The 40,682-nt window shown below is 37.6% G+C and carries 30 protein-coding genes and 3 pseudogenes; 20 read left to right on the top strand and 13 right to left on the bottom strand.

Translation table 11 applies throughout. The annotated features are described in order from the left end of the window. The 4 genes from ACE01T_RS10075 to ACE01T_RS10060 form a co-directional block, all read right to left on the bottom strand. On the bottom strand, positions 1-2,478 hold a 2,478-nt coding region (locus tag ACE01T_RS10075; RefSeq protein ID WP_395519202.1), incomplete at its 3' end, for an SNF2-related protein. Positions 2,479-2,663: 185 nt separating this feature from the next. Further along, the gene (locus tag ACE01T_RS10070) at positions 2,664-2,942 is read right to left on the bottom strand and encodes a helix-turn-helix domain-containing protein (protein WP_171529545.1); all 279 of its coding nucleotides are present in this window, start codon (positions 2,940-2,942) and stop codon (positions 2,664-2,666) included. Then, on the bottom strand, positions 2,935-4,227 hold the full coding sequence (locus tag ACE01T_RS10065; protein WP_395519201.1) for a type II toxin-antitoxin system HipA family toxin: 1,293 nt from the start codon (positions 4,225-4,227) through the stop codon (positions 2,935-2,937). The genes ACE01T_RS10070 and ACE01T_RS10065 overlap by 8 nt, the downstream gene beginning before the upstream one ends. 94 nt (positions 4,228-4,321) lie before the next feature. Then, on the bottom strand, positions 4,322-5,413 hold the full coding sequence (locus tag ACE01T_RS10060) for an ATP-binding protein (protein ID WP_395519200.1): 1,092 nt from the start codon (positions 5,411-5,413) through the stop codon (positions 4,322-4,324). Positions 5,414-5,601: 188 nt separating this feature from the next. Between ACE01T_RS10060 and ACE01T_RS10055 the strand changes: the two are divergent. The 6 genes and pseudogenes from ACE01T_RS10055 to ACE01T_RS10030 all read left to right on the top strand — a co-directional run. Next, a pseudogene (locus tag ACE01T_RS10055) lies at positions 5,602-5,790 on the top strand (type II toxin-antitoxin system HipA family toxin); the annotation flags it as partial. Between the two features lie 220 nt (positions 5,791-6,010). Continuing rightward, positions 6,011-6,220 (top strand): annotated as a pseudogene (locus ACE01T_RS10050) (antitoxin Xre/MbcA/ParS toxin-binding domain-containing protein); the annotation flags it as partial. Positions 6,221-6,343: 123 nt separating this feature from the next. Then, positions 6,344-8,704: a TOTE conflict system archaeo-eukaryotic primase domain-containing protein gene (locus ACE01T_RS10045; RefSeq protein WP_395519199.1), complete on the top strand. Its 2,361-nt coding sequence runs from the start codon at positions 6,344-6,346 to the stop codon at positions 8,702-8,704. 286 nt (positions 8,705-8,990) lie between these two features. Then, positions 8,991-9,299 carry a helix-turn-helix transcriptional regulator gene (locus tag ACE01T_RS10040; RefSeq protein ID WP_004282130.1) on the top strand — a complete coding sequence of 103 codons (309 nt, stop codon included), beginning with the start codon at positions 8,991-8,993 and terminating at the stop codon, positions 9,297-9,299. After that, a complete protein-coding gene (locus ACE01T_RS10035) occupies positions 9,296-10,585 on the top strand; it encodes a type II toxin-antitoxin system HipA family toxin (protein ID WP_395519198.1) in 1,290 nt (429 codons plus the stop codon). Before ACE01T_RS10040 ends, ACE01T_RS10035 begins: the two co-directional genes overlap by 4 nt. 416 nt (positions 10,586-11,001) lie before the next feature. After that, positions 11,002-11,232, top strand: a pseudogene (locus ACE01T_RS10030) (transposase domain-containing protein); the annotation flags it as partial. Between the two features lie 745 nt (positions 11,233-11,977). Here ACE01T_RS10030 and ACE01T_RS10025 read toward each other — a convergent pair. After that, complete coding sequence (locus ACE01T_RS10025) at positions 11,978-12,196, bottom strand: helix-turn-helix domain-containing protein (protein WP_010588955.1); 219 nt, start codon at positions 12,194-12,196, stop codon at positions 11,978-11,980. A 110-nt stretch (positions 12,197-12,306) separates the two neighbouring features. Between ACE01T_RS10025 and ACE01T_RS10020 the strand changes: the two genes are divergently transcribed. The 5 genes from ACE01T_RS10020 (at position 12,307) to ACE01T_RS10000 (ending at position 15,320) form a co-directional block, all read left to right on the top strand. Next, the gene (locus ACE01T_RS10020) at positions 12,307-12,522 is read left to right on the top strand and encodes a hypothetical protein (RefSeq protein WP_004985715.1); all 216 of its coding nucleotides are present in this window, start codon (positions 12,307-12,309) and stop codon (positions 12,520-12,522) included. A gap of 13 nt (positions 12,523-12,535) precedes the next feature. Continuing rightward, positions 12,536-13,717 (top strand): site-specific integrase, encoded by a 1,182-nt coding sequence (locus ACE01T_RS10015; protein ID WP_004985718.1) that lies wholly within the window; start codon positions 12,536-12,538, stop codon positions 13,715-13,717. Continuing rightward, positions 13,710-13,958: a hypothetical protein gene (locus tag ACE01T_RS10010; protein ID WP_004985719.1), complete on the top strand. Its 249-nt coding sequence runs from the start codon at positions 13,710-13,712 to the stop codon at positions 13,956-13,958. The genes ACE01T_RS10015 and ACE01T_RS10010 overlap by 8 nt, the downstream gene beginning before the upstream one ends. A 68-nt stretch (positions 13,959-14,026) precedes the next feature. Next, positions 14,027-14,563: a DUF1376 domain-containing protein gene (locus ACE01T_RS10005; protein ID WP_026039984.1), complete on the top strand. Its 537-nt coding sequence runs from the start codon at positions 14,027-14,029 to the stop codon at positions 14,561-14,563. A gap of 10 nt (positions 14,564-14,573) precedes the next feature. After that, positions 14,574-15,320, top strand: coding sequence for an ATP-binding protein (locus ACE01T_RS10000; protein WP_004985725.1), 747 nt, complete (start codon positions 14,574-14,576; stop codon positions 15,318-15,320). Between the two features lie 896 nt (positions 15,321-16,216). Here the strand turns inward: ACE01T_RS10000 and ppk1 are convergent. The 8 genes from ppk1 to ACE01T_RS09960 form a co-directional block, all read right to left on the bottom strand. Then, positions 16,217-18,295 (bottom strand): polyphosphate kinase 1, encoded by a 2,079-nt coding sequence (gene ppk1, locus ACE01T_RS09995; protein WP_004907085.1) that lies wholly within the window; start codon positions 18,293-18,295, stop codon positions 16,217-16,219. A gap of 112 nt (positions 18,296-18,407) precedes the next feature. Continuing rightward, positions 18,408-19,676 carry an MgtC/SapB family protein gene (locus tag ACE01T_RS09990; RefSeq protein WP_004907087.1) on the bottom strand — a complete coding sequence of 423 codons (1,269 nt, stop codon included), beginning with the start codon at positions 19,674-19,676 and terminating at the stop codon, positions 18,408-18,410. A 49-nt stretch (positions 19,677-19,725) separates the two neighbouring features. Beyond that, entirely contained in the window at positions 19,726-21,318 is a 1,593-nt protein-coding gene (locus ACE01T_RS09985; RefSeq protein ID WP_004985732.1) for a Na/Pi cotransporter family protein, read from the bottom strand. A gap of 141 nt (positions 21,319-21,459) precedes the next feature. Beyond that, the gene (locus tag ACE01T_RS09980; RefSeq protein ID WP_395519197.1) at positions 21,460-22,584 is read right to left on the bottom strand and encodes an ABC transporter permease; all 1,125 of its coding nucleotides are present in this window, start codon (positions 22,582-22,584) and stop codon (positions 21,460-21,462) included. A 1-nt stretch (position 22,585) separates the two neighbouring features. Beyond that, complete coding sequence (gene rbbA / locus ACE01T_RS09975; protein WP_004907095.1) at positions 22,586-25,342, bottom strand: ribosome-associated ATPase/putative transporter RbbA; 2,757 nt, start codon at positions 25,340-25,342, stop codon at positions 22,586-22,588. Further along, positions 25,339-26,397: an HlyD family secretion protein gene (locus ACE01T_RS09970; RefSeq protein WP_004907097.1), complete on the bottom strand. Its 1,059-nt coding sequence runs from the start codon at positions 26,395-26,397 to the stop codon at positions 25,339-25,341. The genes rbbA and ACE01T_RS09970 overlap by 4 nt, the downstream gene beginning before the upstream one ends. Positions 26,398-26,415: 18 nt before the next feature. Beyond that, a complete protein-coding gene (locus ACE01T_RS09965) occupies positions 26,416-27,813 on the bottom strand; it encodes an efflux transporter outer membrane subunit (protein ID WP_004907105.1) in 1,398 nt (465 codons plus the stop codon). 4 nt (positions 27,814-27,817) lie between these two features. Continuing rightward, positions 27,818-28,513 carry a TetR/AcrR family transcriptional regulator gene (locus tag ACE01T_RS09960; RefSeq protein ID WP_121594234.1) on the bottom strand — a complete coding sequence of 232 codons (696 nt, stop codon included), beginning with the start codon at positions 28,511-28,513 and terminating at the stop codon, positions 27,818-27,820. A 203-nt stretch (positions 28,514-28,716) separates the two neighbouring features. On the opposite strand from ACE01T_RS09960, the gene ACE01T_RS09955 reads away from it, so the two are divergent. The 9 genes from ACE01T_RS09955 to ACE01T_RS09915 form a co-directional block, all read left to right on the top strand. Then, positions 28,717-29,679, top strand: a complete 963-nt coding sequence (locus tag ACE01T_RS09955; protein WP_395519196.1) for an IS30 family transposase — start codon at positions 28,717-28,719, stop codon at positions 29,677-29,679. Positions 29,680-29,898: 219 nt separating this feature from the next. Then, a complete protein-coding gene (locus tag ACE01T_RS09950; protein WP_125503267.1) occupies positions 29,899-31,317 on the top strand; it encodes a phosphate--AMP phosphotransferase in 1,419 nt (472 codons plus the stop codon). 553 nt (positions 31,318-31,870) lie between these two features. Continuing rightward, positions 31,871-32,539 (top strand): hypothetical protein, encoded by a 669-nt coding sequence (locus tag ACE01T_RS09945; RefSeq protein WP_010588950.1) that lies wholly within the window; start codon positions 31,871-31,873, stop codon positions 32,537-32,539. Beyond that, complete coding sequence (locus ACE01T_RS09940; protein ID WP_004907117.1) at positions 32,539-34,866, top strand: hypothetical protein; 2,328 nt, start codon at positions 32,539-32,541, stop codon at positions 34,864-34,866. The genes ACE01T_RS09945 and ACE01T_RS09940 overlap by 1 nt, the downstream gene beginning before the upstream one ends. Then, positions 34,850-38,065 carry a tyrosine-type recombinase/integrase gene (locus tag ACE01T_RS09935; RefSeq protein ID WP_004907120.1) on the top strand — a complete coding sequence of 1,072 codons (3,216 nt, stop codon included), beginning with the start codon at positions 34,850-34,852 and terminating at the stop codon, positions 38,063-38,065. Before ACE01T_RS09940 ends, ACE01T_RS09935 begins: the two co-directional genes overlap by 17 nt. 130 nt (positions 38,066-38,195) lie before the next feature. After that, positions 38,196-38,558 carry an MbcA/ParS/Xre antitoxin family protein gene (locus ACE01T_RS09930; protein WP_004907123.1) on the top strand — a complete coding sequence of 121 codons (363 nt, stop codon included), beginning with the start codon at positions 38,196-38,198 and terminating at the stop codon, positions 38,556-38,558. Between the two features lie 295 nt (positions 38,559-38,853). After that, positions 38,854-39,114 carry a helix-turn-helix domain-containing protein gene (locus ACE01T_RS09925; protein WP_004907126.1) on the top strand — a complete coding sequence of 87 codons (261 nt, stop codon included), beginning with the start codon at positions 38,854-38,856 and terminating at the stop codon, positions 39,112-39,114. Positions 39,115-39,304: 190 nt separating this feature from the next. Continuing rightward, on the top strand, positions 39,305-39,613 hold the full coding sequence (locus tag ACE01T_RS09920; protein ID WP_004282130.1) for a helix-turn-helix transcriptional regulator: 309 nt from the start codon (positions 39,305-39,307) through the stop codon (positions 39,611-39,613). Then, a partial coding sequence (locus ACE01T_RS09915; RefSeq protein ID WP_395519195.1) for a type II toxin-antitoxin system HipA family toxin occupies positions 39,610-40,682 on the top strand: 1,073 nt, incomplete at its 3' end. The genes ACE01T_RS09920 and ACE01T_RS09915, both read left to right, overlap by 4 nt.

The raw sequence follows: 40,682 nt of genomic DNA, 5'->3' as shown, positions 1-40,682 counted from the left end.
ATATAAAAATCCTGGCATCAGAAAATAAAATAGTGCCCACAGCTCACCCAAATGATTTTCCATAGGTGTACCGGTTAGACATAGACGATGTCGTGCTTTTAATTGCCGTACCACCTGTGCAGCTTTGGCACGCGGATTTTTGATATTCTGTGCTTCATCCAAAATGAGTTGATGATATTCATATTGTTTCAGTTGTTCTTCATCTCTCGCCAAGAGCGGATAGGTGGTTAACACAATGTCATAGTGCGGAATCTGCTCAAAATACTGATGGCGGTCGGGGCCCTGTAGCAGCAGTACCTTGAGCTCAGGGGTAAATTTCTGCGCTTCTTTGAACCAGTTATGCATCAGCGATGTTGGCGCAACAATTAGTGCAGGTCTGTCCTGCAAATGTCCAGCCTGCTTTTCCATGAGTAAATGCGCTAAAGTTTGTGCTGTTTTCCCCAAGCCCATATCATCTGCCAGAATCCCGCCATGCTGGGTTTCCCTTAAAAACTGTAACCAGCCTAAGCCCTGCTGCTGGTATGGACGCAATTCCCCCTGAAAACCTTGTGGTGTCGGCAGTTGTTGCTGATAGCCTTGTTTGAATTTCTGTACAAATTGCTGCAGCTGGTCACTGACCTGCCATGTCATCCCAAGATTATGCTGTAATTCTAATAGTTGACTCGCATCATAGCGATCGATACTGCGCTCTTCTTGCTGTAAAATGCTCTGCAGATGCAACAATACCGGCTTAATGTCCCTGGCGGATAGAGCCAAATCAGGTTGATCCACTGCAGTTTTCAGGGTGAAAATTTGACTGTCATGCAGATGAATAAAAGTCCGCGGATCAAGTAAATCAGGATTTTCTCGCACCAAAGCTACGAGCGCATCAAGCAAATTATAACAATTGCCTGCACTATCCTGAACCGTCGCCCCGATATTGAACCAGTCCTGCTGGCTTTCAGATTCAGTGATGGAAATATTTAAATTTTCTACATATTGCAGGTTAAAGGGGCTGTTTTCCAGATGCTCTATCTGCCAGCCCATCAACTCAATTTGATTGATGGGCATGAGTTGCCTGATCCAGTCTCCATAGAAAGCAAAAACCATAGAATCGAGACGTTGTTTATCAAGTTTTAATTGCTGTTCATTGCTCAGATCTTTCACCCACTCCAGTGATTCGACCAATAGCTGTAAACGCTGGATTGCCTGTTGTTCCTGAACTAAGTCCCGAAGCTGTCGCACCATTTTGCCATGCTGCTCACCAATAAAACTGTCACCTGATGTACCTGCTTTTATTCGCCCGCCTGCATAGGAGAATTCAATTTCAGCACAAACAGACTCCTCCCATTTCCAATCAAATTTATCTAAAACACCGAAGCGTAAAATTGGCTGGGGATTACCCTGTAAGACTTCAATCTCTTGAAGAAACCCAGGTTTCGGCAAGTTATGTATCGTTGTAGATTGATGGGTAAGCTGCTCGAACTCAGTCAAAACCGTCGCAGGCATCTCTGGCATCCGCCAAAGGTAGTACAGTAAATCCGATGTATATTCACTATAGAGTTGCCCTACCGTATTCTTGTGAATATCGATATAACAAAGTGGCTGACTTACAAGAATTTGAAGATGTGGATTTGATTTTAAATTGAGTCGAACATTTCCATTGACCAACTCAAAATCTAAGTGCTCAGTCTGTTTTTCAATGCTCTTTTGCCAAGAAAATTCAAGCTGATAGCTTTGTTCTGACCATGTAAGTGGAGCATCACTTTTTTGTTTCCAATAGACATCGCCACTCTGAATGAAAGATTTAAAATGCTCTAAAACAATGCCTGATATATCAAGACTATTTCCATAAGAAAACTCATTCTGATTGAGCTTGGCATAATAATAAATTTGATTAAATAATTGTCGCTTCCCATCAGGCAAAGAGAGACGTTTTTTTAGAATATTGCCATATTCAGTATAAGAACTGACACCTGTGATCGTCCCACTTTTATTACGCCTACCTTTGCGAACCTCAAGTTTTAACCCGAATAGACCTAAAGGCTGGTCTAAATAATAAAGTAAATAATTACTCGTTGTCTTTTGCTGCTCTAACTGGGTATGTTGTAAATACTGCTTAAACTCACTTAACCAGCGTTGTGCTTGATTAATTGCAACCCGATCTTTTTGAGTGTGAGATGATGACTGAGAGTCAACATAGCTCTTCCGATATCCTTCTCGATATTCTTGATAAAATAATTTGGCTAAAGCAGCAGCATGTTTACAGTTATATCCAACCGGACAAGTGCAGTCGTCATCGATTAAACGGTCTTTTTTAAGATTATAGGTAATTGCAGTATCGTAATAATCTGTCCCTTCAATTTGGGCATACATTGTGACATCGTCTTTTTCCTCAAAGAACTCAACCGTTTCCCTATCAATGTGTTTAGCGTAGCTAAGACTGCGCTGAATAGTTGCGGTACTAAAGCGAGATAGAAAATTGATCAATGAGGACATGATTACCAGACACTAAAAATGTTTATACAATTATAACGGACAAAGCTGTCATTTCAGAACAGTAGCCGAACTGCTCAACCTGAGCATAGATTGGACTCACTCAATAGGAATATTATGAGTAAAGACAATCAAATCCGAGAAGTTAAACAGATCATTGAGGTCGAAAATATTCTGATAGAAAGTAATCATTTCTTCACGACAGTTAATTTTAAACCAAATGGGGTTAAAAGTTTTAGCATTGTTTCTAAGGTTGGATTTGCATCTGATCGCTCTAGCTTCTGTAAAGTTTGAAGCGAAATTTTAGTGATCTTGGACATCTCATGTAATGTCAGATGCAGCTCTGTTCTAATGAATTTTGCAATGACATGTATTGGCCAGTCTGGATTAAGCTGAATCTGTTCTAAGACATATTGTCTTTTTCTAATTTGCTCTATTTGAGAGAGTGGAATAAAACGTTTATCCATAACAAATTTCCTGTAATTGTGCGCAAATACCTTCAATGCGATATGCACAATTTTCTAGAATTTCATCATCTATCCCGATAGATTTCATCTGGAGTAAAAGCCCTTGGTACAAAGGTAATTGTTCAGAAAATAAAGATTTTATTTGTTCTATGGTTAAAGAACTGCATTCTACAATTTGATGAGCAATTGAAGCCCAGTTATTATCGTCTTTTTCCCATCGAGTAGATCTTGCGATTCCATCTGGATGTAACCACATAGGGGCAAAATCAAATAAAGGCGTTAATCGAATATCATCATTATTAAACCTTTGAAATGCTGTATTACGGGTATGATTATCTTTATTTCCTAAAGCGATATTGGCTAAATCTCTTTTTACATATTCAAGAATTTCTGTTTCTGGATCCGTACAGCAATTCATTATAATTTTGCAAACTTCGTTATGAGACATTTTTACTCCGAAGCCCGCTTTTCCACTGAAAGAAGCTAAACTTTCTTGGGCTATTCTTTCAACACGGTTATCAACCACTTGCCGATCAAAACGTGGAATAAATAAAGTTCTTCCATGTAATTCTAGAGGTCTAAATACTCGCAATCCTAAATATGCTGCTATTTGCATATATAAGGGTTCTTGATTCAAAATTTTGTTTAGACGTTGATCTGTTCCTCGGCTAAATTTAACCAACCAGTGCTGTTTAGCCATTTCATCAGGTAACGTATGATCAAGATAAAATAACTCATCATGACCTTGTGTGAGTAATAGTTTTGGCCACTCACCTTGAACACCTGATGATCCAGAGATAAATAGTCCAAAAGATGATAATGACTCAAGAAACTCTTCACTACGTTCGATAATTTCCTGTATTGAAAATCCTTGTACTAACTGATCTGAATGTTGGGTTAAAAGCCATTCATGAGCTTCTTTTATTCTTAAGTTACCAATAGGGTTGCTCGCTCCTACTTTAAGCAATGACCAATCTGCCGACTCTTCTTCATACTCAGGGCGACCAAGTTTTTTTAATAGTTCTTTTCGACCATATCCTTGAGGTAATAGATCAATTAGAAAAGCTGGCCACGTAGGCTCAATATTGCTTTCTAAATTAATCGGATAATGGTTTGAAACAGCATGACCATCTCGTAACCCCATATGTTCAATTGCATAATCCATTGAATAATATGTTCCGCAGCTAGCTTTCCAACCTTTAGCTTTTTCACCTATTACTTCAATAGTGGCACAATCGATCCATTGATTATTCAGAAATATTTGGACAGAGCAAAAATCATTCATAATTCTATTTAAATAGTAAAGTATAGGCGGTTTTGCCTATTATATACTTATTATAGTGGTAAAGTATTATTTTTATCCAAGTGAGTTTTCAAAATTATGCTTCATCCATAATCCATTCTTTAAAAAGAGCATCCTCGATTTCATAAATACCATTTTCTGGTTTAAAAATAATTTGTTTTTTTGATAAAGAACGTAGGGCCGATTGAATACTTGATACCGCAATGTTATCTACACCAATGGAATCAGCCAGATGTTGTCTAAATTGACTACTATAAAGTTCAACTTGTGATTCCGCTATGGCTTTTAAAATTAGCTGTTCTAATAACTTAAACTCCCCCCATAATCCCGAAAAGTCACGATGCCCCATTGTATCGGCTATAAGCTGTTCCTTTGCAAAATCTATAGCCAGCATCGGGTTTAAGGCTAAACGCTCCACTAATGATCTTGCTAGTTGAGGACTTTGCTTCATATCTAAAAAAGCATGCCATAAAATTTCTTTATTCAAACTACGTCCTGTTGTTTGATTAAATACATCTGCCAGATGATCTGTAAATGCTTTTGTTAGATTTGGAAAAGGTAAATTCTGTCCATAATGAAAAAATGGAGCACTACTTACAGAAAACATTTGTCTCAGGCCTTCTCGACTTGAACCAGTAAAAATCACCTTTATTGTTTCTTTATGCATATCTAAAGCGGTACGTAAACTGGCAATCGTGGTTTTATATTTTGAACTAGCTAAAGCCTGAATCTCATCAAGTAACAGTAAAATAGGTTTCCCCTGCTGAGCCAGTTTAGTAATGCTAGACAAAATACTGGAATTCACTTGTCCTTGTAGAAGTGTCACTTCAGCTTTTACCCCTGCAACCTCTGTAATTAAAGAACCAATTTTTTTAATCCAAGGTGTGGCTTTCCCCATTAAGCCATTTTGTTTTGAAAACTCATCAAGAGCTTTTACAAACTGCCCTTCACTATGCAGGCCTGCATCTAAAAAACTGAAATAAAAAACGCGCCATCCAAGCTGTTCAGCTAGAGGCGTAATATCTTTTCGTAAAAATTCAGTTTTTCCCATCCGGCGTGGGGCAAAAAAAGTCAGAGAACTAGCTAGTCCAGTCTCAAACATGCCTAAAATTTGTTTCGCCAGTTCTGTACGTGGAAAGTGCCAAGGGTCATTGGAGATGGTCATCATTTTAATTACTCGGCAATGATTTATTTATTACCATAGATTGTATTAGATTCCATTAGATTGTAAATGTCTAATTAGATTTCTTTAATCTAATAGGATCTAATCAGGCCAATAAAGCACCTTCTTACCGATCAACTAGTTTATTTAATGTTTACTACAATGGATGGGGTGAATATTGGCTTTAGGGTACATTGGTCTCCTCAACAGCAATCACAGGTCGACCATTAATTGCCGTTGAATACAGTGCTGAAGCGATCCGTAAAGGTTTAGAGCTTTCCTCTTACCTACTTCCATAAAAAGGTGACCCATTAAGAAAAAACTTTCCTACACAGCACATGGGATTACCAAGTCATATATATGATGCATCACCCGATGGCTGGGCGTGCTCCAGAATTTTGGTGGCTATTCAGTCCATCATTACCTACATTCCAACTCTCTGGGAGTTCGAGTCTCCTTTCCCGCTCCAGATTCAAAAAGCCCTCATCGAAATATGGGGGCTTTTTTCTTGTTGATTATTAATAATATTTTTTCTAAAACCCATATATTCTAGCTTTGGCTGAAGTTCTAAAAATTTTTAGACAACGTGTTTTTTAAGCTGGTCCCACTTCAAAACAGGGAGAAATCGCCCTCATTTTAATCCGCATTACCACATCACTGGATGCTCTGACAAGTGGGGATACAGCCTGGATGTAGCATTTTATGAAATCACCCAATAAATTGATGAGTGGCATTCCAATACAACAGATTCAGAACCCTCAGGGATTGGCCTCTGTTTTACAATTGCTGGAAGGTCTTCGGGCTAAACTTTAAAGAAATTAATGCATATAAATAATTTTGTATAATATTTTGAAAACTAATTGATTTATTATATTGTAACTCTTTAATTTAAGATTTGATATTAGGACAGTAATAGCAGTGTTTTAGGAAAAATCAGTGAATAATAAGTTAAAAGAAATTGCTGTCAGATTACAGCAAATTTTAGACCAAATCACATTATTACAAAATGAATATCAAAGCCTTTATCAAGAAAAAGAAAAACTTATATCGCTTGAAGAAAAAAATAAGAATTATTTATCAGCAGAAGAAAGACTTTTATTATTTTCTCAAAGGTTTATTGGACGAACTGATACCTTTGCTTATCGTTGGGAAAATAGCAGTGGAAAATCTGGTTATTCTGTTGCTTGTGCAAATGAGTGGAAACATGGCATTTGTTACAAACCTCAAATTAAATGTTCGGACTGTAAAAGCCGTCAACTATTACCCATCACACCAGAAGTTCTTTATTCTCATTTAACTGGACAGAAAGTTATAGGCATTTACCCACTATTAGCAACAGATCAATGTAGGTTACTCGCAGTAGATTTTGATAAATCAGATTGGCAAAATTGTGTAACTGCATTTTCTGAAGCGTGCCTATCTCTAAATATACCATTTTTGGTTGAGCGCTCTCGTTCAGGTAATGGCGCACATGTTTGGATATTTTTCTCTGAACCAATTGCAGCTAAGCAAGCTCGCTTAATGGGTGCAGGTATTCTGGATAAGGCCATGGAACTTTATCCAGCTCTAGATTTTGAATCTTATGATCGTATGTTTCCAAATCAAGATCACATGCCAGCAGGCGGATTTGGAAATTTAATAGCATTACCCTTACAAAAGCATGCAAGAGCGCTAGGAAATAGTAGCTTTATTGACAGTAACTTTGATGTCTTTACTGATCCATGGACTGTTTTACAACAAACTGAATTAATGAGTTCTTCTGAAGTTAATAATATTGTGAATGAACTAGGGTACAACTTCATCGAACAAAATCAAACAGATGTTGACCATGAGGTTCCATGGGTAAAAAATATTCCTAAAAAAAATCAAAAGATCGCGGGATGTCCAGATGCTATTGAATTGGTATTCGCAAATATGATTCACATTCCAATTCAGACATTACCCTCTCAATTGATAGCGCAATTAAAAAGATTAGCCACTTTCTCCAACCCTCGTTTTTTTAAAGCACAAGCAATGCGTTTTTCAACGACAGGAATTCCAAGACACATATGCTGTGCCCGCCTTGAAGGACAATATCTCAGTTTACCACGAGGATGTCTAACAGAGACAATTCACTTGCTTAATCAACAAGATATTGAAATTAAAATAAAAGATCAACGTACTAAAGGCAACATATTAGTCAATATAAATCTACTTACCGAATTATCCTCTGAACAGGAAATGGCATGTAAAAAAATCATTGAACACGATGTTGGAATTCTACATGCACCAACGGCTTTTGGAAAAACTGTTACTGCAATCTCTATCATTGCCAAACGCCAAACAAATACACTCATTATTGTTCATAACAAAGAACTTGTTTCTCAATGGAAAGAACGATTACATTCATTTTTAGCCGATGTCGAAATTGGTACAATACAAGGTGGAAAGGCCAAACCGTCTAATCAAATTGACATTGCAACATATCAAAGTCTAATCAACCGTGTAAATAATTCAATCAAACCTATCGCCTTTAACTATGGACAAATTATCGTAGATGAATGCCACCATTTATCTGCACCAAGCTATGAATTTCTTCTCAGTGAAGTCAGTCCTTACTACATTCTCGGGTTAACAGCTACACCAGAACGTCAAGATGGGCATCAACCCATTATTTTCATGCAAGCTGGTTCTATTGTATACAAAGCGAAATCCAACAATCATACCCAGCTTAAGAAAGTATTAATAAAAGTAAATTATGAAGGTAAATTCCCAGAAATTTTCTTTGGTACCGAAAATAAACCACATATTTCAAAGCTGATGCAACATCTTACTGAAGATACAGAACGTAATAATGCCATTATTAAAGATGTCTCTCATTGTATTCAAAATGGTCAGATCCCGTTAATTTTAACTGAACGTAGAAAACATGCCGAAAGTCTTAGAAATAAGTTGAATGATTTAGGGTATAAAACATCTATTTTACAGGGAGGTATGAGCCATACAAAAAACATAAAAGAAAAACAAAGTTTAGATGATGCTCATGTTGTGATTGCCACGGGAAAATACATTGGTGAAGGTTTTGATCTTCCTCGTTTAGATACCTTGTTCTTGGCATTTCCGATTTCATGGAAAGGCACTTTGGCTCAATATGTTGGGCGTATTCATAGATCAAATGAAGGTAAATTTGAAGTTCAGGTATATGATTATGTTGATGTTAACCATCCAATATTTGTCAAAATGTTCCAGAGAAGGAGTAAAAGTTATAAAGCTCTAGGCTATATTGTAGAACAATCACACAATAATATCGTTTTATAATTTTCGATATATTGACACTAACCCAATTTTCAATCCATAAGATAATTAAACGTAAAGCCGCTTTTAAAATTCTAAATGGGTGGGTCTCCTTGGCATCAAAATAACTGGCCATCACAAAGGATGCGGGTCCGAATGCAAATTTTAACTGTATTTTCAGAGTCATTTCAGATCACTACGTAGCTAGGGCTGTTTTACAGATCGAAATGATAAAATCATAAATTGCTTTTCAAAAAAAAAGAAACTAATATGTTTCTTACAGGACCTAAAAGCAATAAATGTATCTACAATGAATAAGTCTTTACTTCAGCAAATCAAAAAAAGACGAACCCAATTGGGCTTAAAGCAAGTTGATATGCAATCACGTACAGGCATTTCAAGACAGCAGTACCAAAAACTGGAAAGTCAGGGCAACCCTCGATTAGAGACCTTAGAAATTATAGCGGCAGGATTAAATGCTCAACTGATGCTCATCCCTGATGATAAGGTTCATTTGATCAGACAATTATTGAATGATGAAATTAAAGTCACTATTGAAGATCAGGATGACTTAATGACTAACCCATGGAAGGGTCTTCTCGGAGGAGAGGAACCATGAATACTGTTGCCGTCCTGGAATTAACATTACATCACGCTGTCGTTGGATACTTGGCAGGATTTCAGAGCGGAAAAAGTATTCTGGTTTTTACGGATTCTTTCCGATTTGATCAGCAACGCCCGACCTTGAGCCTGCTTACTTCCCCCTTGTATCCTCAAGCAGATAAGATTTTAGAAAAGACCTATGTTACACATCAGCGCTTACACCCCTTGCTATCAAACTTGTTACCAGAAGGCGCATTACGCGAACTGATTGCACAAAGCCTCAAAATCCATATAGACAATGAATTTCAGTTATTGGCAGCTTTAGGTCATGACTTACCTGGAGCACTCATTGCGACCCCATTAGATTCAGAAGAAATCCCAGATGAAATAAAATTCAAGCTTCAGATCTCGAATCCAGATCAGATCTTAAAACAAGAGATTCGAACAGATAATAAGTTTTCCTTAGCCGGCGTCCAAATGAAGTTTTCCATGAAAGCCAAAGACGGGCGTTTTACATTAGCGCAGGCAACAGAATCCAGTCTACTCGGGGATTGGATTATCAAAACTCCTTCCTCCAGACATGCTTTTGTTCCGCTGAATGAATATTCTATGATGACCCTTGCCAAAATGGTCGGAATAGATGTCCCTGAGATTTGCTTGGTGGATATGGCACTATTACAAGACCTTCCACCATTAAATTTACCCCAAGAGCAATATGCTTTTGCAATTAAGAGATTCGATAGACAGAGTACTGCTAACACTACAGAGCTTATTCATATTGAAGATTTTGCTCAGATCTTTGGTGCATATCCACATCAGAAATACAGCACCACAAATTATGAGCAGATAGGCAAGATCATTTACCAGTATTCAGATAACAAAATTATTGATATTCAGCAATTTGCCAGCCGTTTACTCATAAATATTTTACTCGCCAATGGAGATGCACACTTAAAGAACTGGAGTATGATTTATCACGATAAAAGAATACCAAGATTATCTCCCGCATACGATATATTGATGACCAGTGTATATATTGAAAATGAGCGTCACTTCGCATTGAATCTTGCCAAAAATAAAGATTGGTATTTAGTTGAGATGAAACACTTTGAACAATGGGCAGAAAAAGTCGGTGTTCCATGGCGTGTAATTGAAAAACAACTTCACGAGATCATGGACAAAGCACGGTCAGTATGGCCAGCGCTATTACTAGACTTACCTATGATTTCCGCTCATAAAGAAAAACTAAGAGAACATTGGAAAAAATTGCATCCAGACTTTCAGATATTTACAAATAATTAGAACCCGTAAATACGTTGAGTCTGATAACTGCTATGGTAGCTTATCATTTTGACTGGGGAAATCTTGATGATAGTCATCTCAATTAAGCAGCAACGATTGGTTCATTGCAATAGATTCCATTAGATTTTAAATGTCTAATTAGACTTCTTTAATCTAATAGGATCTAATCAGGCCAATAAAGCACCTTCTTACCGATCAACCGACACATTTTATAACTCCATTATTTTGTGGCTTAATAGCCATATCTAAACATAAGACCCAATATTATGGATTTAAGATTCAGAAAACCTGACAAAGTTATTGCGTTATGATGTGCGAGACTTCGTAAAGAGCGACTGTTGAGTAGCCACCGATTTAATCCAACGCAGCCTAATCAACGGTGGGTTACTGATACAAGAAGCACTGCTTCGCAAGGGGTGGAGAACCAAATGCGCCCCTGGGCGTTGGGACGTAAGAACTGGCTGGTTGCTGGCTCACTGCGCATTGGTCAGCGAGCGGCGAACATCATGCCTTTAATCCAGTCAGTAAAACTGAATAGGCTAGATCCCTATGCCTATTTAAGTGATGTGCTGAAAAGGCTGCCGACACTGAAAGTGACCCAAATAGAAGAATTACTGCCACACCGATGGAAACCCAACTCAAATTAAAAAATAGCGATGGGGCTCAGCGGACGCTTACCAAGAATCTAGGTCAATTTGTTTGACTATTGCTGCTTACCAAATTCAGGACTCCTCAGCAGCTAAATAATTTTTATCAAATAGTAAAAAATAAAAATAATAAAAAATAGAAGCATATTTTATGTTGGTTATTATTGTTGAATTTTAATGCATATTAAAGTGACCAACTTCTTCTTACCCTACCCTACTTTAAATTACACCATTAAATATTAAGGAATTAAGTATTTGTTTTATATGTATTTATTTTAATGTACTTTTAATATATTTAATGTAATTTATGTCGGTGAACATTGCCAAGGTTGGGGTCGGGAGTTCGAGTCTCCTTTCCCGCTCCAGATTCAAAAAGCCCTCATCGAAAGATGGGGGCTTTTTTCTTGTTGATTATTAATAATATTTTTTCTAAAACCTATATGTTCCAGCTTTGGAAGAAGCTCTAAAAATTTTAGAAAAAGTATTGTATAAGCTCGCTGCGTGACCAAAAGTGCCCTAAACGTGCCTTCCCTTTATCATATACGAATCAATTCATTCGCTATTCTGGTATTTTTTTAATCAATTTCAGTATAGATAATCAGAACACCTTCCCCATACACTTGACTTCCCTTTTTTCCATCTATTTTAGTATTTTTTTATTTGCTTTATTTTGATGGTGACCAAATTTGGTCACCAAAAATACATAGTTAAAACATTTACTTATGATCAAAAAACTCAATTTTAATCAATCATTCTGCTCTTCATTTTTCTTAAATTTTAATAAATCACCCACTTCAACATTAAGTAATACACACAATTTTTCTAAGGTCTCAAAATCTATTCGAGTCGATTGACCATTATATAACTTATGCAATGTTGTCTTACTCATTCCAGTCGCTCGAACTACATCCGCAACTTTCATTCTTCGCTCTGCCAAAAGCACTGGCAAGTTACAAACTATCATTAATTACCACCATTGTGTAATAAAGTACTTGCATAGTGTCTTAAATGCATTTATTATCGCATTGTGGTCTTAAATAACACCATTGTGATACTTTATAAAAGGATACAAACATGAATCTTACTTATATTACTACAAAAGAATTGGCGGAACGAATCCATTATAACGAACGTACTATCCGTAATCAGTTAAAAGATAGCGTTTTGATCGAAGGCATTCATTACATTCGCCCTTTTGGTGGTCGCAAAATTTTATATGTATGGGAGCGTATTGAAGAAGATATGACTAAAACAACTTTAGGCTCGCTACACAGCCTACAACTTCTGTAAGGAGAACATAATTATGGCTGCTATTCGTACTAGATACGGTAAGTTATGTGTCGATTTTCGATACTTAAGTATCCGTTGCCGTGAAACCACCGCTCTTGAAGACAATGCTCAAAATCGAAAAAAGCTTGAAAAAGCGATTGAACGAATGGAGGCAGAAATCTTATTGGGTATTTTTGACTATGCTAAATACTTTCCAAAAAGTTCTCGTTTGAAAGAAATCAAAAATGCAGAAAACAGAGTAAATGAAATCAGCTCAAAAACACCTCTATTTTCTAAGTTCTGTGAAATCTGGTTCACTGATAAAGAAATAGAATGGCGTACAAGCTACAAGGAAAAAATTCAAATTGTGATCAGAAAGTACTTAATTCCTTTTTTTGGCACAATTCCGGTTATTAATATCAAAAAGTCAGACATTCTTGGATTCCGTTCATCCCTCGCCAAAGTGACTCACGGGAAAAACCAAGAATGCCTTTCACCATCAAGAATCAACCAGATTATGATAGCACTTCGTATGATACTCGATAGTGCTGCCGAACGATATGACTTTGACAGTCCTTATAAGAATATCAAGAACTTAAAGCAAGGGAAAATTGAAGTCACGCCTTTTTCATTAAAGGAAGTACATGCAATCTTGGCCACAGTTCGTGATGATTTTAAGCCTTATTACACTGTTCGGTTTTTCACAGGTATGCGCACCAGTGAAATTGATGGGTTGCAATGGAAAAATGTGGACTTGCAACGTCGGGAAATCCATATTCGTGAAGCCTTGGTGAATGGGGAACTGGGTGGAACCAAAACCTATGGTTCTGACCGCACAATCCAGATGAGTGACCGCGTTTACCAAGCCTTTCTGCAACAGAAAAGCTTAAATAATGGTAAATCAGAGTTTGTTTTCTGCAATCGTGATGGTGGACCTCTCGATTACCGTTTGGTGAATAAACGTGTCTGGCATCCGATCTTGCGCTTTCTAGGATTAAAGCCTAGAAGAGCCTACCAAACACGTCATACAGCAGCAACGCTCTGGCTGTCGGCAGGAGAGAATCCGGAATGGATCGCACGTCAATTGGGACATTCAACGACTGAAATGCTATTCCGGGTCTATAGCCGTTACATCCCCAATGTTACCCGTCGTGATGGCAGTGCATTTGAAGCCATGCTGGAAAAACTAAATACAGAGGAGCTTGCACATGAATAGTAAAGCTTTCTTTGGTGGTGTGGTCGTCAGTCCTGAAGCGGATACGGTCGCTCGTGAATTAATCCATGAGCTACACATTCCCAAACTGCACAATCTGGCGTTTTTGCTGGAGATCAACAAATGCTTCGATGATCACCAGGCGTTAAGACTGTGGCTACAGCGACTGCTGGATGATGGACAAGCCCATTACGATGACCTAGCCCAACAGGCTCGCCTCCGGTTAATGAGCTTAGCTCCCTGATCAAATAAATATACAAGGTCATCTGATTGATGACCTTAGCCCTCTATACCTATAAAAAAGGTGAACACATGCATAAACATATTTCAATTTGGATGCCACTCTATATTGGCGACCTACAGGCGAAATTTGCACGAATGACAGCAGAACAAATTGGTGCGGCACTGCTGTTAATGATGGATTTCTGGAAAAACGGTGCTATTCCTCATGACCTAGCTACGGTATGTAGCATCACAAAATTATCGCAACATACCAAGGCTAAAACTTTGTTGAATACGCTAATAGCCCTGGAATTGTTTGAAATCGAATCTGAGCAAATTCATTCAAGTTTTTTAACCAGTTTAAAAAGCCAGGCATTGCAAAATCAGCAAATGAAATCTGATAAAGCTAAAAATGCAGCTCAAGCACGTTGGGGAAAATCCGCAACTAATGCTCAAGCATCAGCCAAGCAACGAAAAGTAAATGCTCAAGCAGCTCCTGAGAAGAGCCCGAGTATTACTCAAGTCATGCTTGAACCATGCCCTTCATCTTCATCTTCATCTTCATCTTCATCTTCAAATTTTGAAGAAAAAAATGAGAGTTTTTTAGAAAATTCAAAATGGATTTAGGAGAACAATCATGAATACCATGCTTAAAACGCTCCAGTTTCGCGCAGAAACAACAGAAGCACTCTGCCCTACCCATCATATACCCCTGATGGAAATCGCCGGTCACAGGCTTTGCAAATTGTGTGCAAAAGAAATGGTCCATCGCTCACATGCAGCCTATGCAGATGAGCTGCAACAACGGTTGCTGCAACAGAAAATCAAAAACTCAGGGCTCAATAAACGCTACCTGGACCGTGGCTTCAAGAATTATGTAGTTGCATGTCCTGCTCAAGACAATGCCATAAAACTATGTCAGGCTTTTGCACAGCAAATTATTTCTGACCATTATCCAAACCTGCTGCTCATTGGTACACCAGGTACAGGAAAGACTCATCTGAGTGCGTCAATCATTCGCAACATTCTGCATAACAGTACAAAATCTGCACGCTACTATACCAGTGCAGAAATTGCTCAAAAAATGATGGACACCTGGTCAGATGCTTCACGCTCTGAAAAGGAAGTTATCGAGCATTTCTCCAGTTTTGATTTATTGGTGATAGATGAATATGGCCTGCATGACCGACATGAAAAACGCCTGGAGATGGTGCATAAGGTTTTATATAGTCGTTATGACAATATGAAATCTACACTGCTGATTTCCAATTTCACAATCCAAAATATGCAGCGGGATTTAGGTGCCCGATTATGGTCACGGTTACATGAGAACAATTTGATTGTAGTGCCATGTTATTGGGATGATCTAAGATTTAATCAGTAAAATAATTTAGATTTAGAATCTATATAAGTGTAAAACCTATAAGTATTGGTTTTACACTTAATATCAAGATAATTAGAAGTAGTAAGAATTCTCTCCATCCAAATTCAATACCATCTAATTTTCAAATATAACAAAATTAATTTAACAATATCAAAAATTGCTTTTTTAAGAGTTAAATCTATACTACCTTTTATGAAAATTGGTTCATATTTTTTCATCAAATTGAGAAAATAAAAATCGAAAATAACCCTTATCAATTTCAGTTAAATTTTTAAAATCATGTTAAAAAATTACATATTTTTTGTTATTTTCAACATAACTTATAGTATAATTATAATATATAAAACAGCATCTTGTGATAGGAAAATGAAAAAATGAAGCTCACATCTAATAAATTTTTAATTCCCTTTACTCTTATCATTTTAATCAGCAGTTTTTTAATTATTCTCTACCGTATTACTATCAGCTAATACAGAAATTTTTCATATAATGATATGAAAAGAATTTAAAAAATTTAGATCAAATGAAAACCGACATAATTTAGATATATTCAAATTATGTCATTATTGTTTCATCGTACTCATTCGCTATGAAATAAAATAAGCCAAATGAAATATTTTTACCAAGGCAAAAAGATCAACTTCGGCATCTGGACAGGTAAGACTTGATCAAAATATAAAGTACCCAAAAATGTTTATCCTATTTAAATGTGTTAAATCAAAAAACAATGACCATCCAACAACTTAAAATATTATATCTGCCTATAACTTTATTTGACAAAAGGTGGCAAAGTGCTTGCTACTTTAAAATTAGTGGCATTCCACCTGTATCGAAAGATCATAATTTCTTAAATGTTGTTGAATAGGCCTAAAAAGAGTTAACTTTAAGTTAAGCATTTACTTTATAACGCTTAACAAAAAGTGCTGCGCATTATGTGGCTTTTCATTTTCTATGCATGAGTTACGCTTCCAACTACCATCACTTTGTAATAGCCATGCTTGTTGATTATCCATTAAATAATTTTCTAACCCTTGCTGATAAATTCTTTTTTTGAGTCTAGTATTTTCAATAGGAAAGCACACTTCAACACGTTTAAATAAATTACGCTCCATCCAGTCAGCACTAGAACAATACACACGTGTATCACCATTATTGTAAAAATAATAGACACGAGTATGCTCAAGAAAACGCCCTACAATTGAGCGAACACGAATATTTTCTGATAAGCCAATTAGGCCTGGACGTAAACAACAAATAGAACGAATGATTAATTCTATTTGCACACCAGCTTGAGAAGCTTCGTATAATTTATTAATCAATTGAACTTCGGTTAGTGCATTGACCTTAATGATAATTTTTGCCGGTTTCCCTGCTTTCGCAAGCACAATCTCGTTTTCAATAAAATTCATCAACTGACTATGCAAAGTAAATGGTGCATGTAGAAGTTTCTTTAACTTCACCATTTTGCCCATACCGGTTAATTCTTGAAAAATACGATGTACATCTTCACACAAATCTTGATTGGTCGTTAATAAACCGTAATCAGTGTAAATTTTGGCATTGCCAGCATGATAATTTCCTGTACCTAAATGTGCGTAGCGCACCAGTTTTTGATTTTCTCGGCGTACCACCAAAATCATTTTGGCATGAGTTTTATAGCCGACAATGCCATATACCACCACGGCACCCGCTTCCTGTAAAACATTGGCAACAGCGATATTGGACTCTTCATCAAACCGTGCCCGTAATTCAATCACTGCGGTGACTTCTTTACCATTTCTTGCCGCCTCAGCCAAAATTTGCACAATTTCTGAATTTGCACCGCTACGGTACAAGGTCTGTTTAATGGCCAAAACATGCGGATCTTGCGCGGCTTCACGTAATAATCGAATTACAGGGGAAAATGATTCAAAAGGATGATGCAATAAAATATCTTGTTTCTGCATCGCACTGAAAATATTTGCAGATTTTTTCAGTATTTTTGGAATCACAGGAGTATGTGGCTCATAGCGTAAATATGGGCGTTTAAAATCCGAGACCAATCGAGCCAAATTAACAGGCCCGTCGACACGATACAATTGATGCGTATCCAAATCGAATTCTTTGAGTAAGTATTCATAAATATGTGTTGGACAATTTTTATTGACCTCCAAACGTACTGCCCGACCAAAACGGCGTGAACTGAGTTCGTCTTTTAAGGCTTCCGCTAAGTCTTCAACATCTTCAGTTAACGTTAAATCTGCATTTCGGGTTACTCTAAATTGATAGCAACCCGTTGCCGTCATTCCCGGAAATAAATCAGACACATGAGTATGAATAATTGAAGAGAGCATCACATGATGCTCTTTGCCTTCGGTCAACTCATCTGGCAAACGCACCACACGTGGCAATGAACGTGGTGCAGGAACCACTGCCAAATCGATCTGACGGCCAAAGGCATCCTTACCTTCCAAAGTCACAATGAAATTAAGTGATTTGTTGACCAAGCGTGGAAAGGGATGCGCAGGATCTAAACTTATTGGTGTTAAGGCTGGTGCAACCTGTTCCTGAAAATATTTTTTGACCCAATTAGATTGTGCTTGAGTTAACTCTCCACGTCTTAAAAAGCTGATGCCTTCTTCTCTTAACTGCGGAAAAATTTGCTCATTTAAAATTTGATATTGGCGTTCAATCGCAGCATGTGCTGTCTCCGAAATTTGATGTAAAATTTCTTGTGGGGATAAACCATCAGCCGTTTGTATGTCTCGCTCTTGAACAAAATGTTCCAACATAGTTGCAACACGAATTTCAAAAAACTCATCTAAATTTCTAGAAAAAATTAATAAAAAATTCAATTTTTCTAAGAGTGGATTTAAAGGATCGACCGCTTGTTCTAAGACACGTAAATTAAAATCTAAAATTGACAACTCGCGATTAATATATCGCTCAACTTGACCATATACCGGGGGGGAGGCTTGTGTAACTACGGAATTCATATACTACCCATATTTCTTAAAAGCAATGCCATTTTTAGTTGGCTAAAAATAAATAGAATTACAAAACAAAAACTTAAATATCATTCTAAAATATTGAAAATAAATCCTAAATTTACTGAATAACCATCCAAAGTACCGCCATTAAAATCGCCATATGCAGCATTTGTGCGGGGGCAAAATATAGAAAATATTTCCCGCCACCAGTTAAAAATGCATTGATGCTTTTAGAAAATGCATGTGCAGCCAAACCAATCATCATAGCGTAGACCAACGTCATCTGCTGTGGTGTTCCTTGCATCACCACCGTTGCCATGGCGGCATGCACTTCAAATAAAGAAGCGAAGAATGCCCCAATAATCAAACCGCTATCACCCAACACTACATTCAAGCCATATACCGCTGCTTGAATCACTGTCAGTGTTACCACAATGATCAAGGCTTCCTTAATGCTGAACATCCGACTGTCCATATGCGTAATATCATTTTGTGGTGTAGCCTGTTGACCCATCGTCGCTTTGGATGAATGAATTAACATCAAGGCAATGATCAAAAGCACTGCAATGCCAATACTGCAAGGCAACAATAAAACCTTAAACCAAGCAAAATTAATCCCTGCGACAATAATCAGCAGCTGTAACAGGGTCGCAATACAGGAAATTAAGCCTGCACCAGCATTAGATTTGGCTTCTGCTTTGCCTGAACGGACTTCCATGCCCAAACTGGCAATAGTTGCGGTGCTAGAAACAAAACCGGATGCCAAAGATGACAACATCAAGGCTTTATTGTTTGGCAAGAGACGTTTAGCAATATGTGCCAAGGACTGTACGCCTAAAATCATGATCAGCAGTTTTAGAATCACATATGGATTGAGTACTGTGCCCCACATTGCCTGATCCGGCATCAGTGGCAAGGCAATTAAAATCAGTGCCAGTAAAAACAAACCGTCACGCAGTTCAAAATGCTGAATCCAATTGCCAGCAAAATAATGCAATGACTGCTTGCCCATTAAAATCAGACACAACACTACCGCTAACCCTGCAGCAAGCGGCACATTAAACACACATAATGCACCAATCAAATAGGTCATCAAAAATGCCAGTTCAGTGGTCGCACCAATATCCTGTTTTTGTTTAATCAGGCTATAAACACAAAAAGTCGTGACTGAAAATGCACCTAAGATACCTACTGCAAGATGTAGTAAAAAACATACTGCCCCAAGCAAGGCGCAAATGGTAAATGAACGCAGTCCGGCAAAACTGGGTTCACTTTCTTTACGATTATGCCTTTCCCGTTCTAAACCGATTAATAAACCGCAGCCTAATGCAGATACCATGACTCTCAATAATTCTTGAAAGGACAAATCTAGTAATACAGTATTCAATTTCTTAGCCTCAACACAGCTGGATAAAAAATGCGATGAACCACATTCATCAAGACTCCTCTAAAAGACGCTCATACATCACGTTAGAGAAACGATAGCTATGTGCAATTAAGCGATCCATCCAACGCTGTGCAGCTAATAATTCCACCCCTTTGGATGCGCTTAATTGATTTACTTCGGTATATTCCATGACTTTTTTACGCGTTTCGGCACGATGGCTACTGGTCCATTTTTTTAACTGATTTAAATCGGCTCTAAGATTTTCAATGACTGACCGATCTGCTAACTGTTCTATATGTGAAAAGTAACTTTCTAAAATATTGCAATAATCTAGTGCTAACTGAAAAATTGCCGGCTGTGTTCGTAGCAATATGGCATTATCTAAACGCTCTAAATCATTATGTAAGACACGTACATAGACCATTACTCGCAGTAATGATAAGAATTTTTGTTTGAGTGCAGGATGCTCAGGAATCGCTATTTTTTCTAAATACTGCTCAATATGCTGAATAATCTCATTCAGCGTATTCAACTGTTGATGTCTAGGTAATGTACCGGTCTGAAAAACCATTTGTAGAATTTTAAAAATCTCAAATATGCTGAAATATACCGCCTTTTCCGCGGCCTGTACTGCAATGGCAGGTACTTGCAAACTTGCATCATCCAGACTGTCTAAAATGGCAGGATTATTACTTGGCAACCATTGGATAATTTTCTGTTCTAAAAATTTCAGACTTGGCATAAACATACATGCCCCCAACACACTGAATGCTGTATGAAACATCGCGAGCATAATCACTTGATCAATGCTGCTGAAAAATGCACTGTGTTTAATCAACCAAAGAAAAAACGGTGCTAACAGGAAAAATGCAGCAATCGCACTCACGAGATTAAAAATCACGTTCACAGCAACTGTTCGTTTGGCATTGATCGAAGCGCCAATCACCGAAATCACGGTAATGCTGACTGCACCAATATTTTGCCCAATCACCATATATAGCGCCTGCGGCAAGTCAATCGCACCACTGACTAAGGCAGCCATAGTCGCTGTAATAGATGCACTAGAGGACTGCAGCAGCATTGCCATAATGATGCCGATCAGCACCAAAACCAATTGTGACCACAAGCTGTCATAACCAAAAAAGGATAAATCTGAGTGTACAGCAAACCCCGCCATGGCTTTTTGCAAAACATCGATGCCAAAGAAAATCAGACCAAAGCCTGCAATCACAAGGCCCAATAAGGCCATTTGGCCTTTAGCGATGAGTTTAAGCAGAGCGCCTAAAGCAATCATCGGTAATGCCAACATGGAAATGGAAAATTTCATGCCCAAAAATGCCACAATCCAACCAGTACTGGTTGTGCCGATATTGGCACCAATCACCACACTCATGGCTTGCGTGAAACTGAGTACCCCTGCTCCGACAAAACCAATGGCGGCGACAATTGTTGCTGTAGATGAATGCACCAGCAATGTCATACCCAAACCTGACAGCATGGCTTTAAACGGCGTTGCCGTAAACCTTGTCAGTAACTCCTTCAAGGTCTGACCTGCAATTTCTTTAAGGCTATCAGTCAGTAACGTCATACCAATTAAAAATAGACCGACACCGCCACATAGTTCAGAGAGAATTTGAAGCACTACATTCCCCTATAAATTTCAAAAAAATTATGCTATTCAATGACATTTATTTAAATCTTGCGCCATTGAATTATTATCAAAGAATAAAAAAAAAGCAGGCAGACTATTCGGGGAGTCATCTGCCTGCAAAAGGGAAACCCTTTACGCCATGGTATGAATCGTGTCTTTAAAGCGCTTCCAAGACACATAAAAAAACACTGACGCAATACCTAACAACCATACAAATGATGGCCACACCACATCGAATCCTGCATTACGGTATAAAATGGCCTGAGCCAAAGAGACGAAGTGTGTAGTTGGGGCAATCATCATGACCTGCTGCACAATTTCCGGCATGCTTTCGCGTGGAGTAGATCCGCCTGACAGCATTTGCATTGGAATTAGTACCAGCATCATTAACAAACCAAACTGCGGCATAGATTTTGAAACGGTTGCCATATAAATACCCATCGAAGTGGTTGCAAACAGTGTGAGTAAGGCGCCAAAGAAAAAGAGCGGCAAACTACCATCAATCGGGACATGCAATACACCCTGAATCACGACTTTTAAGCCAACAAATACTGCGATCAATACCACAAGACTCATTGACCAGACTTTGGACATCATGATTTCAAATACCGTTACTGGCATCACCATCAAATGTTCAATGGTGCCATGCTCACGTTCACGAATCAGCGCTGCACCAGTCAGAATAATTGAAAGCATTGCCACGTTATTAATAATCCGCATGACACTCATAAACCATTGATTTTCCAGTGTTGGATTAAAACGGGAGCGTATCGCCAAATCTATCGGTAGCTGGCTAATTTCACGATTGCGAAGTACATATTCATTTACTTCAGATTGAATGATCTGCTGAATATAACCTGCGCCAGACATGGCTTGGGTCATTCGGGTTGCATCCACATTAACCTGAATTTCTGCTGCATCACCCGACAGTACATCCGACTGGAAATTACTCGGAATATTGACCGCAAAGGTAAATTCACCTGCGTCCATGCCTGCATCCATCGTGCCAAGCGTGGTGGTTTTACTGATAAAATTAGGCGGATAAAAGGCTGAAGAAATCCGTTCCGACAAAGTTGAATGATCCTCATCAATAATCGCAATCGGCGCCATATTCAATGTTTCTTTTACAGCAGTTGATGATGTGTAAACTGATACAGTAAAGGTGTAAATAATTAACACCAACATGATTGGATCGCGCCAGAGACTCCAAAGCTCTTTACAGCCGAGCTGGTAGATATTCTGTAATTTTGTGAACATCTTATTGCTCCTGTTTCTTCAGCAAGGCAATAGCAGCAAACATTACTACCGGAACAGCCATGGCCATGATCCAAATGGCCTGTTTCAAATCATCAAAGCCCAAACCTTTATTAAAAATTCCACGACTGATATTGACCATATGCGTTGCCGGATAAATTTCCCCAAACCAGCGTCCAAACCCATCCAAAGACGATACAGGATTGATAATTCCAGCAAACTGCATAACTGGTATCAAAGTCCCAATCATGACTAAAAACATTGAAGCAATCTGGCTTTTGGTAATAGTAGATGCCAATAGGCCCATACCTGTGGCAAAAATTACAAACAAAAAAGAAGCTAAGGTCAGAGCAAAGAAGCTACCTTTTACAGGTACATCAAATAAAGTAACCATGACCAAACACATAAGGAAATAGTTCAACATTGCCAACAAGATATATGGAATCTGTTTACCAATTAAAAATTCTGTCCGCGTCACTGGTGTGACATACAAATTCACAATCGAACCTAATTCTTTTTCTCGCACCACAGATAAAGCAGTCAACATGGCAGGAATCAACAGTAATAATAAAGGCAATACTGCGGGGGTCATCGCAGGTAAACTTTTAATATCTGGGTTATAGCGGTAACGAGTTTCAACACTCACAGTACTAGATGTTTTATAACCACTTTGTTCCAATGCTTTTTGCATCAGCCAATACGTGTGAATCCCCTGCACATAACCTTGCACAGTTTCTGCACGCTGTGGCATCGCACCATCAATCCACGCAGCGACTTGCACCTGTTCACCACGAGCAACATCACGAGCAAAATTTGGCGGAATTTCTATCGCCAAGGAAATATCCCCACTACGCATACGCTGATCAATATCATCATAGCTTTGCAGCGCTGGCTGTTCGATAAAATAACGCGACCCTGCAATACTCATGCTGTAGTTTTGACTTAAGCTCGTTTGGTCACGATCCAACACAGCGAATTTGAGGTCTTCAACATCCATGGTGATGCCGTAGCCCATGACCAGCAGTAAAATTAATGACCCCATTAAAGCCATGGTGGCGCGAATCGGATCACGCGCCAACTCCAAAGATTCACGCCAGGCAACACTCAATAACCGGCGCAAACTGAATTTTTTTGGCTTGGCATTCAGTTCTTTACTGCCATTTGTTTCAGCAATACTTTTCGCCAAATCATTGGGCTGATCTTTAGTGCCTGCACCAGCATCAATCAAATAACCGATAAAAGCTTCTTCAAGTGTTTCAGCATGGCGGTTTTTTATCAGCTGTGCTGGTGACGCACTGTCAAGCACTCGTCCAGCGTGCATCATTGACATTCGGTCACAGCGCAACGCTTCGTTCATAAAATGAGTTGAAATAAAGATCGTGACCCCATCATTACGCGACAAATTGATTAAATAGCGCCAGAAATTATCACGCGCAATCGGGTCAACCCCAGATGTTGGTTCATCCAGAATTAAAATTTCAGGATTATGCACCAGTGCCACTGCGAGTGATAAACGCTGACGCACGCCCAAAGGCAAATCATCGGGCAGTTTTTCTTTGACTTCTTCCAGGTCAAAACGCTCCAGCATGAGCTGTACACGTGGCTCAATCTGTTCTTTTGGTACATGAAATAATTTGGCATGTAAGACCAAATTCTGCACAATGGTCAGCTCGCTGTATAGGGAAAATGCCTGCGACATATAGCCGACACGGCGACGAGTTTCAATATTGTTGCCCTCTACAGGCTCACCAAACAGCCACGCCTGACCTTCTGAGGCTTCTAAAAGTCCCGTCAGCACTTTCATGGTGGTGGATTTACCACAACCATTCGAGCCTAAGAAACCAAATATTTCACCACGCTTAATTTTAAAATTAACATGATCTACCGCAGTAAAATCACCAAATTTCACTGTTAAATCTTGCGCTTCAAGAGCATAGCTTTCTGAACCGTAGTCAGGTAAAGGCGGAATCACCACAGGCTCATAGCCGAGCTTTTTTTCTTCTGGCAATAGTTGAATAAAAGCATCTTCTAAACTGTTACATTGCGTTTCAGTCAATAATTCTTGTGGTGTGCCAGTTTTTAAAATCTGCCCATCATCCATCATCGCCAGCCAGTCAAAGCCTTGTGCTTCATCCATATAAGCAGTAGCAACAATAACACTCATCTGTGGACGAACTTTGCGAATGCGGTTAATCAGTTCCCAAAATTGCGCCCGTGCCAAAGGGTCAACCCCTGTGGTCGGCTCATCTAAAATCAGAAAATCGGGATCATGAATCAAAGAACAGCACAGACTTAATTTCTGCTTCATCCCACCCGATAATTTACCCGCAGGACGGTCGAGAAAATTGTACAAGCCTGTGCTTTTGGTCAGATCATCAATCCGTTTGCGTCGCTCGGCAGCATCATGCCCAAACAGACGTGCCACAAACTGTAAATTCTCTTCAACCGATAAAGTTTTATATAGGTTTTTCCCTAAACCCTGCGGCATATAGGCAATATGTGGGCAAACACGGGTACGGTGTTGTTTATCGGCAATATCACCGCCCAACACCTTTAAGCGACCTTGCTGTACAATTTTCGCCCCTGACAGCAAAGCCAATAGACTGGATTTCCCCACCCCATCTGGACCGATTAAACCGATCATGCAGCCTGCTGGTAAGGATAGCGACACTTGATTCAGTGCAACCGTTTTTCCATATTTCAGACTAACATTTTCAATTTCTGCAACAACCGATCCTTTTTCAGATTGTTGTGTCATCATTTAACTGTGTTCTCTAAAAATGTCGGCCAAGCTGCCTGATCATCAATTTTGATATATGCCACACCTGGCAAACCTGTTTTGACTTGTTCGATATATTTGTTCAATAAAGTTGGATCAATTTTCGCTTTAACACGGAACATCAGTTTTTGACGTTCGCTTTCCGTTTCCACCGATTTTGGTGTGAACTGTGCAGTATCGGCAACAAAAGACACTGTAGCTGGAATCACCACATTTTTCGCAGCATCCAATACAATACGTACTTCTGTTCCAATAGCAATTTTACCTGCAACGGTTTCAGGCAAAAAGAACGTCATATACACATCAGATAAATCAATCAGATTGAGCACACGCCCGCCCGCTGCCACCAACTCACCCGGCTGCGCGACACGGAACTGAACACGTGCTTTTAATGGTGCACGTAACTGTGCATCATCCATATCAAATTTAATCCGTTCCACCGAGGCTTTGATGGCATCGACTTGAGAATGTGCGGCTGACACTTGGCTTTTAGACGCAACAATTGCCCCTTGGGCACTTTGTACCTGTGCTTTGGCTGCGCTTAATACCGCAATGGCTTGCTGTGCTGCGGCACGTTCATCATCCAGTTGTTGCTTGGACGATGCGCCTTCTTTGGCTAAAACTTCGGTACGCGCTAAACGATTTTTAGCCGCCATCAGTTCTGTTTCACGCTGTTGTACCATGGCTTCAGCGGCGGCTTTTTCGCTGATCCGCATCGCCACTTGTGCTTCCGCTGTCGCAATCGCATCCTGGGCTTGACGCTGTTGTGCTTCCAATTCACGTAACTGGGCTTCTAAAGTCGAAATTTTAACCCGCGCCAAGATTTGACCAGGCTCGACAAAGTCACCTTCTTTAACCAAAATTTCTTCTAACTGGCCAGATAGCTTACTAGATACGTTAATTTCAGTGGCTTCAATACGTCCATTGCCACTGACTAAGGCATCAGTGTCTGGCTTATTCATATTTTTCCAGATCAGATAAGCGACCAACCCTAAAACAACGATGAACCCAGCAATGGTTATTTTCTTAAAATTCATGTTTAATTACCCAATATTTTAAATTTTTTTTGCAAATGCGGTGTCACCACCCAAGGCAAAATAAAGACTGACATAGGACTGCATTAAGCTACTTTGCGTTTCAATCAATTGCTGTTCTGCACTAAGTAAATTGCGCTGTGCATCCAAAACGTCTAAATATCCCACAGCACCGTTGTCATAACGCAGTTGTGCCAGCCGTGCAGTTTCCTGGAAAGCACTGAGTCCTTGTTTCTGAATCCGTAATTGTTGATCTAAATATTTCTGTTGAACCAGTGCATCAGAGACTTCACGGAATGCGTTCTGTACCGTCTTTTCATACTCTGCCACTGCAATCTCTTTACGCACTTCTGCTAAGGTCAAATTATTTTTTAGACGACCCGCAGTAAAAATAGGCACACTGATACTAGGAGCAAACGACCAAACACTGCTGCCAGATTTAAATAAATCGTCTAAATCTGCACTGGCTGTTCCAAAACTGCCCGTCAGTGCGATACGTGGAAAAAATGCTGCGCGTGCCGCATAGATATTGGCATGCTTAGATTTAAGCATTGCTTCCGCAGCATGAATATCAGGACGGTTCAACAATAAGTCTGAAGGCAAACCCGTTTGTAGCATACTTGTTTTAAAAGTCACTTGATCTAAATCTGTTTTAGGCAAAGAAATCGGCTGTCCCACCAATTGCACTAAATAGTTTGCAGTCAGTGCACGGGATTTCTGTAATTCAGCCACTAAAGCTTGACCATTACTGAGCATTGTTTTTGCTTGCATGTATTCCACTTTAGAGCCTGCACCCACCTCAAAACGGCGCTTAAAAATTCGTACTGATTTTTCATAATTCTGTACAGAGCGCTGAGCAAAATGGATGCGTTTATCCAGTTCAGATAACGTTAAATAACTTTGAACAGTTTGCTGCATAATACTATTGCGTGCTGCACGCACATTGCTTTCAACTGCAAGAAATTGCTGCAAAGCCGCTTCATTCAAGCTGCGGATACGACCCCACAAATCCAGCTCCCATTGGTTCATGCCAAGACCCACAGAATACTGACTGGATGTCACTTCTCTACCGACATAAGATAAGTCGGCAGGCACATGACTGCGTTCCATGCTCGCAGTACCACCTATATTCGGAAAAAGTTCAGCACGTTGAATGTTATAAGCCGCTTGTGCTTCATGCATACGTAATGAAGCAATCTTTAAATCCTGATTCGCCACTAGTGCCAGATCGACAATATTAATAAGTTGTTGATCTTTGACATAATCAATCCAAGAAAGTGCTTGGTAAGAGTGCTGAGTTTGAATCGGATAATTATGAGATAAAGAAATTTTAGGCTTCTGATAAGGATCTATTTGTTGACAACCAGTAATACTGAATATAATTAAAAAACTACTATATTTTAATTGGGTAAATTGCATAATATTATTCACCCCAAAAATTAACAGAATGATAAAAATGAGAATTTGAAAACATATTTTTTAAATGAATATAAACTAACTGCTTCAATCTAATTTCAATATTAAAATTAGGATCTACCATCCAGTTATGAACTAAACCCATCAATGATGTTTTAATAAAATCATGTACCATTTCAATATCTACATTTCTTGATAATTCCTCTAGAGCTAATGCTTCTTTAAGCCATTTAATAGTTTTTTCCTCACGCATATTATGAGATCTTACCAGACATTCATTTAAAATTTTATTTTGCTCTAAACCATAAAATCTCAACCAAAAATATGCTCTATATTTTTCACGATACAAATAAAAATCATCTGAAATACTTAAAATTAATGAATTAATAGCATCTAAACCATATTTATTATTAGTTGCAATTTTAGATTTCTCATTTAACCAGTTTTCCAAATAATTTAAAACTCGAACAAGTAATTGATCCTTAGAACCATAGCGCCGAGAAACTAAACCGCGACTGTATCCAGCATTCACACCTACTGCCTCTAATGTAACTGCATTAACGCCACCTTCCGATAGAAGCTTAATAGTCTGATTCACCATCTTTAAATCAGATTCAATTGCTCTAACCTGTGTCTTTTTCTTAAAAAAAGCATTATTCAAGTTTTCTTTATGTTCTAAAACAGTTGAAATCTCAAGACTCACAACAGCCCCCCCTCCAAAGACATATAAAAATATTGCTGTCAACAACTTTTTCTGAAAAGAATATAAACTTAAAATAATAAAAGGTCAAAATTTATATTTCGCAGATTCAAATCCCAAGTGCAACACATTTGTAGTTAGTTGAAAAAGTTAGGTGTATTCATAGAATCATTAGACTTTTTCAACTCGCAATTGGAAAGCACACAATGAAGAAATACACCCAACTTTCTCAAGATGAAAGATACGAAATTTATGCTACTTTGAAAAGTAAAAGTTCAATCGCTACCCTTGCTCGGGAGTTAGGACGTTCACGATCAACCATCTACCGTGAATTAAAAAGAAATACTGGGCAACGTGGATATAGAGCTCAACAGGCAGCTAAATTTGCAAGTCAAAGACGGTACCGTCCTTCATCATCAATGACAGCATTTGCCTTCGCTTATATTGATTATTTGATTGGTTTGGACTGGTCACCAGAACAAATTTCAGGTGCTTTAACACAACGCGGTTGGCTGGGTGTACCTTCACATGAGTGGATTTACCAGTACATTTATCAAGATAAATCAAAAGGCGGTAAACTTTATCTACACTTAAGGCTTCAGAAGAAATATCGAAAACGCGGTTACAAAAACACGGATCTTAGGGGTCAAATCATTGATAAAACAAGTATTCACTGCCGAGACCAGGTCATTGATCAACGACAACGTTTAGGAGATTTCGAAGGTGACACGGTGATTGGTAAACATCATAAAGGTGCTTTATTGACTCTCGTTGATCGAAAGAGCCTGTATGTACATATTGTTCATTTAGGGCCAACGAGAGCATCCTCTCAAACGATTACTTGTGCATTAGATCGTTTACAAATGAGCCATGCTTATAGTGTGACATTTGATAATGGCAAAGAATTTTCCGAACACAAAAGAATTACTGATGCTGGCATAGAGACGTATTTTGCTGATCCTTACAAGTCTATTCAGCGAGCTAGAAATGAAAATACGAATGGTTTAATCCGTCAATATCTGCCAAAATCATCATCGTTTGATGACGTGTCAAACGAACAAATAGAGCAGATAGAATTTGCACTCAACCATCGTCCTAGAAAAACACTAGGTTGGTATACACCGAGTGAAGTTATGGCTGGTTTTTATACTGTTGCACTTGCCGCTTGAATCCGCCTTTTAATATTTTAAATATAAATAAATAACAATAACTTACATTAAAAATACTAATAAAAATAATAATAAAAAAAATACCGATCTTTTTAGTCGGCTTTGTTTTAATGGCACAAAAAAAAGTTGTTGCAAAACAACTTTAATAATAAAACAATAACATTGACTGTAACTGAATTTATAATTATTTTATTAAAAATTTTTTAAACGAGACTTAAAATGAATTATCAAGACCTCTCCATTAAATTAATTCAAGAACAATATAAACTCAAGAATTCTAAATCAAAAAGTATATTAGTAATAATTGGCGGAATTGAACTAACGCGAAAAAATCAATCAATCAAAAAGCTAAGTGAATTAATGGATCCTAGATATTTAAAAATTAAGGCTGAAACCCCAAATAGAGTCAAAGAAAATAAATTAATTTGGCAACCATACATAAATGACATTCCAAAAAATGGACAAATCATGTTTTTTTATGGGAATTGGTATACTGATTTACTAGCGTCAACTATATTAAATGATGAAAAAATACAAAATAATGTATTCAACGAACACTTAAAGCGTATATATGAATTTGAAAGTTACTTAAAAAATAATAATGTAGATATTATTAAAGTTTGGTTTGATGTTTCATGGAGCAAAGTAAAAATTCGCACAAAAAATATTGATATTATTAATAAAATCCAAAGAGTTCCACGTTTTACATGGGATGATTTTCCACAAAAAAAATGGAAAACTAAAACCTTATACAATCAAATTCAAACTTTAAGAAATAGATTCACCCACGATTGGGTAATCATTAATAGTGAAAACAATATAGAAAGAAATACACAGTTTTCTCAATTAATACTTAAACATCTAAAACTACCACCTGTACAAATTAAGAATAAATTTAAATATCAGGCGGCACCTATTCCTTCAATTTTAACTCAAATAAAAAAAAGTGAAATTAGCCACATAGAGTATAAAAAAACCATTAAACAACTAGAAAGGAAAGTCGCAGATGTTCTACGTTATTCATCACATAACGTTGTATTAGTTTTTGAAGGTATGGATGCCGCAGGTAAAGGCAGTTCAATTAAGCGCATCATTAAATTTCTAGGGCTACACGAATATAATATTCATAGTATTTCAGCACCAGAAAATTTTGAACGATTACGTCCTTATTTGTGGCGTTTTTGGAATAAGCATTCAACTAATGGGGCACTTAATATTTTTGATCGCAGCTGGTATGGACGTGTACTTGTAGAACGTGTAGAAGATTTAATTAACCCAATAGAATGGCAAAATGCTTATGAAGAAATAAATCAGTACGAAAAACAACTGTCTGATACAAATACAATTGTTATAAAATTTTGGCTAGCAATTTCAAAAGATGAACAATTACGTCGTTTTTACAAGCGAAAAAATACACCTCAAAAAAGCTTCAAATTAACAGAAGATGATTGGCGTAATAGAGAAAAGTGGGATGCCTACTTACAAGCAGCATCAGATATGTTCAAATATACGAGCACAGATATTTCTCCTTGGCACATCATTGCCAATGATAGTAAATATGCTGCACGAATTGAAATTTTGCAAACTATCCTTCATAGCGTACAAAATAAAAATTTAGGTCACTTAGAAAACTTATAAGATTATATAAAGATATTTTATAATCAAATCAGGTGCCATTAGCATCTCGAAAGAATGAGTCCAAAAGCATTTGAAACAGGGCAGAATGAGGCTGTCTCATACTGGGATAACTAGAGCTGTCCCCTATGAACTCAAAATAATAGCCCTCTAGGTAAAGAGGTCCATTTTAATTTTGAGGCTGTATTAATTTAATATTCAACTTCTTTCAGTTCTTTAGCTAATAAAAATTTCCAAGCTCCGTTTTCATCAGGCTTGAAACTATACCTCCAATGTGCGAATAAGGCTGAAAACTCAAGTGGGAGATTGATTGCATAGAATATCTGTAACAACTTCTACCTGTTTCAATTGTTTAATTTCCCAAGTAAGAACCTCTATATCTTCAAATATACAGCATGTTATAGGTTGTTATTTAGTTCTTAAAATTATATAAAAATAACAATATATTGTATATTAATTGTAAATATACACAAGATATGGGGTATATCAATCTTGTTTAATATTTCAAAAAATTATAAGAATATTCAATTGATTGTTTTTTACACTTATGGGGACTATGGAAACGGCTTTTGATTTCAATGAAAAATTTGGCACACCTAAAAAATTGTTGTGTAAAAATTTTAATAAAATCCAAATCAGTGTACATCCTTATTTTTCTGGAATTTATCTTTGCTATCAAGAGGCTTTTAAATCCTTAAAAACTGATTTGTCTACATTAAATCCAAGTCTCGAACTTCACGTATGGAAAGATCCTAATTTCTCTGGTTTTACCATTACAAATAATTTTCAGTGGTTTCTATATTGGTCTCAGCATATACCAAAAAATATTAACGTACTTGTTCATTCTTTTCCTCAAGATGAGGACAAAATTGAGCTATTAAAAAAAGTGGCAAGTTCAGAATTCATAAAATTTCTGTCCTTTTATCATGAACTGGACCGACTTAACCCTAAAAAAATGCAATCGCTGATTAATGCCCATATTTCATCTGAAGTTATCCTGGCTTTAAACAAAGAAAATTCTTTCAAACCTCACCGTACTATGAGCTTGGATCTGCTTGCAGAACTGCTGTCATGCACACAAAATCAACTGAATTACCGCAATAAAGTTATAAACCGGAAAAGACAGAATGTGCTTGATCAACTGCAGCAAACCAGTGGAATTGTGCAGCAGCTTCTAAACAATCCCGACTTCGTTCTCACGCCAGATCAGCTATGGAAAGCATAATGTCAGAATCTAACCCAAGCCATCAAAATGCTGCTGATATTACGCGGGTATCATTAAAACAGACACTGGAAAAACTCTTTGGTGACGAGCAGCTCCAACGTACCAAACATATTCAATATGTTGCTGATTTACTGATTTCATATCCAACTGATCAATGTCTGGAAGGGCTGAATCTCGATCTATTAGATTTTGATCTAGAAACCAGTTCTGTTGTTGCTAGACCCGCTGCCTTGGTCTCCTCTCGAAAACATACTGTTCGCGCAACACCAGTCACTTGGTATGTGAACTCAATTGCACAATTAGCAAAGTCAGAAGAAAATGCGTTAATCTGGAATATCCTGGTCTTAAAAGCAGCAGTTTACCTAATTGCGCTTCCAGACATTCAACCTGAACTTTTTAAAGATGATCACACAGAACATTTCAACACTGTAAAACGTTTATTCCAGCGCTTCCGTACCGCCAATCGGGTTCTGAGTTCCGAAAAAGAATATCAAAATACTCCTGAATATATGCTTCTTTGGAAAAAGTATCTTAAAGATCCATCCCTTTCCTTAGTTGAATTTATTCGGTATTTGAATGAGGTTATTGATGAAGAACGTGATAAAGAGTCATCTAATGATTTTATGCAAAACCTGCTCAAAGTGATCCGCATCACCTTTAATTATGTTTTGGAAAATAAAGCAAAAATTGCCAAAGAGAGCATCGAGACTCAACTGCAACATGAATTTTTAGACGAAGATCAGCTGATTGTAGAAAGTTCAGAAATTAAAAAAGGGCAAAAATCTAAAGCTCTCAATATAGAAAAACAACTAGATGACCAAGATACACGTCAAATACTTGTAGACCCAACCATCGTTACCCCTCTGGCTGAATATTCAGAATCCAGCCAGAGCTATGTGCTGCCTCTGGTTGCCAAACATATTCAACGAAAAGAACATTTGCTGCCATACAGCAGCCTCTTTCCTAATATCACAAGTATAAGTGCTCTACTTACTGAACTATATAAAAATTACATTGTTGAAATTGAAGAAGACTCTAAAGACAAGGATAAAGAAACCAAAAAAAAGAAGGCATCCTTGATCCTGATGCTGTCATTTCTGACCGGAAATAAAATCCAGGAGTGGCTACATCTACAAAGTAAACGTGCTAAAAAATTGAATTCTCGCCAACAGATCAAGCAAAGCAATGGGCAATATTTTCTGAGAAGTAAATTTTCAATTTTTGAAAATAAGGATTTTGCTTATCCAGATGGCTTGCTCAACCAAACAGTTCATCTGGACATCCCGATCCCGAATTCATTTATTGCTTCGCTACGAGATGGTAACACCGTTACGGAAGAGGACATTCAGCAACATTTGAAACAGCTGAGAGCCAAACTTTATATTCCAAAATTATCATTAATAAGAATTAGCTCTCTTTTACATCAGACTATTTTGCAACGCACTGGAAATAAACAGCTTGCTGACCTTCTCACCGGTATTGATGCAAATAAGTCTTCTTCTACTTCTTATTGTCATCAAAATATCCTGACTTTACAGACTGAATATGTCTCAATTTTAAAAGAGCTGTGTGAGTCGTTATCCGATGACTACCAGAATATCGAATATGCTGCAGAAAAAAACTTTGGTAGCCGCAAAGCACCTACTTCAAATGTGATTCAAAATATCTTTGCCACACTCAAATTCAGAATAATTTCACAAAAAGAAGACGACTGGATAGCAATTTTCAATCATTACAATCTGTGGATGTGGCATTTCTTGTTGCTCTTTACTGCTGCACGACCCGTCGCTGAATTTCCAGGTTTTTTAAAAAGCTTTAACCTGAAAAGAAAAATATGCATGGTTTCTGATAAAGAGGTGGGTGGGCGTCAAGGCTATGGACGTTTAATTCCACTGGGTCATTTTGTCGCACAAGAACTCCAGAAATTCATAGAATTTTTACATTATTTTAAAACTCAAATTGCTCCTAGTCAGCCAGAAATTCCACAATATATTCAACATATTTTAGAGAGCAAGCTTCCACTTTTGAATATCTTTCAGGATGGTCAATGGCACCCATTAAGGCCATCAATTGTAAAAAACTTTCATCCTGAGTTAGGTTTGGAGCATGAAAACTGGCACCGGCATACTGCCCGTGCGTTTCTCAGCAATAAAATTAACGAAATTGAAATTTTAGCTTTATTCGGTCATGAACCGATGCAGCAAGAAGCTGCTCATCCTTATTCCAGCTTATCTATTTCACAATATTCAAGCATTGCTCATATTCTTGAACAAATGAAAGATCATTTTAATATTACCGGTATTGAACTAGATGTCCTCACTCAATAAACGTACTAAGCAAACTCGAACACTATATGCCGAAGCACGTAGAAAACAAGACCGACTCGATCAGGAAAAACAGCTTCGAGCAGATGTAGAACAGGAGCTAATTCAATACTTCCAAGAACAAGATTTGGAACAAAAAGGGCATCTTGAATCCTTCTATCCAGCAATTTATGAGTTTATTAAACGCAAAGCTCCAAGCTTGGCCTGGAAAAAATATGCGCATGAATTTTTTCGGTCATATATCAAGCAAATCAATTTAAATCGTCGTGAGACTTTGCCCCTACCAAATCTGACATTTGAGATGCAGCGTGATCAGCCGGTTTTTACAATGGACTGGATCGAGAAGGGACATCAGGTTGATGAAGTTCTTGATAAGCTTTGGGACTACTGGATTCTAGCGAAAGATAGCAAGACATTTTCTGATGATGAAATCATTGGAAATATTGTTATTTCTGCCCTGCTTTACTCAGGCTTAAATCAAAAATCCTCTTTAGAAGCTTTGCTTGAACACTTAAAAGATCCGGCAAAAATCAGAAAGATCGAAGATCTGAACATTATATTTTTAGAACCGCTCTCCCCCTCTTATGGAGATCTCTTTATTGATGAAAAAACCATCCGTAAATCGCGTAATTTTATTCCGGATCAAATTACACGCTTATGGTTAATTCATTTTAATAGCAGAAATATTCGTACAGTAAACCAGAATGTAGAAGACTATCTACAGCTTATTTTTAATAAGATTAAGTTACCATTTAATCTCAAAACTTATAAATTGTTACGCGACTACGCCAACTTTAACTGGATGCAACTCCCGAAAGTTGACATTGATCCTGCACTTTCACAATGCCTCATTGAGAATACTGCAACCTGTGGCTTATCAGAAATAGAATTTGAAAGATTTCTTCATCCAAAATTTAAATATCAGCAGGACACTCTTACTGATTCAAATGTAGAAAAATCACCATCTACTGTGAGGGAATCCTACTCTAATGATGACATTCAGCAAGCCTTGGATGATGTTATAAAGATTCACAAAGACCTTTTACAACTGATTCGTACATCACAAACTGATCAAAGTATCGATGCATTAATCATTAAATATTGCATTGAAAATACTAATAAATTTAATGAGTATAGTAAACGTGTCGCCTTATGGCTCATCAGCCTTTATAAACCAGAATTAGAACAGATTCAGCCACTGGCTGAACGTTTTAATTTTTGCGTAAACCAATTTCAAAAATCGTTTCAGCAGAATAAGCGTTTAAAAGACGGTTCGATTTACACTTATTATTCGCGTATTGCCGAGCCTTGGCTAACCCATTCTTTACAATATCTAGATAGCGAAGATGATCTGAATACGATACTGGCTAATATCTATCAGCAAATCATTACGAATACCCGACTTGCAGATGAGGCAGGCGAGCTTAACTTTAAAAAATCCAGTGGTCAGACCGTCAGAATGTTGAAACGCTTCCATAGCTTTCAACAAACAGTTTTTGACGCTGAGTCTCTCGAATTAGAGTCAATTGCCATACAAAACAGACCGAGAGCACGTATCATTGGTCCCATGACTTATCAAGCTTTCATGAACAAGTTAGATACCTTATTTTCAGGGGCTAATAGTCAAGAAAATACGTATAAGACATTAAAAATCATCTATATTTTAGCTTACCGTACCGGTATGCGTATTAATGAAATTCTCGGCTTACGTGTGCGGGATATCGAGGGCTTGAGCTGTTTATCCGTTTGGATTCAGCCCTACGGCTCAAAAAAGAAAGGAAACTTACATCAACTTAAAACAGATAGTGCTGAACGCAAAGTCCCTGTATATTGCTTATTAAAAACCGATGAATATCAAATATTTCATAATCATGTAGTCGAGCAACGATTACTCAATCAGGAAAACTTATACCTATTCAGCAACTGGAATGAAAATAGCAAGCTGAACAAACATACGGTGACAACACCTTTCAGAATGATTATGAACGAGCTTTTTAAAACTCATGACTATTCTTTTCACTCATTTCGACACACGGCTGCCAATCACTTATCCATTCTGCTCAACTGCGATTATGCTCCACTGGTCAAGAATCTTACGGATTATACTGCAGAAGAATATCAGTCCATTCGGACAGAGTTACTCCGTAATACGCATGGTCAAAATCATTGGTTTATGATTGCCCATTTACTGGGTCACATTGACCCTACGGAAACCTTTAAAAGCTATATTCATCTGAGCTACCTGATCGCTGGACATAAAATACTGCAATATCACCCAGACATAGATACTCAATTAGCAAAGAAAATGATGGGCTACCTGCCTTCTTTCAAATTTTTAAACACAGTAAAAGATTCTGCTCCATTCAATTTCGAAAAACATGCTGTCCATTTAAGTCAGCAGTTACTCAACGATCAAACTGACTGGTTAAAAAGTAACGTAGAAGATATTCTAGATGAGGTTTCATTTAACGCTCAGCCTCATGATTTTTTTAAATATTTTGCAGGAACAAAGGAATCCAAAATTTCATTTGCATGGTTTTTTAAATGCTTAAATTTACTGGAAATTCATCATGATCCAGATCTAGTCTCAAAGGAAATGTGTTTACCTGTAGAACTGGTTAACTACTGGTATGAAAATGCAAAACAACTAGGCCAGCTCAAGTCTCAAAAAAATAACCCAAGATTATTTGATCTCAACAACACAAATCATCTGGATAAACCTTTGAAACCCGCCATGATAGATACCGTTGAAGAGCGCACAGCAAGGAACTATTTTTTTGAAAATATTCAAAATATATTTGAAAAAAAGCCAGATCAAATAAAAGCGGTGCTTGAGACATTTTTAAGTCGTGTTACAGTTTCTCATACCGGCATTCATTATCGATGGAATAAAATCGATCAATTGGAATCATTTTATTCCAAGGTAAAAGACCTGTTTCCCCATCAATTTTGGCATTTGCTTGGACAAGACTTGGTACAATTGTTAGATAAAAAGAAACAACCTTTATTACTGAAGCTGACTAAATCGAGCACAACAGAGCATCCTACGACTCAAGAAGATTATGTTCGTCTCCAGCTTTACTCAACAAAAGATGCCAAAGCACTGGCAGCGTTTAAATTCTGTTTACATTTAGCCTGTATCGGTAGACCTCGATCTCTTGAACTCCAAGTTGCAGGACTAGAAATCACTACATGCTGTTAAATAATTTAACCGTTGTTTCCTTATCTAAAGTCAAATTTAATATATCTTTAGTAAAAATTGGATGTCTGATCAACGATAATTAAATAGTATAAACTCTATGAATTAGCAGCGTCTGAAACAGGGATCAGTCATGCGTACAACATCAGAAAAAACTGCAAAACAGAAAATGATATTAGCTAAGGCAGTTTTAGCTGCTGCTGAGCGCCTTGGTCTTACACAAGATCAACTAGCCTTAATACTGAATATAGATTCAGTGAAAAAATTAACCTCTCTTGAATTAGATCCCACTTCAAAACAGGGAGAAATCGCCCTCACTTTAATCCGTATTACCACATCACTAGATGCTCTTACAGGTGGGGATACAGCCTGGATGCAGCATTTTATGAAATCACCCAATAAATTGATGAGTGGTATTCCAATAGAACAGATTCAGAACCCTCAAGGATTGGCCTCTGTTTTACAATTGGTGGAAGGTCTTCGGGCTAAACTTTAAGATAAGCAAAGTATTATAGAAAAATTTGAAAGTGATAGTCCTCTCCAATAATTCAAATGCGAGGTATAAGAATCCCCCTTCTTCTCAAGATGTATATGTCTGGCCTAATTCCGTCAATTAATTGCGAACTGCTGCTATATATTGGATTTTATTAACCTGATGCGAGGTAAATCCCCCTTATAAATTCAATAACTATTCAACAATCATTATAGAAGTTTGCTATATAGCAAACATTCACCATAATTAGTTAAAAGTTTGCTATATGGCTAACAAGTTTCGGGAGCGAAAAATTGATATGGCTACAAGAGGCGAAATAGGTAAAGAAATACGTTTGGCAAGAAAAGGATTAGGCTATACACAGAAAAGTCTTTCAGAAAAGACTAAAGTCAATAAAACAACAATTTCAGAGATAGAGAATGGCCGTTTTACAGGTTCATTTGACATATTTGAACGTGTGCTTGATGGCGTGGGTTTACAATTCGAAGTGAATAAAAAAAAGTTTAAATTGCCACAGTGGGATGAAATTGAAGAAATATTTTCAGAATATGATGAATGAAATTATTTACAGGCTCTTATCATTTGGTATTTACATCCAACAATGCAAAATCAACAACAACTTGAACACCCATTTCTCATACAAGTAGGGCTATTTTACAGATCGAAATGATAAATTCATAAATTGCTTTTCAAAAAAAAAGAAACTAATATGTTTCTTATAGGACCTAAAAGCAATAAATGTATCTACAATGAATAAGTCTTTACTTCAGCAAATCAAAAAAAGACGAACCCAATTGGGCTTAAAGCAAGTTGATATGCAATCCCGTACAGGCATTTCAAGACAGCAGTACCAAAAACTGGAAAGTCAGGGCAACCCTCGATTAGAGACCTTAGAAATTATAGCGGCAGGATTAAATGCTCAACTGATGCTCATCCCTGATGATAAGGTTCATTTGATAAGACAATTATTGAATGATGAAATTAAAGTCACTATTGAAGATCAGGATGACTTAATGACTAACCCATGGAAGGGTCTTCTCGGAGGAGAGGAACCATGAATACTGTTGCCGTCCTGAAATTAACATTACATCACGGTATCGTTGGATACTTGGCAGGATTTCAGAGCGGAAAAAATATTCTGGTTTTTACAGATTCTTTCCGCTTTGATCAGCAACGTCCGACCTTGAGCCTGCTGACTTCCCCCTTGTATCCTCAAGCGGATAAAATTTTAGAAAAGACCTATGTTACACATCAGCGCTTACACCCCTTGCTATCAAACTTGCTACCAGAAGGTGCATTACGTGAACTGATTGCACAAAGCCTCAAAGTACATATAGACAATGAATTTCAGTTATTGGCAGCTTTAGGTCATGATTTACCTGGAGCACTCATTGCGACTCCATTAGATCCAGAAGAAATTCCAGATGAAATAAAATTCAAACTGCAGATCTCGAATCCAGATCAAATTTTAAAGCAAGAGATTCGAACAGATAATAAGTTTTCCTTGGCCGGCGTCCAAATGAAGTTTTCCATGAAAGCCAAAGATGGGCGTTTTACACTAGCACAGGCAACGGAAACGACTCTACTCGGGGACTGGATTATCAAAACTCCTTCTTCCAGACATGCTTTTGTTCCGCTAAATGAATATTCTATGATGACCCTTGCCAAAACGGTCGGAATAGATGTCCCTGAGATTCGCTTGGTGGATATGGCCCTTTTACAAGACCTTCCACCATTAAATTTACCCCAAGAGCAATATGCTTTCGCAATCAAAAGATTTGATAGACAGAGTACTGCTGATACTACAGAGCTTATTCACATCGAAGATTTTGCTCAGATCTTCGGCGCATATCCACATCAGAAATACAGCACCACAAATTATGAGCAGATAGGAAAGATCATTTATCAATTATCAGATAACAAAATTATTGATATTCAGCAATTTGCCAGCCGTTTACTCATCAATATTTTACTCGCTAATGGAGATGTACACTTAAAGAACTGGAGTATGATTTATTACGATAAAAGTGCACCAAGATTATCACCCGCATACGATATATTAATGACCAGTGTATATATTGAAAATGAGCATCATTTCGCATTAAATCTTGCCAAAAATAAAGATTG

This window comes from Acinetobacter uliginosus (genome assembly GCF_044130295.1).
GTDB lineage: Bacteria > Pseudomonadota > Gammaproteobacteria > Pseudomonadales > Moraxellaceae > Acinetobacter.
The sequence above is the reverse complement of the archived record's forward strand: the minus strand, read 5'-3'. Positions and strand labels throughout refer to the sequence as shown.

Excerpts from the sequence above, each read along its gene's own strand:
- ACE01T_RS09945 (WP_010588950.1), top strand. The coding sequence starts at position 31,871 with ATGGAAACGGCTTTTGATTTCAATGAAAAATTTGGCACACCTAAAAAA.
- ACE01T_RS10020 (WP_004985715.1), top strand. The coding sequence starts at position 12,307 with ATGAATCTTACTTATATTACTACAAAAGAATTGGCGGAACGAATCCAT.
- ACE01T_RS10070 (WP_171529545.1), bottom strand. The coding sequence starts at position 2,942 with ATGGATAAACGTTTTATTCCACTCTCTCAAATAGAGCAAATTAGAAAA.
- ACE01T_RS10065 (WP_395519201.1), bottom strand. The coding sequence starts at position 4,227 with ATGAATGATTTTTGCTCTGTCCAAATATTTCTGAATAATCAATGGATC.
- ACE01T_RS09970 (WP_004907097.1), bottom strand. The coding sequence starts at position 26,397 with ATGAATTTTAAGAAAATAACCATTGCTGGGTTCATCGTTGTTTTAGGG.
- ACE01T_RS09920 (WP_004282130.1), top strand. The coding sequence starts at position 39,305 with ATGAATAAGTCTTTACTTCAGCAAATCAAAAAAAGACGAACCCAATTG.
- ACE01T_RS09940 (WP_004907117.1), top strand. The coding sequence starts at position 32,539 with ATGTCAGAATCTAACCCAAGCCATCAAAATGCTGCTGATATTACGCGG.
- ACE01T_RS09955 (WP_395519196.1), top strand. The coding sequence starts at position 28,717 with ATGAAGAAATACACCCAACTTTCTCAAGATGAAAGATACGAAATTTAT.
- ACE01T_RS09950 (WP_125503267.1), top strand. The coding sequence starts at position 29,899 with ATGAATTATCAAGACCTCTCCATTAAATTAATTCAAGAACAATATAAA.
- ACE01T_RS09965 (WP_004907105.1), bottom strand. The coding sequence starts at position 27,813 with ATGCAATTTACCCAATTAAAATATAGTAGTTTTTTAATTATATTCAGT.
- ACE01T_RS10025 (WP_010588955.1), bottom strand. The coding sequence starts at position 12,196 with ATGATAGTTTGTAACTTGCCAGTGCTTTTGGCAGAGCGAAGAATGAAA.
- rbbA (WP_004907095.1), bottom strand. The coding sequence starts at position 25,342 with ATGATGACACAACAATCTGAAAAAGGATCGGTTGTTGCAGAAATTGAA.
- ACE01T_RS10005 (WP_026039984.1), top strand. The coding sequence starts at position 14,027 with ATGCATAAACATATTTCAATTTGGATGCCACTCTATATTGGCGACCTA.
- ppk1 (WP_004907085.1), bottom strand. The coding sequence starts at position 18,295 with ATGAATTCCGTAGTTACACAAGCCTCCCCCCCGGTATATGGTCAAGTT.
- ACE01T_RS10015 (WP_004985718.1), top strand. The coding sequence starts at position 12,536 with ATGGCTGCTATTCGTACTAGATACGGTAAGTTATGTGTCGATTTTCGA.
- ACE01T_RS10010 (WP_004985719.1), top strand. The coding sequence starts at position 13,710 with ATGAATAGTAAAGCTTTCTTTGGTGGTGTGGTCGTCAGTCCTGAAGCG.
- ACE01T_RS10060 (WP_395519200.1), bottom strand. The coding sequence starts at position 5,413 with ATGATGACCATCTCCAATGACCCTTGGCACTTTCCACGTACAGAACTG.
- ACE01T_RS10035 (WP_395519198.1), top strand. The coding sequence starts at position 9,296 with ATGAATACTGTTGCCGTCCTGGAATTAACATTACATCACGCTGTCGTT.
- ACE01T_RS10040 (WP_004282130.1), top strand. The coding sequence starts at position 8,991 with ATGAATAAGTCTTTACTTCAGCAAATCAAAAAAAGACGAACCCAATTG.
- ACE01T_RS09935 (WP_004907120.1), top strand. The coding sequence starts at position 34,850 with ATGTCCTCACTCAATAAACGTACTAAGCAAACTCGAACACTATATGCC.
- ACE01T_RS09930 (WP_004907123.1), top strand. The coding sequence starts at position 38,196 with ATGCGTACAACATCAGAAAAAACTGCAAAACAGAAAATGATATTAGCT.
- ACE01T_RS10000 (WP_004985725.1), top strand. The coding sequence starts at position 14,574 with ATGAATACCATGCTTAAAACGCTCCAGTTTCGCGCAGAAACAACAGAA.
- ACE01T_RS09925 (WP_004907126.1), top strand. The coding sequence starts at position 38,854 with ATGGCTACAAGAGGCGAAATAGGTAAAGAAATACGTTTGGCAAGAAAA.
- ACE01T_RS09980 (WP_395519197.1), bottom strand. The coding sequence starts at position 22,584 with ATGTTCACAAAATTACAGAATATCTACCAGCTCGGCTGTAAAGAGCTT.